The following is a 56,479-nucleotide window of genomic DNA, read 5'->3' as shown; positions in this document are numbered from 1 at the left end:
CGTCCAGCTGTGCGGGAGCCAGATCCTTGGATCCTACTGCCATTTCTATTCACCACCTTCGCGACGCACAATGCGTGCCTTCAACGGCAGCTTGTGGATTGCCAGGCGCAGGGCCTCGCGAGCTACCTCTTCATTGACACCGGAGAGTTCGAAGAGAACCCGTCCCGGCTTGACGTTGGCGACCCACCATTCCGGCGACCCCTTACCGGAACCCATGCGGGTTTCGGCAGGCTTCTTGGTCAGCGGACGGTCCGGGTAGATGTTGATCCAGACCTTACCGCCACGCTTGATGTGGCGGGTCATCGCGATACGGGCGGATTCGATCTGACGGTTGGTGACGTATGCCGGGCTCAGGGCCTGGATGCCGTACTCACCGAAGGAGACCTGGGTGCCGCCCGTAGCAGCGCCGGAACGACCCGGGTGGTGCTGCTTACGGTGCTTGACTCGACGTGGGATAAGCATTTAAGCCTGTCCTCCTTCTGCTGCTGCGGGTGCAGCGTCAACTGCCGGAGCTTCAGCAGCAGGAGCTGCTTCAGCGGCCGGACGGTCGTTGCGACGACGGCGGTCGCCACCCGGGCGGCCCGGACGCTCGCCACGGTTGCCGCGTGACGGTGCCGAGGCAGCCTGTGCGGCCAGTTCCTTGGCGGTCACGTCGCCCTTGTAGATCCAGACCTTCACGCCGATGCGGCCGAAGGTGGTCTTGGCTTCGTAGAAGCCGTAGTCGATGTTCGCGCGGAGGGTGTGCAGGGGCACACGGCCTTCGCGGTAGAACTCCGAGCGGGACATTTCAGCGCCACCCAGGCGGCCCGAGCAGGCGATACGGATGCCCTTGGCACCTGCACGCTGCGCGGACTGCATGGCCTTCTTCATCGCACGGCGGAACGCCACGCGGGAAGTCAGCTGCTCTGCAACGCCCTGGGCCACCAGCTGTGCCTCGACCTCGGGGTTCTTGACCTCGAGGATGTTCAGCTGGACCTGCTTGCCAGTGAGCTTTTCGAGCTCGCCGCGGATGCGGTCAGCTTCAGCGCCGCGGCGGCCGATGACGATGCCCGGACGTGCCGTGTGGATGTCCACGCGGACACGGTCGCGTGTGCGCTCGATCTCGACCTTGGCGATGCCTGCGCGCTCCATGCCCGTGGACATGAGCTGGCGGATGCGGATGTCTTCGCGGACGAAGTCCTTGTACCGCTGGCCGGCCTTGGTGCTGTCAGCGAACCAGTGCGATACGTGATCGGTGGTGACGCCGAGTCGGAACCCGTGCGGGTTTACTTTCTGTCCCACTTAGCGAGCCTCCTCTTTCTCCGGGGTAGCGACTACCACGGTGATGTGGCTGGTGCGCTTCTTGATCTGAAATGCACGACCCTGGGCGCGCGGCTGGAACCGCTTCATGGTCGGGCCTTCATCAACAAACGCTTCGCTGATGATGAGGTCGCCTTCGTCAAACGCCACGCCGTCGCGGTCCGCGAGGACGCGGGCGTTGGAGATTGCTGACTGAACTACCTTGAATACCGGCTCCGAAGCTGCCTGCGGGGCGAACTTCAGAATTGCCAGAGCCTCATTCGCTTGCAAGCCACGAACAAGGTTGACGACGCGCCGGGCCTTCATAGGCGTTACGCGGATGTGACGCGCAATTGCCTTGGCTTCCATTGCTTTCCTTCTCTCGTCTTTGACGTAAGTGCAGGCGCCTTAGCGGCGCTTGCCCTTACGGTCGTCCTTGACATGGCCGCGGAATGTCCGCGTGGGAGCGAATTCGCCGAGCTTGTGCCCGACCATCGACTCGGTGACAAACACCGGGATGTGCTTGCGTCCGTCGTGTACGGCGATCGTGTGCCCGAGCATGTCGGGGATGATCATCGAACGGCGTGACCAGGTCTTGATGACGTTCTTGGTGCCCTTTTCGTTTTCCCTGGCTACCTTCACAAAGAGGTGCTGGTCGACGAAAGGACCTTTTTTCAGGCTGCGTGGCATGTGTCCAGGCTCCTATCGCTTGTTCTTGCCAGTACGACGGCGACGCACAATAAGCTTGTCGCTCTCTTTGTTGGGGCGGCGCGTGCGGCCTTCCCGCTGACCGTTCGGGTTGACGGGGTTGCGTCCACCGGACGTCTTGCCCTCGCCACCACCGTGCGGGTGGTCGACCGGGTTCATGGCAACACCACGGACGGTCGGGCGGACGCCCTTCCACCGCATACGGCCTGCCTTGCCCCAGTTGATGTTCGACTGCTCGGCGTTGCCGACCTCGCCGACGGTTGCGCGGCAGCGCACGTCAACGTTGCGGATTTCACCGGAGGGCAGGCGCAGCTGGGCGTAGCGGCCTTCCCTGGCGACGAGCTGGATGGATGCGCCGGCGGAGCGGCCCATCTTGGCGCCGCCACCCGGGCGCAGTTCCACTGCGTGCACAACGGTACCCACGGGGATGTTGCGCAGCGGCAGGTTGTTGCCGGGCTTGATGTCAGCGTTGGGACCGGCCTCGACGAAGTCACCCTGGGAGAGCTTGTTCGGGGCGATGATGTAACGCTTGGTGCCATCAACGTAGTGCAGGAGTGCGATGCGGGCCGTACGGTTCGGATCGTACTCAATTTCAGCAACGCGGGCGTCAACGCCGTCCTTGTCGTGGCGACGGAAGTCGATCAGACGGTACTGGCGCTTGTGTCCGCCACCCTTGTGGCGGGTGGTGATCTTACCGGTGTTGTTGCGGCCGCCCTTCTTGGGCAGCGGGCGCACCAACGACTTTTCCGGCGTCGACCGCGTGATTTCGATGAAGTCCGCTACGCTCGAGCCGCGGCGGCCCGGGGTAGTCGGCTTGTATTTACGGATTCCCATAATTTATTTCCTCGTTAAAGTGGTCTCCGCTACGAGAGCGGACCGCCGAAGATGTCGATGGTGCCTTCTTTGAGGGTGACAATCGCACGCTTGGTGTTCTTGCGGGTACCCCATCCGAATTTGGTCCGCTTGCGCTTACCGGCACGGTTGATGGTGTTGATCGATTCGACCTTGACGGAGAAGATCTTCTCCACGGCCAGCTTGATCTCGGTCTTGTTCGAGCGGGGGTCCACCAGGAAGGTGTACTTGCCCTCGTCGATCAGGCCGTAGCTCTTTTCCGACACGACGGGTGCAAGCACGACGTCGCGGGGATCCTTGATGGTGGCTGCACTCACTTGGCATCCTCCTCGTTCTTAGCTGCCTTAGCGGCAACGAATGCTTCGTAAGCAGCCTTGGTGAAGACAACGTCGTCAGAGACGAGAACGTCGTAGGTGTTCAGCTGGTCTGCGTACAGAACGTGAACATCGGCGAGGTTGCGCACGGACAGTGCAGCAACATCGTTGGCGCGCTCGATGACGACCAGCAGGTTCTTGCGGTCGGAAACGCCGCGCAGCGTTGCCAGTGCGGCCTTGGCGGAAGGCTTGGTGCCCTCAACCAGTTCGGCGACAACGTGGATGCGTCCGTTGCGGGCCCGGTCGGACAGTGCGCCGCGCAGGGCAGCAGCAATCATCTTCTTGGGGGTCCGCTGGCTGTAGTCACGCGGGGTGGGTCCGTGGACAATGCCACCGCCGGTCATGTGCGGAGCACGGATGGAACCCTGACGGGCGCGGCCGGTGCCCTTCTGCTTGAACGGCTTGCGGCCTGCACCGGAAACTTCAGCGCGGGTCTTGGTCTTGTGGGTACCCTGGCGAGCAGCAGCGAGCTGGGCAACGACAACCTGGTGCAGCAGCGGCACGTTGGTCTGGACGTCGAAGATCTCGGCAGGCAGGTCAACCTGGACAGTGTTAGCCATTGAACTAGGCTCCCTTCACGGCGGTGCGTACGAAGACGACCTGGCCGCGGGCACCGGGAACGGCACCCTTGATCAGGAGCAGCGACTTCTCGACGTCAACCGCGTGGACCGTGAGGTTCAGCGTGGTGTGGCGAACGGCGCCCATGCGGCCGGCCATTCTCATGCCCTTGAAGACGCGGCTCGGGGTGGATGCGCCACCGATGGAACCGGGCTTACGGTGGTTCTTGTGTGCACCGTGGGAAGCACCGACACCGGAGAAGCCGTGACGCTTCATAACACCGGCGAAGCCCTTACCCTTGGTGGTGCCGATGACGTCGATCTTCTGGCCGGCGGCGAAGAGCTCAACGGACAGCTCCTGGCCCAGCTCGTACTCGGCAGCATCTGCGGTACGGAGTTCGACGACGTGGCGGCGAGGCGTGACGCCTGCCTTCTCAAAGTGACCAGCCAGCGGCTTGGTGACCTTGCGGGGATCGATCTGGCCGTAGCCGATCTGAACGGCGACGTAGCCATCGGTCTCAGCGTTGCGCAGCTGGGTGATGACGTTCGAGTCTGCCTGGACCACAGTGACGGGGATGAGCTTGTTGTTCTCGTCCCAGACCTGGGTCATGCCGAGCTTCGTGCCCAGCAGGCCCTTTACGTTACGGGTTGCGGTCATAGTTTCTCAGCACCTCCCTACAGCTTGATTTCGATGTTCACGTCAGCCGGCAGGTCGAGGCGCATGAGCGAGTCGACGGCCTTCGGCGTGGGATCGATGATGTCGATAAGACGCTTGTGCGTGCGCATTTCAAAGTGCTCGCGGCTGTCCTTGTACTTGTGCGGAGAGCGGATAACGCAGTACACGTTCTTCTCCGTGGGCAGCGGCACGGGGCCCACTACCGTTGCGCCTGCGCGCGTGACCGTCTCAACGATCTTCCGTGCTGAAACGTCAATGACCTCGTGGTCGTATGACTTCAGCCGGATGCGGATTTTTTGTCCCGCCATGTCGCCTGACTCTCTTTCAGTCTGTGCTTCCCCTGGTTAGGGCTGCCCTGTTCACTTTCCTGTTGTATGGCTGCCGAAGCATTTGAGGTCGTAACCACCATCCGCCGCACAAACTGAATCCGGATGAATCCGGGTTCCTCACCTTGCCGGCGCAACCGACCCCCGCGGTCGGGCGTGTCGCGCTGTCCACGCATACAAATCCGCATTTTCCATTGGGGTGGGTTATGTTTGGGCTTCAACTTGGACCCTGACACCCGGCATTATCCGGATCGGGACACGAAGAAGCGCTTGAACAACTCATCTAGTATGCCGGAAATCTGCGGCAGATGCCAATCGCCTCCCACCCCTGCCAGGGCAGAAGCCCGCGCGGGCCATTGCCCCCGCCGCCCGGCGAATGGAAGATGGGGGAATGACGCTGGAAAGCACTGAATCCGTCACCGCACTGGCCAGCCGGATGCCGCCGTCTTTCACCCTGGGAGTGGCTGCAGCGGCGTTCCAGATTGAAGGAGCCCTCGCGGACGGGGGCCGCGGCCCGTCCGGCTGGGATGCCTTCGCCCAGAAGCCGGGTGCCATCGTCGACGGCCACTCCCCTGCCGTGGCCTGCGACCATTACAACAGGCTTCCGGAGGACGTAGCGCTGCTCAAGGAGCTTGGCGTGGATTCCTACCGGTTCTCCCTCGCGTGGCCCAGGATCCAGCCGGACGGCCGCGGAAGACTGAACCCCGAGGGCCTGGATTTCTATGACCGGCTCATCGACCAGCTGCTCGAAGCCGGCATTGCACCCATGGCCACCCTTTACCATTGGGACACGCCGCTGCCGTTGGAGCACCGCGGCGGCTGGCTCAACCGGGAAACCGCGGAACGCTTCGGCGACTACGCGGCAGCCGCCGGTGACCGCTATGGGGACCGGGTAACCCAGTGGGTGACGCTCAACGAACCTGTTTCCGTAACGCTGAACGGCTATGCCCTCGGCGTCCACGCCCCGGGCAGGGCGCTGATGTTTGACGCCCTTCCGTCCATCCATCATCAGCTCCTCGCGCATGGCCTCGGCGCGCAGGCCCTCCGCGCAGCCGGCGTGAAAGGCGGGATTGGCGTAACGAATCTGCACGCACCCGTGCGTGCAGCATCCCGAAAGGTCGGCGACCGGCTGGTGGCGCACCTTTACGACCTGCTGATGAACAGGATCTACGCAGATCCGGTCCTGCTGGGCCGGTATCCCCGGCTGCCGATATACGCGCGCCCCTGGCTCCGGTCCATTGGGCGCATTTCCGACGCGGACCTCCGCACGATCCATCAGCCACTCGACTTCTACGGGCTCAACTACTATTTCCCCGTCAAGGTAGCGATCGGGCAGGGTACTGCAGCCATCCCGGCGGACATGCACAAGGCAGTCGCCCGGCTGCCCTTCCACGAGGTGGGCTACCCCGAGATGGCCAACACGGGCTTTGGCTGGCCCGTTGCTCCCGCCTACCTTGGGATCCTGCTGAAGGAGATGCGGGACCGGTACGGCGATGCCCTGCCCCCGGTCTATATCACCGAGGGCGGCGCCAGCTTTCCTGAACCGGATACGGTCTCCGGCACGTTGCAGGACGGCGAGAGGGTTGACTACCTGGCCTCACACCTCGGGGCGGCCCTGGAAGCAACCGCTCCGGGCGGCATCGCCGCCGGAGTGGACCTCCGCGGCTACTACGTGTGGACCCTGATGGATAACTTCGAGTGGGCGGCGGGGTACTCCCAACGGTTCGGGCTGGTGCACGTGGACTTCGCCAGCCAGGAACGTACTCCCAAGCAATCGTTCTACTGGTACCAGGCGCTTTCACGTGCACGGCGGAAGTCCGGCGGCAGCTGAAAGGAGGGGCCCTCAAAGAGGGAAAAGCTGAACCAAAGCAGCCGCCGGGGCCTCGTATGGCTGCAGGCCGCCGGCTGGCTGCCCTACTGGTTCCGGTTGGCCCGGTTGATCCGCTTGGCCCGCTCTATCTCGTGCCGGAAGTGCTTCCTGGCCCAGAAGACACCGGCCACGACGGCTGCGGCGATGATCAGGAAAATCAGCCATCCCATGATGAACTCCTCTCAACGCTGCAACAGTATCAGGGCACGTCCCGGGCGGGGGTGTCCTTGCCGGCCTGCTGCTCAACGCCGGAGGTCCGGTTCAGGCGCCACACGGCAAAGGCAATGAGCCCGACGGCGATCAGCGCCAGCAGTGCGAACGTGTACCCCCGCATGGCCCACAGGATGCAGGCGGCAACGCCGGCGGCTCCCCATCTGACGAACACTTTGTCACTGGCCACAAGCCCGGCGACCAACACCAGGGCAAGCATCACAAGGAGCCACAGCTGTTGGGCGGTGCTGCCGCCGAACACGGTGCCGGCCCCGGACACGGTCAGCAGGGACGCCGCGGCGATTCCAACCGCGCGGCCGGCCCCTGCCTGGCCGGAGTAGTACCGAAGGGCTGCAATCACGGCGCCGAGCACCACGTACCACTGGGCCACCCAGAATGGATCCGGCAGTCCAGCCGCCGGTCCCACCACACTGTCCAGATCGAAGATCGCCGCCCTCTGCACACCGGCGAGGACCACAAGGGCCCCCGCTTCCGCAACCGTCCGGCGGACCGCCGGCGGTACCTCCACGACAGCCACGCCGGCCGCCGCACCCAGGGCAGCCGCTGCCGCCCAGGCTGTCGCATCGGCCGGAAGCCCCGCCAGGGCTGCCAGGACCAGGCCAGCAAACGCCCCGCCGGCCAGCGACCATCGGCGCCAGGGATCCGACCCTGCTGTGTCCGGCCTGGCGGTCCGGACCCCATACAGGGCGATTCCCGCCGCAGCGGCGCTGAGCCAGGGCACATAGCCCGCCCAGACGCCGGGGGCTGCGGCCGGAAGCTCCGCGGCAACCATGAATGTGCCGGCCAGGACTGCTGCCGACGCCGGTGCGTAGAGTGCGGCAGAGTCCTCCGTGTGTGCAGCACAGAAGAGCACACCGGCCAGGACCAGTACGGCTGAGCCGGCAATCCAAGGCTCGGCCACCCCGGCGAGGAGCAATGCGGTCAGGGTGAAACCAAGGGCCGTTGTGAGCCACAACCAGCGTTCGGAGCCGTCCGGGGCGCGCAGCCGCCGGGCCAGCACCACACCGGTTCCGGCGGCAGCAACCGCCAGGGACAGCAGGACCAGCGCCGTGCCCGTGTAGTCCAGGACGGCTGGCTCCCGCAGGACCAGCGGACTCAGCGTGAGCACCGCCGCAAGCAGTGCGAAAGCCCCGAAGTACAAGGCCCCACGGGCCAGGAACGAGTACCGCGCAACGATGGCTGAGGCGAGCAGCAGCCCTGCTTCCAGCAGCAGTATCCAGCGTTCGGCGTCGTCGCCGCTTCTTCCCTGCTCCACAAAATACGCCAGCGGAAGGGCGGTCTGGCCTGCGAGCGTAATCCATACTGCCGCCTGCTGGAACGGGACCGTCGTCATGCGGGACCGCATCAGCCACCGGACTCCATGCTGTGCGGCGAGGACACCTGCGAAGGTCACTGAGACAACGTCCGGGGACGCCGAAATATCGTAGCTGAGGACGACCGCAAGAGTGGCCGTGAGGATCCTTGCGGCCACGAAATAGGCGCCCTTGGCCGTCGCGTGCGGGGCTGCGGCCACCATCACCGCGGCCAATGCTGCGAAGATGCCGAGCTGGACCTCCACTGCGGCGGGGTTGCCCAAGGAAAGCCCTGTCAATGCAAAGAACGCCGCCGGGGCATACCAGGCACTCCCGCGCCCGCTCCGGAGGACGACAGCGGCCGCGGCAGCGGAGGTCGCAGCAAGGGCAGGGACCAGCACATGCTGCCAGCTGCCTTCGGAGAGTGGCCACAGGAGCGCACACCCGATGATCTGGACTGCCAGGACAGCACCGGCGTCCGCGGCGATACCACCTGGTGCCCGACCAAGCCTGAAGGACAACAGCACCACGGCCATTTGGACGGCGAGCACGGCCACCAGCACAGTGCCGGGCCGGAGCACCTCCCCCAACACTGCCGGTACACCGGCAGTGTTAACCAGTTCATCGAACGCAGTCAGCGTCAGCACAGTGGCGGCAGCACGGGCGAGCCACCAATATGCCCAACGGTGCAGCCGGGGCCGCAACCGAAGGGCAGTGCCGGCAAGGTAGCTGACAACGATGGCCAGGGCCAGGTTGCCGCCTCCGGACGAGACCCAACTGAAGGCGAAGACCACCATGACCGCGGCGACAACCGGAGGCAGCACTTCCCCCATGCGTGGAGTCCAGGCAGAACCTTCCTGCCTTGACCGGACCAGCAGCAGCCCCACTCCGGCCGCCGCGGCAAGCTGGATGAGGATTGCGGCCCACGTCAGGGGCCTGCCAAGTCCAGCCTCCAGCTCCGAGAGGACGGCCACGCCAATTGTGCCGGCGGCCGAGAACCCGAGAAGGGTTGTCTGCGGCGCCATGGCCGGGCGGCCGCCGCGCTGCAGGAGCGATGACAGCAGTTGCTGGGCTGCGGCGGCAGCGACGAGGCTGAACCAGACGGCCTGCCCCTGCGTCCGGCCTTCTGCCACGGCCGCCGTCACCGCGGGAACGGCCACCGTGGCGGCCAGCCGAGCGTTGAGCAGCAGCACCTGCCGCCGGGCTCCGCCCGCGCGCAGGGCCCTGACAATCCACAGGGCGGCTGCTCCGATGACCATCAGGGCGAATTCCCACTCCCCCATCACCCGGCTGGCCATCAGGGCCAGCAGCAGCGAGGCGAACGGCAGGAGCTCAGCGGAACCTGCGATCCGGGCGGCCAGGATAAAGCTGGTGACCAGCAAGATCAGCACCGGAACCCCGAGTGGCACGGCGGCCGTGTTGGGCACCCACGAGGCAGCGATGGCACTGACAATGCTGATGCCGGCAATGGCTGCGGTTGCCACCCCCTGCAGCGCGTGCGTTGCGACGGCATCCGGACGCCACCGGGAAGACGTCAGCTGCGGCTGTGCGGACACCGAATCCGCGGCACCAACGGCGCTTGCCGTCCGGCGGCCCGGGAGCCAGGTGTCCAACCGTGGGCCGAGGGTGGCTACGCCGATGGACTGCACCGCGAGCATGGCCGCGGCCGTGAACAGCCCGTCCCTGACGTTGTCTGTAAGCTCGAGGATCGCCACGGACGCAGAAACGGTCAGCGACGCCCGTGCAGCATAGAAGTTGGGAAGCCTGTGGGGTGCCGCTCGAACAGCGGCAACAGCGGCGAAGTAGAGGCCGCAGAGTCCGAGGATGAGCGCGTACTGGCCAAGGCTGATGTTCAACAGGAACGTGGCGGCCACGGCAACCGCCGGCACCACGACGGGGTGCAGGGTCACGAGCGGCTTCAGGAAAAGTGGGGGCAACCAGCCCGGCCTTCCAAGGCTGAGCAACGTGAAGAGTGAGGCAAGGGCGATGAGCACCACGAAGTACCAGACCAGGGCCGCACCGAGCACCGCCATCCCTGACCACGCCGTGGAGATCAGGAAAGTCAGGGACAGGTACGCCAGCACCCTGCTTTCCAGCCTGAGGGCGGCAGCGATGTAAGCAAGCGTGCCTATCACCGAGGTGGCCAGCCATGCCCCCGCCCCGTTGGCCCAGACGAAACTGTAGAGCGCCAGGCCTGTAACCGGCGCCATGGCCAAACCCGTGCCGGTGAACGCCACGGCTGCCGGCTTGAGCCGGGGAACCCGGTGGTGCAGGAGGAAGCCTGCGCCGTAGAACAGAACGGCCACGGAGCAGACCCCCGCGAACTTCATCATGGGCGGCAGCCCTGTGCCGATGAACAGCGCCGCGGCTGCCACCAGCAGGAGGCTTGCAACATAAAGGGTGACATTGATGTTCTGGCGGTCGCGCCGCTCACGCCGCGCCTTCAACTCAGCCTCGGTCACCACCGGACGGAACCCCGCAGTCCCTTGGCCGTTCCGGGCATGGGCCTGCGGGCGGCGCTTGGCCTCTGTAGGCGTTGGCCCGGCACCCGCCGACACCGCCGCCGGACGGCTGACGGTACGTGCGGATGGTTCCGCGGCCCACGCAGGTGCGGGCGCAGACTGCTTGGCGGACGGGACAGCCGGGAAAGGCGGTGCGACCCTGACCACCTGCGCCGGCGCGGCAACCTGGGCCGGGGGTATCACCGGTGATTCCAGGTCCCGGCCCTCCGCGACCTTGGCCATGGCATCCTTCCAGCCCTGCAGGTGGCCTGCCCGGTAGCCCGCTTCGTAGGAGTCGTCCTGCATGGCAAGGCCTTTCAGAGTAAGAGGGTGTCTCAGATTTATCCAATGACTGGATTAACGGTAGCAAAAGAAAACCCCGCTGCACACGGCAGCGGGGCTTTCTGTGGATTACCCGGAACAGGATTCCGGGCAACCGGTGATCAGCAAGAAATTACTTGATGATCTTGGTAACGCGTCCCGAACCAACGGTGCGGCCGCCTTCGCGGATAGCGAAGCCGAGGCCCTCTTCCATAGCGATCGGCTGGATGAGCGCAACGGTCATCTCAGTGTTGTCGCCGGGCATAACCATTTCCGTGCCCTCGGGCAGGGTGATAACGCCGGTAACGTCCGTCGTACGGAAGTAGAACTGCGGGCGGTAGTTCGAGTAGAACGGGTTGTGACGTCCGCCTTCGTCCTTGGACAGGATGTAGACGTTGGCCTCGAAGTCGGTGTGCGGGGTGATGGAACCCGGCTTGACGACAACCTGGCCACGCTCGACGTCGTCACGCTTCAGACCGCGGAGCAGGAGGCCACAGTTCTCGCCGGCCCATGCTTCGTCGAGCTGCTTGTGGAACATCTCGATACCGGTGACGGTGGTCTTCTGGACCGGGCGGATGCCGACGATCTCAACCTCGGAGTTGATGGCGAGGGTGCCACGCTCGGCGCGGCCCGTAACAACGGTGCCACGGCCGGTGATGGTGAAGACGTCTTCGATCGGCATCAGGAACGGCTTGTCGCGGTCACGGACGGGGTCCGGAACGGACTCGTCGACGGCAGCCATCAGGTCCTCAACGGACTTGACCCACTCGGGATCGCCTTCCAGGGCCTTCAGGCCGGAAACGCGGATCACCGGAGCGTTGTCGCCATCGAAGCCCTGCGAGCTCAGGAGCTCACGAACTTCCATTTCGACGAGGTCGAGGAGTTCCTCGTCCTCAACCATGTCAGCCTTGTTCAGCGCGACCAGCAGGTAGGGAACACCAACCTGGCGGGCGAGCAGAACGTGCTCGCGGGTCTGAGCCATCGGGCCGTCGGTAGCAGCAACCACGAGGATTGCGCCGTCCATCTGGGCAGCACCGGTGATCATGTTCTTGATGTAGTCAGCGTGACCGGGGGCGTCAACGTGTGCGTAGTGACGCTTCTCGGTCTGGTACTCCACGTGGGAGATGTTGATGGTAATACCGCGCTGACGCTCTTCGGGAGCAGAGTCGATCGACGCGAAGTCGCGCTTTTCGTTGAGATCCGGGTACTTGTCGTACAGCACCTTGGAAATGGCGGCCGTCAGCGTCGTCTTGCCATGGTCAACGTGACCGATGGTGCCGATGTTGACGTGCGGCTTAGTCCGCTCGAACTTTGCCTTTGCCACAGGTTCCTCCTAGAACGTTTTCAAATGGCTTGCCTTTCGGCCGCGCTTCTCGCGGCAGAAACTCAGGCAAGTCTACTTGGGGGCTTTGGATTGGTGAAATTGCGGATCCAGGAACTAATAGTAATCCCCTGAACCTGCTCGTACAGGGGGCCGGGACGGGGATTCCGGACCTGGTCCGGTCCGCCCCGGCCACCTGCACCGGCTGCGCTGCCCGTTTCCGGTCACGCACCCGAGGTGTTCGCTTTGAGAGCCCTGTACGGACTACTCGCCGCGGCTCTTCTGGATGATCTCGTCGGCGACAGCCTTCGGGACCTCCGCGTAGCTGTTGAACGTCATGGAGTACACAGCACGGCCCTGGGTCTTGGACCGCAGGTCGCCGATGTATCCGAACATGCCGGACAGCGGCACGTGGGCGCGCACAACCTTGACGCCTGCAGCGTCTTCCATGGACTGCATCTGGCCACGGCGGGAGTTCAGGTCGCCGATAACGTCACCCATGTATTCCTCAGGGGTACGCACCTCGACGTCCATCAGCGGTTCGAGCAGGACCGGGTTCGCCTTCTTCGCAGCTTCCTTGAACGCCATGCGACCGGCGATCTTGAAGGCCATTTCAGAGGAGTCGACATCGTGGTAAGCGCCATCGATCAGCGTTGCCTTGATGCCCACCACCGGGTAGCCGGCCAGGACGCCGTCGTTCAGCGCATCCTGGATGCCTGCGTCAACAGACGGGATGTACTCGCGGGGAACGCGGCCACCGGTGACCTTGTTCTCGAACTCGTACAGCTCGCCCTCGGCGGTGTCCAGCGGCTCGATGGCGATCTGGACCTTTGCGAACTGGCCCGACCCACCGGTCTGCTTCTTGTGCGTGTAGTCGTGGCGCTCCACGGCACGCTTGATGGTTTCGCGGTAGGCCACCTGCGGCTTGCCCACGTTGGCCTCGACCTTGAATTCGCGGCGCATGCGGTCCACCAGGATGTCCAGGTGGAGCTCGCCCATGCCGGCGATGATGGTCTGGCCGGTGTCTTCGTTGAGGGACACCTGGAAGGTGGGGTCCTCAGCGGAGAGCTTCTGGATGGCCGTGGAGAGCTTCTCCTGGTCACCCTTGGTGTTCGGCTCGATCGCAACGGAGATCACGGGCTCCGGGAAGCTCATGGATTCCAGGACGATCTGGTTGCTGGAGTCACACAGGGTGTCACCCGTGGTGGTGTCCTTGAGGCCGATTGCTGCGTAGATGTGGCCTGCGGTTGCTGCCTCGACGGGCATTTCCTTGTTGGCGTGCATCTGGAACAGCTTGCCGATGCGCTCCTTCTTGCCCTTGGTGGAGTTGACCACCTGGGCACCGGATTCCACGTGACCGGAGTACACGCGGATGAAGGTGAGCTGGCCGAAGAACGGGTGGGCCGCAATCTTGAACGCCAGTGCCGAGAACGGCTCTTCGGCGGACGGCTTGCGGGTCAGTTCCTTCGACTCATCCTTGGGATCGTGGCCGATCATCGGAGGAACGTCGAGCGGGTTCGGCAGGTAGTCGACGACAGCATCGAGCATCGGCTGGACGCCGCGGTTCTTGAAGGCGGAGCCACAGAAGACCGGGTACAGCTCGGAGTTGATGGTCATCTTGCGGATGCCGGCCTTCAGCTCGTCAATGGTGAGCTCTTCGCCTTCGAGGTACTTCTCCATGAGTTCCTCGGAAGCCTCGGCAACCGTCTCAACGAGGTTGGCGCGGTATTCCTCGGCCTTGGCCTGGAGGTCAGCCGGGATCTCCTGGATCTCGTACTTGGCACCCATGGTCACGTCGCCCTTGGCGTCGCCCGGCCACACCAGCGCACGCATGTAGAGCAGGTCCACGACGCCGATGAAGTCGTTCTCGGCACCGATGGGCAGCTGCATGACCAGCGGCTTGGCACCGAGGCGGCTGATGATGGTGTCTACGGTGAAGTAGAAGTCCGCACCGAGCTTGTCCATCTTGTTGACGAAGCAGATACGCGGAACGTTGTACTTGTCAGCCTGGCGCCACACAGTCTCGGACTGCGGCTCCACGCCTTCCTTGCCGTCGAAGACAGCAACGGCACCGTCGAGGACGCGCAGGGAGCGCTCAACCTCAACCGTGAAGTCCACGTGGCCGGGGGTGTCGATGATGTTGATCTGGTTGTTTTCCCAGAAGCAGGTCACGGCGGCAGACGTGATGGTGATGCCGCGTTCCTTTTCCTGTTCCATCCAGTCAGTGGTCGAAGCGCCGTCGTGCGTTTCGCCAATCTTGTGGTTCACACCCGTGTAGAACAGGATGCGCTCGGTGGTGGTGGTCTTGCCGGCATCGATGTGGGCCATGATGCCGATGTTGCGGACCTTACTAAGGTCGGTAAGCACGTCCTGTGCCACGGGGTCTCCTTTTGGGATGGACTACACGTTCGCCGCCGGCTCGGTTGAGCCGGCGGCGCCCGGGAGTATTACCAGCGGTAGTGTGCGAAGGCCTTGTTGGACTCGGCCATCTTGTGGGTGTCTTCGCGACGCTTCACAGCGGCACCGAGACCGTTGGACGCATCCAGGATTTCGTTCTGGAGGCGCTCGGTCATCGTCTTCTCACGGCGGGCCTTGGAGTAGCCAACCAGCCACCGCAGGGCGAGTGCGGTGGAGCGGCCCGGCTTGACCTCAACCGGAACCTGGTAGGTGGCGCCACCGACGCGGCGGGAGCGGACCTCGAGGGAAGGCTTGACGTTGTCCATGGCCTTCTTGAGGGCTGCTACGGGGTCGCCGCCTGACTTGGCGCGGGCGCCTTCGAGGGCACCGTAGACGATGCGCTCTGCCGTGGACTTCTTGCCGTCAACGAGCACCTTGTTGATGAGCTGGGTGACCAGCGGGGAGCCGTAAACGGGATCCTGTACGAGCGGCCGCTTGGGGGCCGGACCCTTGCGAGGCATATTACTTCTTCTCCATCTTTGCGCCGTAGCGGCTGCGGGCCTGCTTACGGTTCTTCACACCCTGGGTATCGAGGGCGCCACGGACGATCTTGTAGCGGACACCCGGGAGGTCCTTCACACGACCACCGCGAACGAGCACAATGGAGTGCTCCTGCAGGTTGTGGCCAACACCGGGGATGTAGGCGGTAACTTCCACGCCGCCGTTGAGGCGCACACGGGCCACCTTACGCAGAGCCGAGTTCGGCTTCTTCGGGGTGGTGGTGTAGACGCGGGTGCAGACACCGCGGCGCATCGGGCTGCCCTTAAGCGCGGGAGCCTTGGTCTTTGAGACCTTAGGCGTGCGGCCCTTGCGGACCAGCTGGTTAATCGTAGGCACTCTCGTGTTCTCCGTTTTATCCGGAGCAGCCGTTTCCGGCCGCTCTCTTGTTGCGTTGCCCCGCCGCCCGGGCCTTGAAGAAGGTCTCCAGGGCGGCGAAGGCGAAGCCTTTAATAGTCGGATCACATACCGGGGCGGCGCTGCTACAGCACCAGTCCCTAGGCATGCAAAAATGTGGCATACGTTGCACAAGAACCCTGCAAACCGGAAACGTCGCTCTGGCTCAGCCTTTCAGCTGGAGCCGGCGCTCTCATCCACTGCCACAATAACAATTGCTGTCCAGTCTAGCATGGACAGCCCCCAGCCCTTAATCGGCGGGTTAAACGGGGATGGTCCCCCACCTTTCGGTGCGGGACCATCCCTGGGTCAGGCGGTGCCTGTCAGCGGAAATCGTTGCCGAGATCGTAGTCGTCCAGCGGAATGGCGTGGAACTCCGGAGCTCCGTCACCACCGAGGGTGTCGTACGAGAAGTCGCTGAAGGCGCTGGGGCCGGTGAACAGATTGGCCTTTGCTTCTTCAGTGGGCTCGACAGTGACCTCGGTGTAGCGCGGCAGGCCCGTGCCGGCCGGGATCAGCTTACCGATGATCACGTTCTCCTTGAGGCCCAGCAGCGGATCGCTCTTGCCTTCCATGGCCGCCTGCGTCAGGACGCGGGTGGTCTCCTGGAAGGAAGCTGCGGACAGCCAGGACTCGGTGGCCAGCGACGCCTTGGTGATGCCCATGAGCTCGGGACGTCCGGAAGCCGGAGTCTTGCCCTCGGACACGACGCGGCGGTTGGCGTCCTCGAAACGGCTGCGCTCGGCGAGCTCGCCGGGCAGCAGGTCCGATTCGCCGGACTCGATGACCGTGACGCGGCGCAGCATCTGGCGGACGATGACCTCCACGTGCTTGTCATGGATGCCGATGCCCTGGCTGCGGTACACGCCCTGCACTTCGTCCACGAGGAACTTCTGTGCAGCACGCGGGCCCATGATGCGCAGGACCTGCTTCGGGTCAACCGGACCGTTGATCAGCTTCTGGCCGACCGTTACGTGGTCGCCGTCTTCGATCAGGAGGCGTGAACGGCGGAGGACCGGGTAGGCGATCTCTTCCGTTCCGTCATCCGGGGTGATGACCAGGCGCATCTGCCGCTCGGACTCTTCGATGGTGATACGGCCGGCCGCTTCGGCGATCGGCGCAACACCCTTCGGAGTACGGGCTTCGAAGAGCTCCTGGATACGGGGCAGACCCTGGGTGATGTCGTCGCCGCCGCCGGCGGACACGGCGCCACCGGTGTGGAACGTACGCATGGTCAGCTGGGTACCGGGTTCACCGATGGACTGTGCGGCGATGATGCCCACGGCCTCGCCAATGTCCACGGTCTTGCCGGTGGCCAGCGAACGGCCGTAGCACAGGGCGCAGGTGCCGACGCTGGACTCACAGGTGAGCACGGAGCGGACCTTGACCTCGGTGATGCCTGCCTTGAACAGTTCGTCGATGACGACGTCGCCGCAGTCGGTGCCGGCGGCTGCGAGGACGTTGCCCTCGGAGTCCACGACGTCGACGGCCAGGGTACGTGCGTACGCGCTGTTCTCGACGTTCTCGTCCAGGACGAGCTCGCCGTTGGAGTCGACGACGGCGATCGGCGTGACCAGGCCGCGCTCGGTGCCGCAGTCCTCTTCACGGACGATGACATCCTGCGAGACGTCCACCAGGCGTCGGGTCAGGTAACCCGAGTTGGCGGTACGCAGAGCGGTATCGGCCAGGCCCTTACGGGCACCGTGCGTGGCGATGAAGTATTCCAGCACCGACAGGCCCTCACGGTAGGAGGACTTGATCGGACGCGGGATGATTTCACCCTTCGGGTTGGCCACCAGGCCACGGATACCCGCGATCTGGCGGACCTGCATCCAGTTACCACGTGCACCGGAGGACACCATGCGGTTAATCGTGTTCATCGGGGACAGGCTTTCACGCATCACCGAGGCGATGTCGTTGGTGGCCTTGTTCCAGATTTCGATCAGTTCCTGGCGGCGCTCGTCGTCGTCGATCAGGCCCTTGTCGTACTGGCCCTGGATCTTGGCGGCGCGCTCTTCGTACCCGGCAAGGATCTCCGGCTTGGCAGCCGGAACCTCGATGTCCGAGATGGCCACGGTGACGCCCGAGCGGGTTGCCCAGTAGAAACCGGCATCCTTCAGGTTGTCCAGCGTTGCCGCGGTGACGACCTTCGGGTAGCGCTCTGCGAGGTCGTTGACGATCCGGGACAGTTCGCCCTTGTCCGCGACGGCCTCAACCCATGGGTAGTCCTCGGGTAGGGTCTCGTTGAAGAGGACCTGGCCCAGGGAGGTTTCCACCAGTGCGGGCTGACCCTGCTCCCAGCCTTCGGGGGCTTCCCAGCCGGCGTAGGGCACGAAGCCTTCGAGGCGGATCTTCACCTGCGAGTTCAGGTGCAGCTCGCGGGCGTCGAACGCCATGATGGCCTCGGACACCGAACCGAAGACGCGGCCTTCACCGGCCGAGCCCTTCCGCTTGGTGGTCAGGTGGTACAGGCCGATGATCATATCCTGCGACGGCAGGGTGACCGGGCGTCCGTCAGAGGGCTTCAGGATGTTGTTCGAGGACAGCATCAGGATGCGGGCCTCAGCCTGGGCTTCGGGGCTCAGCGGCAGGTGGACTGCCATCTGGTCGCCGTCGAAGTCGGCGTTGAAGGCGCCACAAACCAGCGGGTGGAGCTGGATGGCCTTGCCTTCAACAAGCTGCGGCTCGAACGCCTGGATGCCCAGGCGGTGCAGGGTAGGTGCACGGTTGAGCAGCACCGGGTGTTCGGTGATGATCTCTTCGAGGACGTCCCAGACCTGCGGGCGGTAGCGTTCGACCATCCGCTTGGCCGACTTGATGTTCTGGGCGTGGTTGAGGTCAACCAGGCGCTTCATCACGAACGGCTTGAACAGCTCCAGGGCCATCTGCTTGGGCAGGCCGCACTGGTGCAGCTTCAGCTGCGGGCCGACGACGATGACCGAACGGCCAGAGTAGTCGACGCGCTTGCCGAGGAGGTTCTGGCGGAAACGGCCCTGCTTGCCCTTGAGCATGTCGCTCAGGGACTTCAACGGACGGTTGCCCGGTCCGGTGACCGGACGGCCGCGGCGGCCGTTGTCGAAGAGGCTGTCAACAGCTTCCTGAAGCATGCGCTTCTCGTTGTTGACAATGATCTCCGGAGCACCCAGGTCAAGCAGGCGCTTGAGGCGGTTGTTGCGGTTGATCACGCGGCGGTACAGGTCGTTGAGGTCGGAGGTCGCGAAGCGGCCGCCGTCCAGCTGGACCATGGGGCGCAGTTCCGGCGGGATCACCGGGACGGCGTCGAGGACCATGCCAAGCGGGCTGTTGTTGGTGGTCAGGAACGCGTTGACCACCTTCAGGCGCTTGAGGGCGCGGGTCTTGCGCTGGCCCTTGCCGTTGGCGATGACATCGCGCAGGGCTTCGGACTCGGCCTGCATGTCGAAGTTCTCAAGGCGCTTCTTGATGGCTTCGGCACCCATGGAGCCTTCGAAGTACATGCCGTAGCGGTCGCGCAGCTCGCGGTACAGCCCTTCGTCACCTTCGAGGTCGGCGACCTTCAGGTTCTTGAAGCGGTCCCAGACCTGCTCGAGGCGCTCGATGTCGGCGTCGGCGCGCTTGCGCACGTTCGCCATCTGGCGGTCGGCGGAGTCGCGGGCCTTCTTCTTGTCGGCAGCCTTGGCGCCTTCGCCCTCGAGGCGGGCGATTTCGCCTTCGAGGTCGCGGGCGATCGCCGCGATGTCGGAGTCGCGGTTGTCGATCAGCTGCTTCTTCTCGATGTCGTGCTCAACCTGCAGGTTGGGCAGTTCGTCGTGGCGGGCAGCTTCGTCGACGCTGGTGATCATGTAGGCAGCGAAGTAGATGACCTTTTCGAGGTCCTTCGGTGCCAGGTCAAGGAGGTAGCCCAGGCGGGAGGGAACACCCTTGAAGTACCAGATGTGCGTGACCGGGGCGGCCAGCTCGATGTGGCCCATGCGCTCACGGCGGACCTTGGCGCGGGTGACCTCGACGCCACAGCGCTCACAGATGATGCCCTTGAAGCGCACGCGCTTGTACTTGCCGCAGTAGCATTCCCAGTCACGGGACGGTCCGAAGATCTTCTCGCAGAAGAGGCCGTCCTTCTCGGGCTTGAGCGTGCGGTAGTTGATGGTTTCCGGCTTCTTAACCTCGCCGTAAGACCAGCCGCGGATGTCTTCCGCGGTGGCGAGGCCGATCTGCATGAGGCCGAAGGAGGATTCGCTGGACATATGGTCCCTGTTCTCTCTTGTTCTCTAAAGTCTGAAGTCTTTGGTGCGGGATGAGGACGTCAGGAGGACGACGGCGGACGCGGCCCGCCGTCGTCGGACTCCTTAGACCTCTTCTACGGAGCTGGGCTCTGCACGAGACAGATCGATGCCCAGTTCCTCCGCAGCCGTGAAGACTGCGTCATCAGAGTCACGCATTTCAATGGTGGTTCCGTCCGTGGAAAGCACTTCCACGTTCAGGCACAGCGACTGCATTTCCTTGATCAGCACCTTGAAGGACTCGGGAACGCCCGGTTCGGGGATGTTCTCGCCCTTGACGATGGCTTCGTAGACCTTGACGCGGCCGTGGATGTCATCGGACTTGATCGTGAGCAGTTCCTGGAGCGTGTAGGCGGCGCCGTAGGCTTCGAGCGCCCACACTTCCATTTCACCGAAGCGCTGGCCACCGAACTGCGCCTTACCACCCAGCGGCTGCTGCGTGATCATGGAGTACGGGCCGGTGGAGCGTGCGTGGATCTTGTCGTCCACCAGGTGGTGGAGCTTCAGGATGTACATGTAGCCGACCGAGATCGGATCCGGGAACGGCTCGCCGGAGCGGCCGTCGAACAGGCGGGTCTTGCCGGAGGAGTTGATCAGGCGGTCGCCGTCGCGGGTCACGTTGGTGGAGTCCAGCAGGCCCGTGATTTCCTCTTCGCGGGCGCCGTCGAACACCGGCGTGGCAACAGTGGTGGGACCACTCTCGCGCGGCAGGTTCGGCAGCTGCTTGACCCATTCGGGCTCGCCTTCGATCTTCCAGCCGGTCTTGGCAACCCAGCCGAGGTGCGTCTCGAGCACCTGGCCCACGTTCATACGGCCCGGAACACCCAGCGGGTTCAGGACGATGTCAACGGGGGTGCCGTCGGCCAGGAAGGGCATGTCCTCGACCGGGAGGATCTTGGAGATAACGCCCTTGTTGCCGTGGCGGCCGGCGAGCTTGTCGCCGTCGGTGATCTTGCGCTTTGCGGCCACGTAGACGCGGACCAGCTGGTTCACGCCCGGGGGCAGCTCGTCGTCGTTGTCGCGGTCGAAGACGCGGACGCCGATGACGGTACCGGACTCGCCGTGGGGCACCTTGAGGGAGGTGTCACGGACTTCGCGGGACTTCTCGCCGAAGATGGCGCGCAGCAGCCGCTCTTCCGGGGTCAGTTCGGTTTCACCCTTCGGGGTGACCTTTCCGACCAGGATGTCGCCGGCTTCAACCTCGGCACCGATGTGGATGATGCCGCGCTCGTCCAGGCCTGCGAGGACTTCCTCGGACACGTTGGGGATGTCACGGGTGATTTCCTCGGCACCGAGCTTGGTGTCGCGGGCATCGATCTCGTGCTCCTCGATGTGGATGGAGGAAAGGACGTCCTCGGCAACGATGCGCTGCGAGAGGATGATGGCGTCCTCGAAGTTGTGGCCTTCCCAGGACATGAATGCCACGAGCAGGTTCTTGCCGAGCGCCAGTTCACCCTGGTCAGTTGCCGGGCCGTCAGCGATGATGCCGCCGACTTCGAGGCGCTGGCCTTCGTTCACCAGGACGCGGTGGTTGTAGCAGTTGCCCTGGTTGGAGCGGGCGAACTTGTTGATGCGGTAGTTGGTTTCGGTGCCGTCGTCGTTGAGCATGATGACGAGCTCGGCGGAAACCTCGGTGACCACACCGGCCTTCTTGGCGATGACGACGTCGCCGGCGTCAACGGCTGCGGCGCGTTCCATGCCGGTGCCCACGAACGGGGCCTCGGAACGGACCAGCGGCACGGCCTGGCGCTGCATGTTGGCACCCATGAGTGCGCGGTTGGCGTCGTCGTGCTCGAGGAACGGGATCAGGGCCGTTGCCACGGACACCATCTGGCGCGGGGAAACGTCCATGAACTCGACGTCCTCGGCCGGAACCAGGACGGGCTCGCCGCCACCACCGCGGGCACGGACCAGGACGGTCTCTTCGGCGAAGCGCTTGTTCTCATCCAGCGGCGCGTTGGCCTGGGCGATCAGCACCTCGGCCTCGTCGTCAGCCGTCAGGTACTGGACGTCGTCGGACACGACGCCGCCGTTGACCTTGCGGTACGGGGTCTCGATGAAACCGAACGGGTTGATGCGTCCGTAGGATGCCAGCGAGCCGATCAGGCCAATGTTCGGGCCTTCAGGGGTTTCGATGGGGCACATACGTCCGTAGTGGGACGGGTGCACGTCACGGACTTCCATGCCGGCACGGTCACGGGACAGACCACCGGGGCCCAGGGCCGACAGGCGGCGCTTGTGGGTCAGGCCCGAGAGCGGGTTGTTCTGGTCCATGAACTGCGACAGCTGGGAGGTTCCGAAGAACTCCTTGATGGCTGCCACGACGGGGCGGATGTTGATCAGGGTCTGCGGCGTGATGGCCTCGACGTCCTGGGTGGTCATACGCTCGCGGACAACGCGCTCCATGCGGGACAGGCCGGTGCGGACCTGGTTCTCGATGAGCTCGCCGACGGCGCGGATGCGGCGGTTGCCGAAGTGGTCGATGTCGTCGATTTCGACGCGCAGGTCCACTTCCTGGCCATCGCGGGTGCCCTTGATGGTCTTCTCGCCGGCGTGCAGCGCGACGAGGAACTTGATCATGGCAACGATGTCTTCAACGTGCAGGACGGAGGCTTCCTTGTCGCCAAGGGAGCGGTCGATACCCAGCTTGCGGTTGATCTTGTAACGGCCCACCTTGGCCAGATCGTAGCGCTTGGAGTTGAAGTACAGGTTGTCCAGCAGGGACTGGGCAGCCTCGACGGTGGGCGGCTCGCCCGGACGCAGCTTGCGGTAGATGTCCAGCAGCGCGTCTTCGCGGGTTTCGGTGGCATCCTTCTCCAGCGTGGCGCGCATGGAGTCGTACTGGCCGAACTCCTCAAGGATCTGGCCTTCGGTCCAGCCGAGGGCCTTCAGCAGCACGGTGACCGACTGCTTGCGCTTGCGGTCGAGGCGGACACCGACCTGGTCGCGCTTGTCGATCTCCAGCTCGAACCATGCACCGCGGGACGGGATGATCTTGGCGGTGAAGATGTCCTTGTCACTGGTCTTGTCCGCGGCACGCTCGAAGTAGGCGCCCGGGGAACGGACCAGCTGGGAGACGACGACACGCTCGGTGCCGTTGACCACGAAGGTGCCCTTCTCGGTCATCAGCGGGAAGTCGCCCATGAACACGGTCTGCTGCTTGATCTCGCCCGTGTTGTTGTTCATGAACTCGGCCTTGACGTACAGCGGAGCCGAGTACGTGGCGTCCCGGTCCTTGCACTCGGCCATGGTGTACTTGGGGTCGGCGAACTCCGGATCGGAGAAGCTCAGGGACATGGTGCCCTGGAAGTCCTCGATCGGGGAGATCTCTTCGAAGATGTCCGACAGGCCGGACGTCGTGGCGACGCTGAGATCGTTTTCTTCGACAGCCTTCGCTACGCGTGCCTGCCAGCGCTCGTTGCCGACCAGCCAATCAAAGCTGTCCGTCTGCAGGGCAAGCAGATTCGGAACATCAAGGGGTTCGTGAATCTTTGCGAATGAGAGCCGGCGAGTGGCACCATCAGTGCTGTCGGCGGTGTTAGCGGTTTCGTTATTAGAGGTGCTCGAGGCGACCAAGAGGGATCCTTCCACAGACCTTCAGGCGTTTTCAGATCTCCCCCGCTGTGCACCCTGCGGAAGTTACTCCGCAGCGCTACCATCCGGTTCCGCTATATGACCCGGGACCTGGACCGACTAGTCTGTGACGTATCTACGGCACGTTGATTGCCAGCTGCCAGGCAAAGCCCACCGCTATATGAAGGCTGAAGGTAAACAGGGAAGACGCAAATATCTACGATACGGCAAAACGGCGGACGTGTCTACCCCACTTGGCGCAGGAATGCAAGCACCATTTAAAGGTCCCTCACGGGCTTCTCCAAGCCGGCTCAAAGCTTGAGCGTGACACCTTCGGCCGAGCAGGTAGCGGAGTTGGCAAACACCGCGTCCCGGACTGCATCCTTGGACGCCTGGGCCGCTTCCCCGCCCGACTCCGCCGCCGCGGACTGGTCGATGGCCAGCAGGCTCAGCGATGCGAACAGGCCCTGCAGGTCCCCGGCCACCGTGTCCTTCGCGTCTTCAGCCTGGAGATAGACATCCTCGTAGCCGTTGGCGTCGCCGGCCGGTACTGCCGCGTAGTCGGCGAACAGGGAGTTGAAGCGTTCGCAGGCCTCCTTGGCCCCCAGTGCTGCTCCCCCGGACGCGGTGGGCTCCGGGGCGGCCGATGACGCACCCGTTTCGACGGCGGCGGGCGACTCGGTGGACCCGCCGGTCTCCTCCGGGGCCGGCGCCGAGACGGAACAGGCGGTCAACCCGGCGATGCCGGCCACCGCAGCCAGGGCGAGGATCTTCTTCACTGTCAATGCTCCATCCGTCCCGGGCGCGGGATAGCTGCCCCCTGCAAGAGTTTCCGCCGTCCACCCTACGCATCCGGCCGCCGTCGCGCATCTTGGCGGCATGGGCACCTCTCCCCTCCCGGGCCTGGTCCGCATCGGGGCGGGCCGGAATGCACGCGGCCCCGGCCGCGTTTGAATAGTTGGGTGACCAGGGTCACGGTAGCCTTGGTGGCCTACATCGGATGAGATCGGAAGAGATAACCATGGGCAACTCCCCGGACAACAGCGACGTTGTCATCCTTGCAGCAGCACGTACCCCGCAGGGGCGGATCAACGGCCAGCTTGCCACTTTCACGGCGGTGGACCTTGGCGCACATGCCATCCGGGCCGCGCTGGAAGCCAGTGGCGCACCGGCCGCTGACGTGGACACCGTCATCATGGGCCAGGTGCTGCAGGCCGGCGCAGGCCAGAATCCGGCACGGCAGAGCGCCATCGGCGCCGGAATCGGCTGGAACGTTCCCGCCGTCACCATCAACAAGGTGTGCCTTTCCGGACTGACCGCCGTGATCGACGCCGCCCGGATGATCCGTGCCGGCGAAGCCTCCGTGGTGGTGGCCGGGGGCCAGGAGTCCATGACCCGCGCCCCGCACCTGCTGCCGGGCTCGCGCCAGGGGTGGACCTACGGTTCCATCCAGGCACTCGACGCCGCGGCCCACGACGGCCTTACCGATGCCTTCGACGGCCAGTCGATGGGGCTGTCCACGGAAACCGGAAACCTCACGCTGGGCATCAGCCGCGAATCGCAGGACAACGTCGCTGCCCAGTCCCACCAGCGCGCCGCCCTGGCCGCCAAGAACGGCACGTTCGACGACGAGATCGCGGCCATCAGCGTCAAGCAACGCAAGGGCGATCCCATTGTGGTGGCTACGGATGAGGGCGTCCGCCCCAACTCCTCGGTGGAGTCCCTTGCCGGCCTGCGTGCCGCCTTTGCCACCGACGGGACCATCACCGCCGGCAACTCCTCTCCCCTGTCCGACGGCGCCGCGGCGCTGGTCCTGGCCTCACGGGGCTACGCCGAGGAGCACGGGCTGGAATACCTGGCGGTGGTCGGCAAGCCAGGACAGGTTGCCGGGCCGGACAACTCGCTGCATTCGCAGCCGTCCAACGCCATCCTGCAGGCTTTGGGCAAAGCCGGCTGGAGCACGTCCGACCTGGACTTCATCGAAATCAACGAGGCGTTCGGCTCCGTGGCGGTCCAGTCATTGAAAGACCTGGATTACCCGCTGGAGAAGTGCAACGTGCACGGCGGGGCCATTGCCCTGGGGCACCCCATCGGGGCCTCGGGTGCACGGCTCGCCGGCCATGCGGCGCATGAGCTCAAGAGGCGCGGAACCGGCAAGGCCGCCGTGTCGCTGTGCGGCGGCGGCGGGCAGGGCGAAGCTCTCCTGCTGTACCGCGACTGATGGCGGGCAGCACGGAAAAGGGGACGGACGGCGTCGGACGCGAACGCTTCCTGGCCGACGCCGCCGCCCGCGGCCTTCAGGTGGAGGTGGTGGAGCGCCCCGCCGCGAAAAGCCTGGGGGAGGCGGCGCACATCCTTGGCATCAGTCCCGCGGACATAGTGAAATCCCTGGTGGTCAAACACAAGGACGGCACGTTCCTGTTCGCGCTCATCCCCGGCGACCGGCAGATCTCCTGGCCCAAGCTCCGGCAGCTCGTGGGAGTGAACAAGCTGTCCCTCCCGCCGGCGGACGTGGCGCTGGAGGCGACCGGCTATGAACGGGGAACCATCACACCGCTGGGCAGCACCCACCCCTGGCCGGTGTATGCGGATGCTGCCGTCACCGGCCGGCGCATCTCGATGGGCGCCGGAGCGCACGGTTTCAGCGCCTTCGTTGACGCCGACGCCCTCACCGCCGCCCTCGACGCCGTCGTCGCGGACATCAGCGAACCTGCTTAAACGGAAAACCCCGCCCACCGGAGTGGACGGGGTTTTCCGTGGAAAAGCCGTTGTTACTTGAGGGTAACGGTGGCGCCGGCAGCCTCGAGCTGCTCCTTGGCCTTCTCGGCGGTCTCCTTGTTGGCGCCTTCGAGGACAGCCTTGGGGGCACCGTCAACCAGGTCCTTGGCTTCCTTGAGGCCGAGGGAGGTGATGGCGCGAACTTCCTTGATGACTGCGATCTTCTTGTCACCGGCAGCTTCGAGGATGACGTCGAAGTCAGTCTTCTCTTCAGCCTCTTCAGCAGCGCCACCGGCAGCGGGGCCGGCAACAGCAACAGCAGCAGCGGTAACTTCGAAGGTCTCTTCGAAGAGCTTGACGAACTCGGAGAGTTCGATGATGGTCAGTTCCTTGAAAGCTTCAATGAGCTCTTCGTTGGTGAGCTTCGCCATGGTAGGCGTCCTTCCTGTTGTGGCGGTGTGTTGGCGCGTGGCCGGACCGCCGGAGTCTGGTGGGGTAAAGAGAAATCAGTTCTCTTCGGCAGCGGGAGCTTCAGCGGCGGGCGCTTCGGCTTCTGCAGCAGGAGCTTCTTCAGCGGCGGGCGCTTCGGCAGCTGCCGGTGCACCGTTCTCTTCTTCAAGCTTGAGGCGCAGTGCGTCGATGATGCGTGCAGCAGCGGCGGCCGGTGCCTTGAGGACACCTGCAACCTTGGCGAGCTGCAGCTCACGGGACTCGAGGGCTGCCAGAGCGGCAACCTCGCTGGCGTTCAGTGCCTTGCCCTCGAAGTAACCGGTCTTGATGACCAGCTGCTTGTTGGCCTTGGCAAAATCCGTCAGGCTCTTGGCAGCGGCAACTGCGTCACCCTTGATGAACGCAATGGCAGTGGGGCCGGCAAGCTGGCCGTCGAATGCTTCGACGCCGGCTTCCTTGGCTGCAATGGCGGTCAGGGTGTTCTTGACGACCGAGAACTTGGTGTCCTGGCCGAGAGAAACACGCAGCTGCTTGAGCTGTGCAACGGTGAGCCCGCGGTATTCGGTCAGGACAGCGGCGTTCGATTCCTTGAAATCGTTAGTGATCTCAGCTACTGCTGAAACCTTGGTAGGCGTTGCCATAACCCTCCTTCCGGGGATAGTGCCGGTATTCGACGGTCCCCGCTCAGGCTGAGCTAAAACTAAAAACGCCCCGCGCAGATGCACGGGGCTTGGCTCAACATGGTTGTCCATGGAGCGTTGCTTCGTTCACCTGCGCTGGCCGCCCTATGTCAGGGTCCTTCGTCCGGAAAGCCACTGGGTCTCCCGCGCACAACTGCAGAGTTGAGCAATGCTCGAAAGAGTGGATTTCCAACAACCGACGGTCTTTGGTCATCCCAGTCTACGGGAGCCCGGTCAGGACGCCAAATCGGGGCGGGTCAGCTGGTGCTGGAGCGCAGCTGAGGCAGTTCCTTTTGCCAGATGCCGGTGACCCCGGCGATGCGGAAGCCCAGCTGCTGGTTGACGGTGAGGAGGTAGCGGTTGTCCGGGGCGTTCCAGGTGTAGATCACCCGGGCGTCCGGAAACTGCTCCGTAAGCCGCTCCATGTTGGCCACCTTGATGAGCAGGCCAAGCTTGTTGCCGCGGTGCTCCTGCAGGACCAGGGTATCGTCCTGGAACACCACGTCCGCCCGGTGCGCCAGGACGGTAATGGTGGTCAGCCCCACCAAGGATCCGGAGGCGAGGTGCTCCACGGCGGTGACCACTGTCCTGCGGCCCTGCGCGATGGCGACGTCCTCCGCTTCGCGCAGGATCCCGCCGTCGAACACCATGTCCTGCTCCACCGGCACATCAAGGTCCGGGTCGACGTCGGCGCCCGCCTGGTTCTCCAAGGCGGCCACGGCCTCCAGCCAACGGTCCGGGCAGCGGTCCGTCCAATGGTGGAGACGGTAGCGGCCGTTGTTGGCCTCTTCGGCTTCCGCCTGGAGATCTGCCACCAGCTTTGAATCGAGCGGCAGGGAACACGCACTGAACTGCTCAATGTGCTGGAGGGTGTAGCCGGTCTTTTGGGCGAACTCCACCTCACGGCTCTCCAGCGGCACGAAGCCCAGGCCCGTGCCCGGAACCAGGAGCGCCTGCTCGAACTCGTCCAGGGACGCGCCAGGATGGTTGGTGTCCACCAAAATCATGGTGCGCCCCTCGCCGCGGGCCAACTGCTCCGCGGCTTCCAGCAGGCGGCGGCCGACGCCCTGGCGCTGGAATTCCGGCAGGATGTCGAGCGTGAATTCGGCAAGGTCCAGGTGGTCGGTCAGCGGCAGGGCGATGTCCACGGTGCCGACGATCTCGCCGTCGACCTTGGCCACCAGGATGAGCTGGCGCTCGTAGGGATCCTCGAATTCGAGCAGCTTTTCAAGTGGCCCGTAGGCGAGGTCGTCGCTCCCCCACGTGGCCATCCGGACTTTGCGCCCCACCTCGACGGCGGCCAGGAAGTCGGCGGCGTCAGGCGCGTCAAGGGAGTCGGGAATCCAAAGCTGCTCGATCTTCACGTCTTTTGCCATACGGGGCATCATCCCAGCCGTTTCTGCCACTCCCCTTCATAGCCGGCAGGCTTGAATCCAAGGGCAATATTTATCGACAGCATATGCTGGTTTTCGCTGGCGTTCCATGTCAAAACGGAGCGCACGGAAGGCCACCTTTCCTGGGCCTGCCGCAGGTTCGCCACCTTGACCAGCATGCCCAGCCGGTGCCCGCGGTGGCCTCCCGCCACCAGGGTGTCCTGCTGGGTGATGGAGCCCGGCACCCCCGGCCGCCAGTTCAGCACCGTGTAGGCCACCAGCCTGCCGGTTTGCCTGTGCTTCGCGGCGGCCACGACCGTCTGGACTCCGCTGCGTCCCCAGGCCGCTTCCTCGTCGCGGACCCTGGCCGGGTCCCATTCCTCGCGTTCCCAGTCCAGCCCGGCCATGGGAACGTCGGTGCTCATGCGTGTCTTGAGGGCGGCATACCCGGCGACGTATTCCTCCGGGCAGGCGTCGTGCCAGCGGACCACGGCATAGTCACCGGCGGACGTTGCCGCTTCGTCGCCCAGCCGGTCGAGGAGTTCGCGGGCCACCGGAACGTCGAGCCGGCTGGACCGTTCCACCTGCTCCAGCCCGTACCCGGCGGCGGCGGCAAAGGCCGTGCCCGGGTCGCTCAGCGGCAGGGCACCGGCGCCGGACCTGGCGGGCAGCATGTCCGTGCCCGGGCCAACCCGCTCGAGGGGCACCTCGTGGAATCCGTCCAGGGATGTCCGCCCGCGGCCCCGGGCCACCGCCTCGGCGTAGTCCAGCAGCGCCCGTCCCAGGCCGCGGCGGCGGTGGGCCGGATCCACCAGGATGTCGATGCCTGCGGTTGCAGTGTTTTCCCGCAGCGGCAGGGTGACGGAGCACAGCCCGGCAGGCTCCCCCGCCGCGCGGGCCAGGTACAGGCGCCGCTCCTCATAGCCGGTGCCCCGCCAGTATTCCAGTGCCTCCGCCAAGGTGGGACAGCGGTCCAGGTTTCCCCACAGCTCCAGTTCGTGGGCTTCCCGCAATGCCTGGCAGGCAGAAAGGTCAGTTGAAGGCCCGACGGCGGCAGGCGGCTTTCCGCCGTCGGCCGCGGGAATGCGCACGGGGCTGATCACCCACCCTCCGGCGGCGGCAGCGTGTGCGGCGGAGACGGTGGGCCCGGACATGGCCCCAGCTTAGCCAGAAGGACGGAGCAGGTTAAGAAAAAACCGCCCGGCGCAATGCGCCGGGCGGTTTCTGCAGCTCCGGACAGGGTCCGGTGCGGATGTCCTACGAGGGCTCAGGCCTCGATGAGCACCTTGGTGACGTTCGGGTCCACGGAGATGCCCGGGCCGAAGGTGGTGGCAACGGTGGCCTTCTGGATGTAGCGTCCCTTGGCAGCCGAAGGCTTCAGGCGGAGCACCTCTTCCAGTGCGGCGGCGTAGTTCTCGGCCAGCTTGGTGGCGTCGAAGGAAACCTTGCCGATGATGAAGTGCAGGTTGGAGTGCTTGTCGACGCGGAAGTCGATCTTGCCGCCCTTGATGTCGTTGACAGCCTTGGTGACATCGGGGGTCACGGTGCCGGTCTTGGGGTTCGGCATCAGGTTGCGGGGACCCAGGACCTTACCGAGGCGGCCAACCTTGCCCATGAGCTCGGGGGTGGCAACGGCTGCGTCGAAGTCGGTCCAGCCGCCTGCGATCTTCTCGATCAGGTCGTCGGAGCCAACGAAGTCGGCGCCGGCCGCGATTGCTGCCTCAGCCTTGTCACCCGTGGCGAAAACCAGGACGCGGGCGGTCTTACCGGTGCCGTGGGGCAGGTTGACGGTGCCGCGGACCATCTGGTCAGCCTTGCGGGGGTCCACGCCGAGGCGGAATGCGACCTCAACGGTGGCGTCGAACTTGGACGGGTTGCTGTCCTTGGCGAGGGTCACTGCCTCGAACGGCGCGTAGAGCTTCTCCGCGTCAATCTTGGCGGCTGCTGCCTCATATGCTTTGCTGCGCTTTGCCATGCTGCTTGTTCTCCTTGTGCAGTTGTGGTCTGCGGACCGCGCTGGGCCCTGCCACAGCCGGTGACCCGGACCGTTATTCGTCCCGGATGACCGGCATTTCAATTGTTGATGGTGCCGGAATTCCGGCGGCGCCGCCCGTCGTCGTGCGTGGCACGGCGGTCAGCGGCAGGGAAGGGCAATTAGCCTTCGACGGTGATGCCCATGGAGCGGGCGGTGCCGGCGATGATCTTCGCTGCGCCTTCGAGGCTGGTGGCGTTGAGGTCTTCCATCTTGGTGGAGGCGATCTCGTTGACCTGGGCCTGGGTCAGCTTGGCAACCTTGACGGTGTGCGGGGTAGCGGAACCCTTGGCAACGCCTGCAGCCTTCTTGATGAGCTCAGCAGCCGGCGGGGTCTTGGTGATGAACGTGAAAGAACGGTCCTCGTAGACGGTGATTTCCACGGGGATGACGTTGCCGCGCTGGGCTTCCGTTGCAGCGTTGTACGCCTTGCAGAATTCCATGATGTTGACACCGTGCTGGCCAAGCGCAGGACCGATCGGCGGGGCCGGGTTGGCGGCACCTGCCTGGATCTGCAGCTTGATGAGGCCGGTGACCTTCTTCTTGGGAGCCAATGTAGGGTCCTTCTCTCAATAACTTCCTGAAGCACAGGAGCGTGCTTCAGGTTTGTGGCCGCCATGGCAAGGCGGCCGGCCGTTCCGGAACCGCTAAGCGGGCGGCGCCGGGACGAAATCTTGGGTGATCAGATCTTGGTGACCTGGTTGAACGCCAGCGTGACGGGCGTTTCGCGCTCGAAGATGGAGACCAGGACCACGAGGGTCTGGGACTCGGGCTTGATCTCGGAAATCGTGGCGGGAAGGGTCTCGAACGGGCCTTCCTTGACGATGACGGACTCGCCGACCTCGAAGTCGACGGCGACCGGGGCCTGGTTCTGCTTGTTGACCGGCTTGCCCTTCTCCGCCTGCTCTTCCTCGAAGACCGGGGCGAGCATCGAGAAGACCTCGTCGAGGCGCAGCGGGACCGGGTTGTGGGCGTTGCCCACGAAGCCGGTGACGCCGGGGGTGTGGCGGACGGCGCCCCAGGAGGCATCCGTCAGGTCCATGCGGACCAGGACGTAGCCGGGAATGCGCACGCGGTTGATCACCTTGCGCTGGGCGTTCTTGATTTCCACGACTTCTTCCATGGGCACCTGGATTTCGAAGATGTAATCTTCCATGTCCAGGGTCTGGATGCGGGTTTCAAGGTTGGCCTTCACACGGTTTTCGTAACCGGCGTAGGAGTGGATGACGTACCAGTCGCCTTCCTGGCGGCGCAGCTTGGCCTTGAATTCCTCGGCGGGGTCCGCGGCTGCGGTGGCTGCCGCGGCGGCGAGGGCGTCGGTGGACTCTTCCTCGGCGTCGCCGGACTCGTCATCGGAATCGCCGGACTCTGCGTCGGTGGCGGCGTCATCGAATTCGGGCGCGGAGGACTCAACCTCAGACTCTTCACCGGTTACAGCGGTGATGTCCGCGGACTCTTCCTGCTCAGTCCCGGTTACCTCGAGCTCCTGCTCAGACACTTGGTCTCCTGCTTCCTCATTGCCTAACATGCCTATTTAAATGGCTCAATTCCGCACACCGCCGCTTCCCTCCCGGTTTCCCGGTGGAGCGCGCAGCCTGCGGAGCCTGCAGCCTTAGCTGTCCGTGGAGCCGGTTCCGCCGAAGAGCCAGCCGACGGCGGTTCCGAAACCGATGTCCAGCACACTGACGATGACCATCATGATGGCCACGAATACCAGCACCACGAGCGTGTAATTGATCAGTTCCTTGCGGGTGGGTGCAACAACCTTCTTCAGTTCGCCGATGATCTGGCGGACGAAAAGTGCAATGCGGGCGAAGACGTTTGCCTTGGCATCCTTCTTAGCTGGGCGGCCCTTGGAGCTGCTGGCAGCTGTTTCGGTCACCTGGTCCTCGCTCATCTTTGCAATGGTGGATTACCCGGCCCTGATCAGAACCATGGTTGCTGCGCGTGCCCCGGATTTGTTGCCCGGGGCAGCCTGCGCAGGGCAGACAGGACTCGAACCTGCAACCTGCGGTTTTGGAGACCGCTGCGCTACCAATTGCGCCACTACCCTATGGAGTGAAAACCACTGTCAGCCGGCCGCCAGCCTTCACTGGGGCGCACGCCATCATCCGTGTTTCAACACCGGTGAACCAGTCTACGTCAACATCAACACGTTCGTAAAACCGACCCGTTCCGGCCCCTCCGCCGTGCCGCCCGGCCATGACTGGCGGACCAGTCACATTACAAAGCCGGCACCCCGGTGGGTCCGGTGAACAGCATAGAGTAGAAACCGTCGAATCCCACATTCCAGCCAGCCGGCTGCAAGCGAAGAACGGACCTGCCATGTCTGCCGCCCGCGTTTCCCAGCGCATTTCCGCAATTGCCGAATCCGCAACCCTTGCCGTTGATGCCAAGGCGAAGGCGCTGAAGGCAGCCGGCCGGCCGGTGATTGGGTTCGGGGCGGGCGAGCCGGACTTCCCCACCCCGGACTACATCGTGCAGGCTGCAATTGATGCCGCCGGCCAGCCCAAGTACCACCGGTACTCCCCCGCAGGCGGCCTGCCCGAGCTGAAGAAGGCCATTGCCGAGAAGACGCTGCGGGACTCCGGCTACGCCGTGGATCCTTCCCAGGTGCTGGTGACCAACGGCGGCAAGCAGGCCGTCTACAACACCTTCGCCACCCTGGTTGATCCGGGCGACGAGGTCATCGTCCCCACTCCGTTCTGGACCACCTACCCGGAGGCTATCCGCCTGGCCGGCGGCGTTCCGGTCGAGGTTTTCGCCGGGCCCGAGCAGGACTACCTGGTGACCGTCGAGCAGCTCGAAGCAGCCGTGACGGACCGCACCAAGATCCTGCTGTTCGTGTCGCCGTCGAACCCCACGGGCGCCGTGTACTCCCCGGAGCAGGTGGCCGAGATCGGCGCATGGGCCGCAGCCAAGGGCCTGTGGGTCGTCACGGACGAGATCTACGAGCACCTGACCTACGACGGCGTGCCGTTCACCTCGATCGCCACCGCCGCTCCGGAGCTGGGCGACAAGGTGGTCATCCTCAACGGTGTGGCCAAGACCTACGCCATGACGGGTTGGCGCGTGGGCTGGATGATCGGCCCGGCGGACGTCATCAAGGCCGCCACTAACCTGCAGTCGCACGCCACGTCCAACGTGTCCAACATCCCGCAGATCGCCGCGTTGGCCGCCGTTTCCGGCCCGCTGACCGCCGTCGATGAGATGAAGGTTGCGTTCGACCGCCGCCGCAAGGCCATCGTCGCCGGCCTGAACGCGATCGAGGGCGTGGAGTGCCCGACGCCGAAGGGCGCCTTCTACGTCTACGCGGACGTGCGTGCGCTGCTGGGCAAGGAGTTCCCGACGGCGTCCGGCACCGCCACGCCACAGACCTCCGCCGAACTGGCCTCGCTGATCCTGGACGAGGTTGAAGTGGCCGTGGTTCCCGGCGAGGCATTCGGCCCGTCCGGATTCCTTCGCCTGTCCTATGCCCTGGGCGACGACGACCTCGCCACCGGCGTGCAGCGTCTGCAGGAGTTCCTCGGCAAGGCCCAGTAACTCCCCCACACCGGTTGCTCCATCACTTTGGGTCCTTAAACCGCCCTTTTAGGGACCCAAAGTGATGGGGCAACTTTGGTTTAGAGGAGGCGGCGCTCCGCCGCCCACTTGGTGAGTTCGTGGCGGCTGGAGAGCTGCAGCTTCCGGAGCACGGCGGACACGTGGGTTTCCACGGTCTTGATGCTGATGAACAGTTCCTTCGCCACCTCCTTGTAGCTGTAGCCGCGGGCAATCAGCCGCATCACCTCAAGTTCCCGGGCGGAGAGCTTGTCCAGTTCGTCGTCGGCGATGTCCGCGGGCGCGGTGCCGAAGGCGTCCAGGACGAACCCGGCCAGCCGTGGGGAGAACACGGCGTCCCCGCCCGCCACCCGGAACACGGCATCGGTGATCTCGGCGCCGGAGATGGTCTTGGTGACGTAGCCGCGCGCCCCGGCGCGGATCACGGCAACCACGTCCTCGGCGGCATCGGACACGCTCAAGGCCAGGAACCGGGTGGTGGCCAGCAGCGCGGCCGAGCCGGCGATGACCTCCCGGCCGCCGCCGCCCAGGCCGCCCGGCAGGTGGACGTCCAGCAGCACGACGTCGGGCCGCTGCTCGGCGATGACCGCGACGGCCTGCTCCACCGTGGCCGCCTCCCCCACCACCTGGATGCTGGCGTCCAGGTCGGCCTTCAACCCGGACCTGAAGATGGCGTGGTCGTCCACGATGACCACCCGGACCGTGCCGTTGCCCGGGGCGGGCTCCCCCTGGCTGGGATTCATGACTTTCCTTCCGCGTTGTCGATGCCTGCTGCCGGGAAGCGGAGCCTGACCTCCGTGCCCTCCCCGGTACTGAGGATGGTTGCCGAGCCGCCGTGCCGCTTCATCCTGCCGATGATGGATTCCCGGACACCCATCCGGTCCTCCGGCACCTCCGACAGGTCGAATCCGGGGCCCCGGTCCTTGATGAAGACCTCTGCCTGTCCGTCGGAGGCCTCCAGGTAGACGGACACGCTTCCTCCGCCATGCCTGGACGCGTTCAGCATCGCTTCCCGGCTTGCCTGGACCATGGCCTCATGCGCCTCGGTCATGGCCGCGTCGCCGACGCTGACCACCTCCACCGGGTTGCCCAGGAGGTCTTCCACTTCGGCGGCCGCCGCCTTGATGCGGTCCGAGAACTGGCCGGATTCGCGGCCGGGATCCTGGAACAGCCACCCGCGCAGTTCACGCTCCTGCGCACGGGCGAGGCGGACGACGTCGTGCTCGCTGCCGGCCCGGCGCTGGATCAGGGCGAGGGTCTGCAGGACGGAGTCGTGCAGGTGCGCGGCGATCTCCGCCCGTTCGGTCTCCCGGATCCTGCCGGCACGTTCGCCCTCCAGGTCCCGCCAGAACTTCAGTGCCCACGGCAGCAGGACCAGCACCACTCCGCCCAGCACGGCCACGGAGGCCAGCAGCGCCAGCCAGGTCTGCTCCCAGGAGCCTGAACCTGACACCATGACCAGCACGCCGGCCACCACCAACGCCAGGCCTGCCGCCAGCCGGGCCCAGCCGCCGGCCTGGTCCGCCTTGGTCTTGTCCACCAGCCCGGCCCGGCGCGTCTCGTCCAGCTGCATCCAGGCGATCGAGGCGCCGCCGAGCACGGCCGCCGCGGGAATTAGGGTTCCCAGTGGAACGTCGACGCCCAGGAGCTGGGCAATCAGGATGCCGGCAACCAGCAGCAGCCCGCAGCCCAGCAGGATCTCCTTGCCGTACTTCATGCTTTGCCAGCGGAACCAGGGCGGATCGGCAGCCCTGCCCGGGGACGGCGCGGCGGTGCCGGACGCACCCTGTGCGGTGCCGGCGTCGTCCACTTGGACGGGCGGGGCGGGCACCGGGCCGGCCGGGGCGGGAATGGTGCCGGTCCCCTGGCTCACGGCGGGGGCAATGGACGACGCCGGGCGCCTGGCGTTGCGCCTGGCGGCCTCATCCGCCGTGGGAACCATGATCCACAGCCAGGCGTAGAAGACCAGGCCGGCGCCGCCTGCAAGGGCCGCCAGCACCATGCCCACCCGGATGTTCTTCACCGGCCAGCCAAGGTGCAGTGCCAGGCCCGAGCAGACACCGGCGATCACGCGGTCGCTGCTGCGCGCCAGGGGCGGCCTGGCCGGGACGGTTGTCATGGATCAATCCAAGCATGGATCAGGGTTGCCCGGACCCGGGCGGGGCACCAACCGGGGACAACTCAGGGACCGTTCAGGGTTTCCCCCAGTAGAGCGGGAACAGGGCCCGGCGGAAGGATTGAGGTATGAACTCGCAGACCCCCCTTCCCGACGACGGCCAACCCACCGAGCCCCTTCCGGGCACCCCGCGGCCCACTGAGCCGCTGCCGTCAACGCCATCCCCTGCGGATTCCGCCGCAGGCGCACAGGAGTCCTCCTCCGGGGGCGGCCAGCACGCAGCCCGCCAGCCCGTCACCGCCGAAGCCGACTTCTTCACCTGGGTCCGCTCCCACGGCATCGTGCGCGGACAGGACCGCTGGATCGGCGGCGTGGCCAGTGGAATCGCCCACCGGCTGCGCGTGGACCCGCTGATCGTCCGCGGCGTCTTCATTGTCCTGACGCTCTTCGCCGGCATCGGCGTCCTGCTGTACGGCCTGGCGTGGGCGTTCCTCCCGGAGCCCGACGGCAGGATCCATGTCCAGGAAGCGGGCGCCGGCCGGTGGACCACAGGTATGACGGGGTCCCTGATCACCACCATCCTGGGCCTCACCGGACTGGGCGGGGGCTTCTGGGGATGGACCCACAACGGCTTCGGCGGATTCCTCTGGACGGTCTTCTGGGTGGGCGGCGCCATCTACCTGGTCTACTACCTGGCGCAGCGTAACCGGGCCGGACGCCCGGCCATGGCCGCACCACCCGCGGGCAGCTACGGGACGGGCGGCACCCCGGCATCCGGCACCACCTACCCGGCCGGTCCCTACACCGCCGGCACGGCACAGTTCTCCCCGGCGGGAACCTCCTACGGCCCGGCTCCGGCGTCCCCGTCCATGCCGTCCTACAGCGGCGGCTCCTTCGCCGGCGGTTCCGGCCCGGGCAGCCCCTCGGCGGGCGGATCCGGCGGCGGCACACCGTACAACCCGTACCAGGCGCCACGGCAGGCACCGAAGCCGCGCCCTGCCGGACCGGGCGCGCCGGCTGTGGCCGTCGCCGCCGGATCGGCCCTCCTGGTGGGCGGCGGACTCAAGGCCCTCGACGTCACCAACATCATCGACCTGGGCGGCTCCGCCAACGCCATCGTCTGGGCCAGCGCGGCCGCCGTCCTGGGCCTGGGAATCCTCATTGCCGGCCTGCGCGGCAGGACCGCCGGCATCCTCAGCTTCTTTGCCGTCGTGGCCCTGATTGCCGGGGGCGTGTACAACATGGTGGGCAACGGCGACCGGATGCGCTTCCAGCAGGCGGACTGGACTCCGGCCAGCATCCAGGAGGCCCGTGACGGGTTCGACATCACCGCGGGCCGCGGAACCGTGGACCTCACCGGCCTGGCCGGCAGTGCCCCGCTGGGCTCCGACGTCGTCATTCCGCTGAACATCACCGCCAGCAACGTGACGGTGCGGATCCCCGAGGACGTTCCCGTGGACATCAAGGCAGACATGACCATGGGCAACCTCAACGAGGCCTCGGGCCAGCGCGGCGGAACCACCACCAGGGAAAGCAGCTACAACTCCGACAAACCCGGCAGCCACATGGTGGTCGAGATCGACGGAACCTTCAGCAACATCACCATCGAGGAAGGCAACTCACGATGAGCACCAGCAGCTACCAGCCGGACCCCACCGGTCCGGGCAGCTATTCCACCGACAACCCGACGGCGGCAGGCACCGGCCCTTCCGCAGCCTCCAGCACCAGGGTGGGAACCGTGGTGTGGGGCCTGATCGTCCTTGCCCTCGCCGCGCTGATCATCGTCGCCCAGCTGGGCATCGTCACCCTCAATGCCACCTACGTCCTGATCGGGCTCATGATCGGAGCCGGGGCCGCCCTGGTGGTGGGCGGCCTGCTCTCAGCCCGGAAACGTGACAACGAACCGACAACAGGGAAGTCTTGAACCATGGACAAGTTTTTCAGCATCGTCAGGGGCCTCGGCCTGAAACGCGGCCCGCAGCGCTGGGTCGGCGGGGTCCTCGGAGGCATCGCAGCGAAACTGAACGTGGATGTGGCCTTCGTCCGCATCGCCTTCCTGATCTTCTGCCTCCTGCCCGGTCCCGCCGTGGTCTTCTACCTCCTGGCGTGGGCAGTCCTCCCCGACCAGCGAAACGCTATTCCTTTGGAAACCTTCCTGGAGCGCCGGTCGCTGAGCTGACCTGATGCCAAAAAAACCAAGGGTCCCGCCGTCCCACGGCAGGGGCCCTTGGCCGCGTCCGGACCAGTGCGCCGCGGCGCCTGCCTATGTAACGAGTTTGTGTCGTACCCCACACCTCCCACTACACTTCTAGGTGAGCTCAGCGTGGCGCTCTGCCAGTAAACCCTCTCCCAGGATTTGAGCTGAATCATGAAAATTGGAATCCTCACCAGCGGTGGCGACTGCCCCGGACTGAACGCGGTCATCCGCGGCGCCGTGCTGAAGGGCATCGCCATCCACGGCCACGAATTCGTCGGATTCCTCGACGGCTGGCGCGGTGTGGTGGAGGGCGACATCATTGACATCCCCCGCACGATGGTCCGCGGCATCGCCAAACAGGGCGGCACCATCCTGGGCACCTCACGCACCAACCCGTTCGAGAACGGCGGCGGCCCCGAAGTCATCAAGGCCCACATGGACCGCCTGGGCATCGACGCCATCATCGCGATCGGCGGTGAGGGAACGCTCGCCGCAGCGAAGCGCCTCACCGACGCCGGCCTGAAGATCGTGGGCGTCCCCAAGACCGTGGACAACGACCTCGACGCCACCGACTACACGTTCGGTTTTGACACCGCTGTGCAGATCGCCACCGAAGCGATCGACCGGCTCCGGACCACCGGTGAATCCCACCACCGGTGCATGATCGCCGAAGTCATGGGCCGGCATGTCGGCTGGATCGCGCTGCATGCCGGGATGGCTGCCGGCGCCCACGCCATCCTGATTCCGGAGCAGAAGGTCAGCATCGAGCAGATCACCGAATGGGTGAATGACGCCCACGCCCGCGGCCGCGCACCGCTGGTGGTGGTGGCAGAAGGGTTCGTGCCCGAACACATGGAATCCCCGCACTCCGAACGCGGCCTGGATACCTTCGGCCGTCCGCGCCTGGGCGGCATCGCCGACCAGCTGGCCCCGGAGCTGGAAGCCCGCACCGGCATTGAAACCCGCGCCACCATCCTGGGCCACATCCAACGCGGCGGCGTCCCGTCCGCGTTCGACCGGGTACTGGCCACCCGCCTGGGCATGGCAGCCATTGATTCGGTGGTGGAAGGCTTCTGGGGCACCATGGTGGCGTTGAAGGGAACGGACATCGAGCATGTCGGCTTCCAGGAAGCCCTGGGCCAGCTCAAGACCGTGCCGCAGAAGCGCTACGACGAAGCGGCCGTCCTGTTCGGCTAAGCAGGCACCCCCGCCTAGGCTGGGACCATGACACTCGATCCCGGTTCCGCCGCCATCGTCCAGCTCGCATGGGCCCGCCGCCTGGGGCTGGACGACGACGCCTTCGGTACCGCGCTGGCCTCCGGTGAACGCATTGTCCGGGCGGACGAGTCAGCCCGGACGGTTGAATTCGTCCGGCTGTTCGGCAGTTCCGTCCTGGTGGGCCCGCAGGCTATCATCGACGCCGCCGCGGACATCCCCGACGCCGATATGGCCCAGCACGTCACGCTGCTGACCCTGACCCGGGAGCACGGCGGACACGGCCTGGGCGCTGCGGCCTTGTTCTTCGCTGACGACCTGCCGCTCCAGCAGCCTGCCGAGGAGATGACGGTCTCGCACGGTAACGCCGAGGCCATCGAACTGGAGGGCCGCTGCCCGCCGGACGACGTCAACGAGGTGGGCCTGTCCGACCTGGAAAACCGCTTCACGATCGTCCATGAGGTGGACGGCCGCCGCATGCCCCTGGCCTGCGGCGCCTACACGGAGTGGGAAGGGCTGCTGGCCCACCTGGGGGTCCTGGTTGACCCTGAATGGCGGCGCAGGGGCCTGGGCACCCTGGCGGCATCCATCGCCGCCCATGAGGCGCTGGCAGCGGGCCTGACCCTGCAGTGGCGGACCGATGTCAGCAACACCGGGTCGCTGGCCCTGGCCCGCCGGCTCGGCCTGTCAGCCGGCGGAATCCAGACCAGCGTCAACCTTGGCTGAGGCCTCCGGACCCTGCGGCGCGCCCCACCCCTGAACCGGCTTGGGCTTGGCGAAGAAGAGGGCAACGGCCGCTCCGGCGAGCACCACCGCGGCGGGCAGCAGGATGGACTGGGCCATCGCCGTCGAGAATCCCGCGTGCAGGAACTCCGGCAACGTCCCGCCCATCGCCATCCCCTCCCCTGCGGACCCGGCCGGGCCGCCGGAGGGGAGTTCAGCCGCGAGGCGGGACTGGATCAGGACGGCGATGGCCGCACTGCCCAGGACGGCGCCGAACTGGCGGGTGGTGTTGTAGACGCCCGACCCTGCGCCGGCCTGCCGGGGCGGAAGGTTCCGGGTGGCGGTGGTGCTCAGCGGCGCCCAGATGCCGGCATTGGCGAACCCGAGCACGGCGCTGGGAAGCAGGAACAGCAGGATGGGCGTGTCCGGCTGCATCAGCAGGCCGTTCCACACCAGGGCCACCGCCATCAGCGTCAGGCCAGCGGCGGCGAGGTATTTGGGGTTGACGCGGTCCACGATCTTGCCTACCACGGGCGCCATGCCGCCGGAGATCAGGGCCATGGGAACCATCAGCAGGGCAGACTGCGTCGGCGTCAGGCCGCGGACCAACTGGTAGTAGAAGATCAGCGGCAGGCCGAAGGAGGTGACCGTGAAGCCCACCATGGTGATCCCCAGGTTGGCCAGGGAGAAGTTCCGGTCCCGGAACAGGCCCAGCGGCAGCAGCGGCTCGCCCTTGTTGAAGCGCTGCCAGGCAACGAAAGCGGCCAGGACCACCAGCCCGGCGATAATCAGGGACCACACGCTGATGGGCCCGGTGATAGTCCCCCAGTTGTAGGTTTCGCCTTCCTGGATGCCGAACACCAGGAGGAACAGCCCGGCAGCGCTGAGCAGCACGCCGGGAATGTCGAACCGGTGCGGGTGGGTGCTGAGGGCAGGAACGTTGCGCAGCGCCAGGATGAAACCGACGACGCCGATGGGCACGTTGATGAAGAAAATCCACTCCCAGCCGAGCCCGTCCACCAGGACGCCGCCCAGGATGGGGCCCACCAGCGTGGCCATGCCGGCGGTGGCGCCCCAGATGGCCATGGCGGCTCCGCGGCGGTCCGGCGGGAAGATGCGCGTGATGACGGCCATGGTCTGCGGCGTCATGACGGCCGCGCCCAGGCCCTGGAGCACACGCGCGGCGATGAGGGTTTCCACGTCGGTTGCCAGGCCGCACCACAGTGAGGCGAGGGTGAACACCACCAGGCCCAGCAGGTACAGCTTCTTGGGCCCGAACCGGTCACCGAGCCGGCCGGTGATGAGCAGCGGAACCGCGTAGGCCAGCAGGTAGGCGCTGGTGACCCAGATCACCGAGTTGATGTCGGCGCCAAGGCCTTCCATGATCCGCGGGTTTGCCACGGACACGATGGTGCTGTCGATCAGGATCATGAAGAACCCGATCACCAGCGACCACAGCGCCGGCCAGGGCTTTTCTACGTTTTCCATCCGGTCATCCTTCAAAGTCAGTTCTTGGTTGCCGGGCGGACCCGGGTGCTCAGCCGAGGAGGTCGAGGATCTCCTGGCGGGCAAACATATGTGCGGCGGCCCGCGCCGAGGGGCTGCCGGCGTCCGGATCGGCGCCGGCGTCGAGCAGTGTCCTGGCCACCTCGGTGTAGCCCTTGAACGCCGCCCCGGCGAGGGGCGTCTGGCCGCGGTCGTTGGCGGCGTTGGCGTCGGCACCGTGGTCCAGGACCAGGCGGACCGTGTCCGCGTGCCCGTGGTAGGCGGCGAGCATGAGGAGCGAATCCCCGGCGGCGTTGGTCAGCGTTGCCGGGGCTCCGGCGTCGAGGTACGCCTGGAGGAGCCCGGTGTTGCCTTCCCTGGCGGCCTCAAAGAGCGTGTGTGCCAAAGCCACGGCATCGTCGTGCCCTGCCGCAGGCGCGGCTGCGGCTTCCGGTGTGGCGTCTCCAAGTTCTGTCATGCGCGTGGCCCCCTGAGGAATCCGGTCTGGCGCCCCACCACCTGTCCGGCGTCGGGGGCAACGATGAGCTCCTGTCCGGCGGTGTACGGTTCGTCTCCGTCCAGGACCGTCAGTATCTCATCCGGAGCCACGGACCGCTTGATGACCGCCAGCGCCACCGGTCCCATTTCGTAGTGCTGCGCCACGGACGTGACAGTTCCCACTTTACGGTCGCCCACGAGCACCGCGCTGCCGGCGGCCGGAAGCGTATGCTGCGACCCGTCCAGCTGGAGGAACACCAGGCGGCGGGGAGGATGGCCCAGGTTGTGTACCCGGGCGATGGTTTCCTGGCCCTTGTAGCAACCCTTTGCCAGGTGCACTGCGGTGCGCAGGAGGTCCAGCTCGTGCGGGATGGTCTTGTCGTCGGTTTCGGCCCCGATGCGCGGGCGCCATGCGGCCACCCGCAGGGCTTCGGCTGCCATGGTTCCCGCCAGCGGACGGTCCCCCACGAACTGCTCCAGTTCCGCGGCCGGAACCAGGTATTCGTACCAGGGCCGTTCCAGGCCGGGATGGTTCTCCTCGGCGACGGTGGCGTAGGAGTATCCGCCGGCACCAACGTGCGGCCACGGGTCCTGCCAGGCGAGGAGCCCGGACCATTCCGGCACCGCGGCGGTGCTGCCCACTACCGCCCAGTCCGCCGATACGTCGGCGATCTCCACCCGGAGCATGAACTTCATCCGGTCCAGGTACGCTGCCAGCGGCGCGGCCTCCGCGCCTTCGACGATGAGCCAGGCCGTGGCGCCGTCGTCAATGATGCGTGCGTCGAACTCGATCCGGCCCTGCACGCTCAGCAGCAGGAGCTCACTGGATTCCCCGGGCTTCAGGGCGGTCAGCTGCTGGGAGGACAGGGTGTTCAGCCAGCTCAGGCGGTCCGGCCCGGCAACCGTCACCACACCGCGGGAGGAGAGGTCGACGACGGCGGTCCCGGCCGCGAGGGCACGCTGCTCCCGGAGGGGCTCGCCGTAGTGGGCGGCGACGCCGGCGTCGGCGCCTGCCGCTTCAACGGCGCCGGGGCGCGACAAAAGGGGGCTGGGAGTAGTCATATGTGGTGGAACGTCCTTATGTCAGTGGGTATTCCGGAATGACGCCGGCGCCGGGTTTTGCAGGCTCGACCAGCGGAGCGGCTACCGGTACTCGGGGTTTTCGAAGTCGAATCTGGTGCCTGCAGACCATTCCCCCGGCAGGTTGCCGTAGGCAGGATAGCCGCCGGCATCCTTGAGGATCCGGGCCAGGTGCAGCAGGTTCCATGTCATGAACGTGGTGTTCCGGTTGGTGAAGTCGCTTTCCGGGCCGCCCGAGCCTTCGTCCAGGTAGCTCGGTCCGGGCCCGACCGGGCCGATCCAGCCGGCGTCGGCCTGCGGCGGGATGCTGAACCCGATGTGCTGCAGGCTGTAAAGGACGTTCATGGAACAGTGCTTGATGCCGTCCTCGTTGCCGGTGATCAGGCATCCCCCGACCTTCGGGTAGAACGCCCACTGGCCCTTGCCGTTGAGCTCGCCGGAATGGGCGTAAAGCCGCTCGATCAATTTCTTGGTCTGGGAGGAATTGTCACCCAGCCAGATGGGACCGGCCACCACCATGATGTCGGCCTCCTGGACGGCGGGGTACAGCTCCGGCCACTCGTCAGTTGCCCAGCCGTATTCCCGCATGTCCGGGTAGACGCCACTGGCTATGTCATGGTCCACGGTGCGGATGACCCGGGTGCTGACGCCCTGCTTTTCCATGATCAGCCGGCTGATGTTGATCAGGCCGTCCGTGTTGGAGGTCTGCGGCGATTTCTTGAGCGTGCCGTTGAAGAACACGGCCTTGAGGTCGCTGTAGTTGCCGGCCTTCTCTGCAGTCGCCACGGCGCCGCTTCCTGTTGGTGAAACCCGCTGCTTATGAAACCTTTTTCAGGAACGCCGAGGCGTGGGCCTCCAGGCCCTTGCCGGCGTCCCCGCCCGTTGCGACGTCCCACCGCCACAAGAGGTTGCCGTCCACCAGGCCGAAGATCCTGGTGGCGGCACTGTAGTCCTTGGAGTGGCTGCCGCGCATCACCATGTCGGTGGTGAGCCGGATCTGGGGGCCCTTGATCTGGCCGTAGTACAGCTCCGAGATGCCGCCGGGGTGGGCGATGGACACCGAGATGTCGAACCCGCCCTCGCTGTTCCGCAGCGCCTCCACCTCGTCGGCGCTCTTGAGGACTGGAACGATATCCGCCGGGATGAGCCCGGGGCCGCCGTCGGCATCAAGCTGCTTGCGCTCCAGCGCCCAGAAGCCGGTCTCGACCGTGAGCGGCCGCAGGCGCGTGCCGTCGTCGTCCGTCAGCCAGCTCTCCGCGCGGTACTGAAGGTAGGGCAGGCCGTTGTGCGTAAAGGAAACGTGCTGCAGGAAATGCTCAGAGTCCTCGTCCCCGCTGCCCAGGCGGCCGCGGCCCTCCCACTCACCGATGAGCCAGGAAAGCGGAACAAGTTCCGGAGTCAGATCGGTAGGAATCTCAATGGGCACGGCTATTACCTCGAGAAACTGCGGGATCGGAAGGGTGGACTACTTCTGGCCCTTGAAGAGCCGGTACACCACGAAACCGGCGAACCAGGCCATGGAAATGCTGGCGATGCCGAGCAGGACAAGGAAGAAAATTTCAAATGCAAGAACGGACATGATGCCATCCTAACCCGTTAGTAGATGAGTAGTTTGTCTATGAAGTAGGCGAGCGAACCGACGGCGGAAACAGGCGCCAGGCCCATCCCCAGGGCGGCGGGAAGGTTCAGCGGTGCCCCGCGGAGGGTGACCAGGCGGCGGAAGCTGGCAAGCACCGCACCCACCACGACGCCGAAGATGCCGGCAGGGAGGACTGCGATGTCCGAGAGGACCAGGCCCGCGAGCGGGCCGGCAAGCCCGGCGAAGACAATGCACAGCGGGGCGATGATGTTGTCCGGCCAGCGGATCAGTCCCACCAGGAGCGCCACGGCTGCGCTGACAGCGGCCACCAGCAGCATTTCGCGGACGCCGTTGAACCGAGCCCCCGCAATCCATCCGGCGCCCAGGCAACTGAGCAGCACGCCGACGCAGCATCCCAGCGTGGATTCCAGCCGCTGCGCCTGCCCGGTGCCCCTGATCAGCTGCACCACGAAGACGGCCATCATGCCCACCGCCACAAACCCTGGAGTCCAGTCCAGGTAGCCGGGCGCCGGGGTCCACGCGGCGGCGAGCGCCGCGCCGGCTCCGGGCAACGCTATGACGGCCGCGAGGGTCTTCTTGGCCGGGATCCGCAGGAAGTGCGGCCAGCCGATGCCCACCGCCGCGGCGATCAGCACCGCCACAGCCACGAGGGCCTCGCGCGAGATGTAGACGCCGGCGATGATCGCGGCGAGTCCGGCGATGCCCGCCACGCCGATGGTCCACCAGCCGAGGGACCGCGCAGGTGCCTGCAGGTCCGCCGTCATGCCGGCACCGGCCTGCGAATCGTCTGTGCACTCACTGCGCTGTCATCCCGTCCTGGCATCGACCGTAGGCGTGGCCGCCCCTTCTTTACGGGGCATGTCCGCCCCCGCTCAATCCTGCCCTATATGACCCGGATATGTCGTAAAACGGACTGCCGGGGGCCCGGATTCTCTGGCCCGGGAGGCCTGGGCGGGTATACTCAAGCATCAGCTCAGTCGCCCGATGATGCGCGGACAGCCCATGGAGGAACAATGTCGCACATCCTGCTCTTGACGAACAGCACCGGCTCGTCGGTAGACATCCTGCCTGCCTTGGAACTGCTGAACCACCGGGTCCACATCCTGCCCGCAGAGCCCACCGCGCTCCTCGAAACAGACCCCTGCGACATCGTCCTGCTGGATGCCCGCAAGGACCTTGTGGGGGCCCGTTCACTCACCCAGCTCCTGAAGGCCACCGGCCTCAGCGCTCCCCTGGTCCTGATCCTTACCGAAGGCGGCATGGCCGCGGTCTCGTCGGCGTGGGCCGTTGATGACATCGTCCTGGATTCCGCCGGCCCCGCAGAAGTGGAGGCCCGCATCCGGCTCTCGGTGGCACGTGCTGTTCCCGAGCAGGAGGACGCGCCCAGCGAAATCCGTGCGGCCGGTGTCATCATCGACGAAGCCAGCTACACGGCAAGGGTCAACGGCGCGCCGCTCAACCTGACGTTCAAGGAATTCGAACTCCTGAAGTACCTGGCGCAGCACCCCGGCCGGGTCTTCACCCGCCAGCAGCTGCTCACCGAAGTGTGGGGCTACGACTATTACGGCGGCACGCGCACCGTGGACGTCCACGTCCGGCGGCTGCGGGCCAAGCTGGGCGCGGACCACGAGAACCTGATCAGCACCGTACGCAACGTGGGCTACCGGCTGACGCTGGTCCGCCAGCAGGAAGACGAGCTGACCGAAGCCTGAGACACGGCAGCATCACGTAGCCTTGCCTCATGACTCCAGCGCACCCTGAGAAGTGGCCCGTCCATGCAGTCCGAGGCGGGGTTGACCGGCAGCTCCTGAAAGATTGCCGGGACCTCCTTGCCGCGGCCGAAGAGTCCGATGGCAACCCGTCCATTTCCGAGCAGACCCTGGTGACCATGCGCGCCGGCGACTCGGCGGAGCATACGCTGCTGACCCTGGCGCTGTACGCGCCGGACGAGGATTCGGATCCCGCCAGCGGCCAGGACCTGGCGGGCTTCGCCGTCGTCGTCGAAGAACCCGACCGCAGCGGCATCCTGGAGATCGCCGTCCACCCTTCGTACCGTAACCAGGGCGTGGCGGACCGCCTGGTGCGGGCGTTGAAGGAAAGCCGGGGGTTCGACGGGCTGAAGGCCTGGTCGCACGGCAACCATGAGGCTGCCGCCGACCTCGCCGCCCGGTACGGCTACGCGCCGGTCCGTGAGCTGTGGAAGATGCGGATGACGACGGCGGGCGCGGACCTTCCCGAGCCCGTGCTGCCGGAGGGGGTGACGCTGCGGGCGTTCGTGCCGGGGCAGGATGAGGATGCCTGGCTGGCCCTCAACAGGGCAGCGTTCTCGCACCATCCGGAGCAGGGCAGCCTGACCCGGGCAGACCTGGAAGCCCGCATGGCCGAGGACTGGTTCGATCCCGCCGGTTTCCTCCTGGCCGAGGACAGCGAGGGCCGGCTGCAGGGTTTCCACTGGACCAAGGTCCATTCCGGGCATGGGGACCACCCGGCGATCGGCGAGGTCTACGTTGTGGGCGTGGCGCCGGAAGCCCAGGGCTCCGGGCTCGGCAAGGCGCTGACGTTGGCGGGCATCCGGCACCTGCAGGACAAAGGGCTGCACGCCGTCATGTTGTACACCGACGCCGACAACACCCCGGCAGTCTCCCTGTACCGCCGGCTCGGGTTTACCCGGTGGGACATGGACGTGATGTACGGGCCGGCGCAGGCGGGGTGAGCGGGTCTCCCGGCCGCCGCGGCGCGGGCTGAATTCAGGGGCTGCAGCGCAGTGAATGCTTGTAAGGTTGAAACAAGACCGCGCAGGCCGGAAGCGCCAGCACCAGCGCCAGGTAAAAGGAGATCCCATGAACCCGGAACCGTCCGGAACAGCCACGTCCCGGGATGTTGCCACCCCGGTCCGCGCCCGCTTCGGCTCCTCCGAGGTTCCGGCGTCCAGGGCCACCCAGGACCGCATCGACATCCCGGAGTTCGCTCCCAACCTGGAACCCGAAGGCGACATAAGCCCCGACCGCTTCCTTGACCGCGAACTGAGCTGGCTCAGCTTCAACTCACGGGTGCTGGAGCTGGCCGAGGATCCCACCCTGCACCTGCTGGAGCGGGTTAACTTCCTGTCCATCTTCGCCTCCAACCTGGACGAGTTCTTCATGGTCCGGGTGGCCGGCCTGAAGCGCCGGATCGCCACCGGGCTTGCCGTTCCCTCACCGGCCGGCCTGAGCCCCGTGGAGGTGCTGGAGCAGATCAGCGAGGAAGCGCACCGGCTTCAGCAGCGGCACGCGCAGGTGTACGCGGACCAGATTCGCCCGGCCCTGGCCTACGAGCACATCCACCTGATGAACTGGGACGAGCTCGACGACGCCGCCCAGCAGCAGTTGAGCGTCATGTTCGCCGAAAAGGTCTTCCCCATCCTGACGCCGCTGGCGGTGGATCCGGCCCACCCGTTCCCCTACATTTCCGGCCTGTCCCTGAACCTCGCCGTGGTGGTCCGGAACCCGGTGAGCGACAAGGAGCTGTTCGCCCGCGTCAAGGTACCGGACCAGCTGCCCCGCCTGATCTCCATCGACGGTCCGCGGGCAGGCGCCGTGGCCGGCCGTGTGGCACGGTTCATCGCCCTGGAAGACGTCATTGCCGTCCACCTGGACAAGCTGTTCCCCGGCATGGAGGTCCTTGAGCACCACACCTTCCGCGTCACGCGCAACGAGGACGTTGAGGTTGAAGAGGACGACGCCGAGAACCTCCTGCAGGCCCTGGAAAAGGAACTGCTGCGACGCCGCTTCGGCCCGCCGGTCCGGTTGGAGCTCACCAACGACATCAACCCCAATATCCGTGCGCTGCTGATCCGTGAACTCGGGGTCGAGGAGTCCGAGGTGTACTCGGTCCCTGCACCGCTGGACCTCCGCGGCCTGTCCGTGATCGCCGGCATCGACCGCGCGGACCTGCACTACCCCAAGCACGTGCCCCATACGTCCCGCTACCTGAACGAGTCCGAGACGTCCAAGGCCGCCAACGTTTTTGCGGCCATGCGCAGGCGGGACATCCTGCTGCACCACCCCTACGACTCCTTCTCCACCTCCGTGCAGGCCTTCCTGGAGCAGGCGGCAGCGGATCCGAAGGTCCAGGCCATCAAGCAGACCCTGTACCGCACCTCGGGCGACTCCCCCATTGTTGACGCGCTGATCGACGCCGCAGAGGCCGGCAAGCAGGTCCTTGCCCTGGTGGAGATCAAGGCCAGGTTCGACGAACAGGCCAACATCTCGTGGGCCCGCAAGTTGGAGCAGGCAGGCGTGCACGTGGTGTACGGCATCGTGGGCCTGAAGACACACTGCAAGCTCTCCCTGGTCGTCCGGCAGGAAGTGGACGGATTGCGCCGCTACTGCCATATCGGCACCGGCAACTACCATCCCCGCACGGCGCGCTACTACGAGGACCTTGGCCTGCTGACCTCCAACGAGCAGGTGGGCCAGGACCTGTCCAAGCTGTTCAACCAGCTGTCCGGGTACGCCCCCAAGTCCACCTTCAAGAGGTTGCTGGTGGCTCCCCGCTCGGTGCGGTCCGGGCTGATCGACAGGATCGAGACCGAGATCCGCAACGCCCGCGCCGGGAAGCCGGGCCACGTGCAGATCAAGGTCAACTCCATGGTGGACGAGGCCATCATCGACTCCCTCTACCGGGCGTCCCAGGCGGGTGTGAAGGTGGACGTGGTGGTGCGCGGTATCTGCTCGCTGCGGCCGGGCGTCCAGGGCCTGAGCGAGAACATCACGGTCCGGTCCATCCTGGGCCGGTTCCTGGAGCATTCGCGGGTGTTTGCGTTCGCAAACGGCGGCGAGCCGGTGGTGTACATCGGCTCGGCGGACATGATGCACCGCAACCTGGACCGCCGGGTGGAAGCGCTGGTCCAGCTGGCCAGCGCGGATGACATCAACTACGTCCTTGACCTGATGCAGCGGTACATGGCACCGGAGACATCGAGCTGGCACCTGGACAGCCAGGGCCACTGGACCCGCCACCACCTGGGCGAGGACGGCAAGCCGCTGGAGGACGTGCAGTCCTGGCTGCTGGCCTCCCGCCCCCGGCAACGCAGCCTGAGCCGGCGGTAAGGGCCTACGTTTTGTCGAGCGATGCACTCGTAGAAGACCAGACAGAACACCCGGGGGAACCAGTGGCGGTCACCGCTGCGGGGGCAATCCCCTGGCGGGTGGGCCGGGACGGACTTGAAGTCCTGCTCATCCACAGGCCGCGCTATGACGACTGGTCCTGGCCCAAGGGAAAGATCGACGACGGCGAGACCGTTCCCGAGTGCGCGGTCCGCGAAGTGCGCGAGGAAATCGGCCTTGAGGGCACGTTGGGGATTCCCCTGCCGCCCATCCACTACCGCGTGGCGTCAGGGCTGAAGGTGGTCTATTACTGGGCCGTGAAGGTCAATGGGGCCCGCCTTGTTCCCGACGGGAAGGAAGTGGATTCGGTCATGTGGTGCAGCCCGGACAAGGCTGCTGCCCTGCTCTCGAACCCTTCGGACACCGAGCCGTTGCAGTATCTTCGGGTGGCACATGGCCGCGGTGAGCTCGACACCTGGCCCCTCCTGGTGGTCCGCCATGCCAAGGCCAAGCCCCGGTCCTCCTGGACGAAGGCAGAGGGCGAGCGGCCGCTCGCCGCCACCGGCGTCCGGCAGGCGCAGGCGGTGGGCAGGCTGCTGCTCGCCTGGCGCCCGCCGCGGGTGGTGACCAGCCCTTGGCTGCGGTGTGTTGCCACGGTGGCGCCCTACGCGAAGGCCACCGGCGCCAAGGTCCGGATGTCCGAGGCGTTGACCGAGCACCGGCACGAACGCAGCCCGAAGAAGACCGCCGGAACCATCGAGGGGCTGTTCGACAAGCAGCGCTCCGTGGCTGTCTGCACCCACCGACCGGCCCTGCCCACGGTCCTCGCACAGCTTGCCAAGCACATGCCGTCGCGCCTGGCCGACCTTCTCCCTTCCGAAGACCCTTATCTGTCCCCCGGGGAGGTCCTGGTCTGCCATGTGGCCTGGGCCAAGAAGAGCAAGGTGGTTGCCGTGGAGCGGTTCAAGCCGTTCGACGACTAGCAGCCTGTTTGACCCCCTGCAGTTTGTATCAAACACTTGATACAAAGCCGCACGAATATTGGGGGATGATGTGCCTGGCATCAATGGAATTGCCGTCTTCGATAACGTCCAGCCGATGGTGTTCCTGTTTCCGTTCCTGCTGGCGGCCGGGGTGTACCTGCTGCTCCGCTGGGTCATCTGGCACCCGCACCACCCGGGCTCGGCCGCCGTCGCAGCCAAGCACGCGCTGTGGGTGGGGATCATCGGATGGCTGGTGAGTTCACTGCAGCCCGCCGCAAAGGCAGGCATGATTCCGGTGCCGGGCAGCAGGGCCGCGCTCAGCACCCCTGAACTGCTCACAGCCCTGGCCTGGCCGGTCCTGGGCTGCCTGGCCGTCCATGCGATCGGCCAGCTGAGCTATCCGGGCCCCCAGCTTCCGCACCGGCAGGCCAGCCTCGACGTCCGCAGGGTACGGGATTTCATCCCGCGCCGCCTGGCCTGGACCGTCTTCGCCCTGTTCATCGCTGCGGCGGCGCAAATTGCCTGGACTGCCACTCTTCCGGGCTTTGACCCGCAACTCTACGTACCGCGTCCGGAGCCCTCGGGCGGTTACGTGTACTACGGCGGGGACGGCCGCGTGCCGGGCGCCGACCTGGCAGTACCGCTGGGCGGCGCCCTGCTGGTCCTCGCGGCCGGAACCTTCGCTGTCCTGGTGCTGATCGCCCGCCGTCGGCGGCTGGAAGCGCTGGGAACGGAGGACAACGGCCTCTTGCGGACCATCGCGATGAACCGGCTGCTCCGCACCGTGGCCACCATAGCCTCCGGGCTCGCTGCCATCGCCGGCAGCCACTCTTCACTGCCGGACCCGGCAGACGCCACGGGCAGCTGGTTCAACCCGGCCGGCCTGGTGAACCTGGCGGTCTTGCTGGCCATGTGGTGGTGGCAGCCGCCCAGGTTGTCCAGCGGCGTCACCGGAACCCGGCCCGCAGCCCGCCCGGACCCCCAACCGGCCACCAGGCTGGTGGCGTCAATCGGGCCCGCCCTGGGGGTGGCAGCAGTCCTTCCCGTAGTGGCGGCTGCGCTTATCCCCGGTGTCCTCACCAATCATGCCGCACTGTTCGTGGCGCTGGCGGCGTTGGCCGTCCTGGCGGTCGTTACGGCCGGCGAAGTCCTCCTCGGCCACAATTACGGCATCGACGGCGAAGCCCGCAACTGGCCCCGCCAGGCCGTCTCCCCCGCCATGTTCACCACCTGCGTGGCCGCCGCAGCGGTCCTGGCGGGCGTCGTGGTGGCCGTTGCTGCCCGGCAGTCGGAGCTGGGCGCACCGCCGTCGTGGCCCGTGACGGTGTGGAGCACTGCCGCGGTGGTGGCCTGCGCGGCCGTTCCCGTACTGGTCATCCGCCGCCGGCGGGGCGTCGGCTCCTTGGTTCCGGGGCTGGATGCCGCGTTGCGGGCCATCAGCCTGCACCGTGTGGTGCGGACGCTGGCGGCCCTCCTCCTGGCCCAGGCGGGATCGCTGCTGATGAGTGCGGGGCCGGGGCTGCAACGCTTTTCCCCTCCCGGGCCGGACCCGACGGCGGCGCTGTGGCAGTTCGCGTCCGGCGGCGGCGTCATCCTCGCCGCTGCGGGTGTGGTCATCGCCGTCATCCCGGTACGCGGCATCGCCGCCAGGCAAAAGGGGACGGCACCGAGGTCCCGGCAAGCGGTGCCGTGAGCGCCGGAATCACCGTGGACCTGCGGTCCGCCACACCGCCGTATGAGCAGATCAGGTCCCAGATCAGCTCCCTGGTGGCCGTGGGAGCACTCGCGCCCGGGAGCCGGCTCCCCACAGTCCGCAGCCTGGCAGCGGACCTCGGCATCGCCGCGGGCACGGTGGCGCGGGCCTACAAGGAACTGGAAGCGGCGGGGGTCGTTGAATCACGACGGCGGGGCGGCACCGTCGTCGCCTCCGTCCCCGGCGGTGCCGGGCACGGCAGCCCCGGCGCCGTTCCGCCGGAGGTGAGTGCCGCCGTCGAACGCTGTGTTGCAGCGGGCCGAGGGGCAGGACTCAACGATGACGTGTTGCTTGAACTGGTCCGCGGGCAACTGCGGAAGGAACTCCATGGTGACACTGAAGCCGAGACCGGGCCCCGGTAGACTTGCTCCGTGAGCATCCCCACGCCCTATGAAGACCTGTTGCGCGATGTCCTGGCCCATGGCACGCACAAATCCGACCGAACGGGCACCGGAACCACCAGCGTTTTCGGCCGCCAGATCCGTTTTGACCTTGGCGAAAGCTTTCCGCTGATCACCACCAAGCGGGTCCACTTCAAGTCCGTGGCTGTGGAGCTCCTGTGGTTCCTGCGCGGCGAGACCAACATCAAGTGGATGACGGACCAGGGCGTCACCATCTGGAACGAGTGGGCAGATGCCGACGGCGACCTGGGGCCGGTTTACGGCGTACAGTGGCGCAGCTGGCCCACCCCGGACGGCGGCCACATCGACCAGATCGCCGAACTGGTGGAAAGCCTGAAGTCCAACCCGAACTCCCGCCGGCACATCGTGTCCGCCTGGAACGTCTCGGAGCTTGCGGACATGGCGCTGCCGCCCTGCCACGCGTTCTTCCAGTTCTACGTGGCCGACGGGAAGCTTTCCTGCCAGCTGTACCAGCGCTCCGCGGACATGTTCCTGGGCGTGCCGTTCAACATCGCCTCCTACGCGCTGCTGACGTGCATGCTGGCCCAGCAGGTGGGGCTGGAACCCGGCGAATTCATCTGGACCGGCGGCGACGTCCACATCTACGAGAACCACATGGACCAGGTCCTCAAGCAGCTGGAACGCGAGCCGTACGAGTACCCGCAGCTGAAGATCAACCGGAAGCCCGCGTCGATCTTCGACTACACGCTGGAGGACTTCGACGTGGTGGGCTACCGGCACCACCCCACGATTAAGGCGCCGATTGCCGTATGAGCACCGAAAACTCCACTGATCCGCAGTCCTTCTCCGAGGAACTGGCAGCCACGATCACCGGCGTGGGCCTGGTGTGGGCGCAGACCCCGGACGGCGTCATCGGCAAGGACGGGGACATGCCCTGGCACCTGCCCGAAGACCTTAGGCACTTCACCCGGCTCACCACCGGGCACCCGGTGATCATGGGCCGGAAGACCTGGCTGTCCTTCCCGGACAAGTACCGTCCCCTGCCCGGGCGCACCAACATCGTCATCACCCGGCAGAAGAGCTGGGCGGAAACACCCGAGGCGAAGGGCGCCGTCGTGGTTCCTTCGCTGGACGACGCGCTGCTGGAGTCCCAGTTCGTCGACGGCGGCGACACCGTCTGGATCCTGGGCGGCGGAGAGATCTTCCGCCAGTCCACCGAACTCGCCAACGTCGCGGTGGTCACCACCATCGACGTGGCGGCCGACGGCGACACGTTCGCCCCGGAGCTCGGCACCAGTTGGGAGGCCTCCGCCTCGCTCCCGCCGGACGGATGGCTGACGGGCGCCAACGGCACGCGCTACCGCTTCACCAAATGGACACGGACTGAGGGCTAGGACCATGCTGAAAAAACCGGAAACCCTCTTTGTGCTCGGCTACATGCTGTTGCCGCTGCTGGCACTGCTGTCCGCCATCGTGGGCCTCACCATGATCCTGGGAGGCAACAAAATCGCCGGCGCCATCGTGCTGGTGGTGGTCACCCAGGTCTTTGCCTTCGGTGCGTTCTTCGCGCTCCGCGCCCGCAAGGCTGCCGTCCTGGAGGAGTCCAGGCGCAGCTGACGGCAGTGACGTAACCGACTGCGCCGTGCCGGTTGCGAAGTCTAAACTGTACGAATGACTACAGCAGCTACCCCTTCCGTCGGCCTGGTCGGATGGCGCGGCATGGTCGGTTCCGTCCTCATGCAGCGCATGCAGGACGAGGGCGACTTCGCCAACATCAACCCGGTGTTCTTCTCCACCTCCAACGCGGGCGGTGCCGCCCCCTCTTTTGCTGAGGGCGCCGGCAAGCTCGAGGACGCGTTCGACCTCGACGCCCTGGCGAAGCTGCCCATTATTGTCACCGCCCAGGGAGGGGACTACACCAAGCAGGTCCACGGCGAACTGCGCAGCCGCGGCTGGGACGGCCTCTGGATCGACGCCGCCTCCACCCTGCGCATGAACGATGACTCCATCATCGTGCTGGACCCCATCAACCGCGACGTCATCGACAAGGGCCTGGTCAACGGCACCAAGGACTTCATCGGCGGCAACTGCACCGTCTCCTGCATGCTCATGGGCCTTGGCGGACTGTTCAAGAACGGCCTGGTCGAGTGGGGCACCTCCATGACCTACCAGGCTGCCTCCGGCGGCGGCGCCCGGCACATGCGCGAGCTGCTCAGCCAGTTCGGCACGCTCAACGCCGAGGTCAGCACGGAACTGGACGACCCGGCGTCGGCCATCCTGGAGATCGACCGCAAGGTCCTGGCCCACCAGCGCACCGACATCGACGCCACCCAGTTCGGTGTGCCGCTGGCCGGTTCGCTGATTCCCTGGATCGATGCGGACCTGGGCAACGGCCAGTCCAAGGAAGAGTGGAAGGCCGGGGTGGAGACGAACAAGATCCTGGGCACCTCCGAGGAAAACCGGATCATCATGGACGGCCTCTGCGTCCGGATCGGCGCCATGCGCTCCCACTCCCAGGCCCTCACCCTCAAGCTCCGCGAGGACCTCTCCGTCGCCGAAATCGAGAAGCTCCTGGCCGAGGACAACGAGTGGGCCAAGGTGGTTCCCAACACCAAAGAAGCCTCCATGGCGGACCTGACTCCGGTGGCCGCTTCCGGCACCTTGGACATCCCGGTGGGCCGCATCCGCAAGATGGAGATGGGCCCTAATTACATCAGCGCCTTCACCGTGGGCGACCAGCTCCTCTGGGGCGCCGCCGAGCCGCTGCGCCGCATGCTCAACATCGCCACCGGCAACCTGTAACAGCTGACCGCCTCTTGAGCGGCCCTGGCCCGCATAACCGTTGCTTCCCGGCACCGGTTATGCCGGCCAGGGCCGCTTTTGCTTTCCCGGAGGCCCTCCGAGGAAGTCCAGCAGCCGCCGTCTGAGCTCTCCGGGGCGGTCCAGATGCTTCCATCGCAGCCTGAAGACCCGCCAGCCTGACTCCACCAGCGCCGTTTCCCTCCTTCGCTCCGCCACCAGCACTTCCCCCGTGGGTTTGTAGTCGAAATACTTGCCGGCGCCGTCGAACTCGATG

The 56,479-nt window shown here is 65.9% G+C and carries 55 protein-coding genes and 1 tRNA gene (2 of these 56 cut by a window edge); 19 read left to right on the top strand and 37 right to left on the bottom strand.

From position 1 onward, the window contains the following. The 10 genes in view from rpmC to rpsJ are tightly spaced (at most 39 nt apart) and all read right to left on the bottom strand, a layout consistent with a single transcriptional unit that may run on beyond the window. Positions 1-43 carry the beginning of a 50S ribosomal protein L29 gene (gene rpmC, locus AS031_RS20270; protein WP_018769136.1) on the bottom strand. It extends 287 nt beyond the left edge of the window, so 43 of the gene's 330 nt are visible here — the first part of the coding sequence; it begins with the start codon at positions 41-43; its stop codon lies off the left edge, out of view. A 2-nt stretch (positions 44-45) separates the two neighbouring features. Further along, positions 46-462 (bottom strand): 50S ribosomal protein L16, encoded by a 417-nt coding sequence (gene rplP / locus AS031_RS02300; protein WP_043454603.1) that lies wholly within the window; start codon positions 460-462, stop codon positions 46-48. Then, positions 463-1,281, bottom strand: a complete 819-nt coding sequence (rpsC, locus tag AS031_RS02295) for a 30S ribosomal protein S3 (RefSeq protein WP_058266510.1) — start codon at positions 1,279-1,281, stop codon at positions 463-465. Beyond that, positions 1,282-1,647: a 50S ribosomal protein L22 gene (gene rplV, locus AS031_RS02290; RefSeq protein ID WP_009358304.1), complete on the bottom strand. Its 366-nt coding sequence runs from the start codon at positions 1,645-1,647 to the stop codon at positions 1,282-1,284. It lies immediately after the preceding gene. A gap of 39 nt (positions 1,648-1,686) precedes the next feature. Continuing rightward, positions 1,687-1,968: a 30S ribosomal protein S19 gene (gene rpsS, locus AS031_RS02285; RefSeq protein WP_003803803.1), complete on the bottom strand. Its 282-nt coding sequence runs from the start codon at positions 1,966-1,968 to the stop codon at positions 1,687-1,689. Between the two features lie 12 nt (positions 1,969-1,980). Further along, on the bottom strand, positions 1,981-2,820 hold the full coding sequence (rplB, locus tag AS031_RS02280; protein WP_058266509.1) for a 50S ribosomal protein L2: 840 nt from the start codon (positions 2,818-2,820) through the stop codon (positions 1,981-1,983). Positions 2,821-2,849: 29 nt separating this feature from the next. Next, the gene (rplW, locus tag AS031_RS02275; RefSeq protein ID WP_009358306.1) at positions 2,850-3,155 is read right to left on the bottom strand and encodes a 50S ribosomal protein L23; all 306 of its coding nucleotides are present in this window, start codon (positions 3,153-3,155) and stop codon (positions 2,850-2,852) included. Continuing rightward, on the bottom strand, positions 3,152-3,772 hold the full coding sequence (gene rplD, locus AS031_RS02270) for a 50S ribosomal protein L4 (RefSeq protein WP_058266508.1): 621 nt from the start codon (positions 3,770-3,772) through the stop codon (positions 3,152-3,154). The genes rplW and rplD overlap by 4 nt, the downstream gene beginning before the upstream one ends. Before the next feature lie 4 nt (positions 3,773-3,776). Next, positions 3,777-4,427, bottom strand: coding sequence for a 50S ribosomal protein L3 (rplC, locus tag AS031_RS02265; RefSeq protein WP_058266507.1), 651 nt, complete (start codon positions 4,425-4,427; stop codon positions 3,777-3,779). 17 nt (positions 4,428-4,444) lie between these two features. Further along, the gene (gene rpsJ, locus AS031_RS02260) at positions 4,445-4,753 is read right to left on the bottom strand and encodes a 30S ribosomal protein S10 (protein WP_003803825.1); all 309 of its coding nucleotides are present in this window, start codon (positions 4,751-4,753) and stop codon (positions 4,445-4,447) included. A gap of 409 nt (positions 4,754-5,162) precedes the next feature. On the opposite strand from rpsJ, the gene AS031_RS02255 reads away from it, so the two are divergent. Continuing rightward, entirely contained in the window at positions 5,163-6,602 is a 1,440-nt protein-coding gene (locus AS031_RS02255; RefSeq protein WP_058266506.1) for a GH1 family beta-glucosidase, read from the top strand. Between the two features lie 83 nt (positions 6,603-6,685). Here the strand turns inward: AS031_RS02255 and AS031_RS20245 are convergent, their stop codons facing one another. From AS031_RS20245 to AS031_RS02215, 9 genes are all read right to left on the bottom strand, one after another. After that, entirely contained in the window at positions 6,686-6,811 is a 126-nt protein-coding gene (locus AS031_RS20245; protein ID WP_257122368.1) for a hypothetical protein, read from the bottom strand. A gap of 29 nt (positions 6,812-6,840) precedes the next feature. Then, the gene (locus AS031_RS02250) at positions 6,841-10,971 is read right to left on the bottom strand and encodes a hypothetical protein (RefSeq protein ID WP_058266505.1); all 4,131 of its coding nucleotides are present in this window, start codon (positions 10,969-10,971) and stop codon (positions 6,841-6,843) included. Positions 10,972-11,119: 148 nt separating this feature from the next. Further along, positions 11,120-12,310: an elongation factor Tu gene (gene tuf / locus AS031_RS02245; protein WP_058266504.1), complete on the bottom strand. Its 1,191-nt coding sequence runs from the start codon at positions 12,308-12,310 to the stop codon at positions 11,120-11,122. Between the two features lie 261 nt (positions 12,311-12,571). Then, positions 12,572-14,686: an elongation factor G gene (gene fusA, locus AS031_RS02240; RefSeq protein ID WP_058266503.1), complete on the bottom strand. Its 2,115-nt coding sequence runs from the start codon at positions 14,684-14,686 to the stop codon at positions 12,572-12,574. Between the two features lie 68 nt (positions 14,687-14,754). Beyond that, on the bottom strand, positions 14,755-15,225 hold the full coding sequence (gene rpsG, locus AS031_RS02235; RefSeq protein WP_013601837.1) for a 30S ribosomal protein S7: 471 nt from the start codon (positions 15,223-15,225) through the stop codon (positions 14,755-14,757). Between the two features lies 1 nt (position 15,226). Further along, complete coding sequence (gene rpsL, locus AS031_RS02230; RefSeq protein ID WP_009358312.1) at positions 15,227-15,601, bottom strand: 30S ribosomal protein S12; 375 nt, start codon at positions 15,599-15,601, stop codon at positions 15,227-15,229. Positions 15,602-15,981: 380 nt separating this feature from the next. Beyond that, entirely contained in the window at positions 15,982-19,881 is a 3,900-nt protein-coding gene (locus tag AS031_RS02225) for a DNA-directed RNA polymerase subunit beta' (RefSeq protein ID WP_058266502.1), read from the bottom strand. Between the two features lie 102 nt (positions 19,882-19,983). Continuing rightward, positions 19,984-23,493 carry a DNA-directed RNA polymerase subunit beta gene (rpoB, locus tag AS031_RS02220; RefSeq protein WP_058266501.1) on the bottom strand — a complete coding sequence of 1,170 codons (3,510 nt, stop codon included), beginning with the start codon at positions 23,491-23,493 and terminating at the stop codon, positions 19,984-19,986. A 308-nt stretch (positions 23,494-23,801) separates the two neighbouring features. Beyond that, positions 23,802-24,269, bottom strand: coding sequence for a hypothetical protein (locus tag AS031_RS02215; RefSeq protein WP_058266500.1), 468 nt, complete (start codon positions 24,267-24,269; stop codon positions 23,802-23,804). A gap of 242 nt (positions 24,270-24,511) precedes the next feature. On the opposite strand from AS031_RS02215, the gene AS031_RS02210 reads away from it, so the two are divergent. Together AS031_RS02210 and AS031_RS02205 are read left to right on the top strand one after the other, a co-directional pair. Then, positions 24,512-25,711 carry an acetyl-CoA C-acetyltransferase gene (locus tag AS031_RS02210; RefSeq protein ID WP_058266499.1) on the top strand — a complete coding sequence of 400 codons (1,200 nt, stop codon included), beginning with the start codon at positions 24,512-24,514 and terminating at the stop codon, positions 25,709-25,711. Then, positions 25,711-26,208 (top strand): aminoacyl-tRNA deacylase, encoded by a 498-nt coding sequence (locus AS031_RS02205; RefSeq protein WP_058266498.1) that lies wholly within the window; start codon positions 25,711-25,713, stop codon positions 26,206-26,208. Before AS031_RS02210 ends, AS031_RS02205 begins: the two co-directional genes overlap by 1 nt. A gap of 53 nt (positions 26,209-26,261) precedes the next feature. Here AS031_RS02205 and rplL read toward each other — a convergent pair whose 3' ends face one another. The 9 genes from rplL to AS031_RS02160 all read right to left on the bottom strand — a co-directional run bounded on the left by rplL (position 26,262) and on the right by AS031_RS02160 (position 32,796). Further along, a complete protein-coding gene (rplL, locus tag AS031_RS02200) occupies positions 26,262-26,639 on the bottom strand; it encodes a 50S ribosomal protein L7/L12 (protein ID WP_058266497.1) in 378 nt (125 codons plus the stop codon). A gap of 75 nt (positions 26,640-26,714) precedes the next feature. Beyond that, positions 26,715-27,299, bottom strand: a complete 585-nt coding sequence (rplJ, locus tag AS031_RS02195) for a 50S ribosomal protein L10 (RefSeq protein WP_058266496.1) — start codon at positions 27,297-27,299, stop codon at positions 26,715-26,717. 296 nt (positions 27,300-27,595) lie between these two features. Beyond that, complete coding sequence (locus AS031_RS02190) at positions 27,596-28,714, bottom strand: GNAT family N-acetyltransferase (RefSeq protein ID WP_058266495.1); 1,119 nt, start codon at positions 28,712-28,714, stop codon at positions 27,596-27,598. 8 nt (positions 28,715-28,722) lie between these two features. Next, positions 28,723-29,865, bottom strand: coding sequence for a GNAT family N-acetyltransferase (locus AS031_RS02185; RefSeq protein ID WP_058266494.1), 1,143 nt, complete (start codon positions 29,863-29,865; stop codon positions 28,723-28,725). Between the two features lie 113 nt (positions 29,866-29,978). Then, the gene (gene rplA / locus AS031_RS02180) at positions 29,979-30,686 is read right to left on the bottom strand and encodes a 50S ribosomal protein L1 (RefSeq protein WP_058266493.1); all 708 of its coding nucleotides are present in this window, start codon (positions 30,684-30,686) and stop codon (positions 29,979-29,981) included. A 179-nt stretch (positions 30,687-30,865) separates the two neighbouring features. Continuing rightward, the gene (rplK, locus tag AS031_RS02175) at positions 30,866-31,297 is read right to left on the bottom strand and encodes a 50S ribosomal protein L11 (protein ID WP_003803853.1); all 432 of its coding nucleotides are present in this window, start codon (positions 31,295-31,297) and stop codon (positions 30,866-30,868) included. Positions 31,298-31,425: 128 nt separating this feature from the next. Beyond that, the gene (gene nusG / locus AS031_RS02170; protein ID WP_058266492.1) at positions 31,426-32,241 is read right to left on the bottom strand and encodes a transcription termination/antitermination protein NusG; all 816 of its coding nucleotides are present in this window, start codon (positions 32,239-32,241) and stop codon (positions 31,426-31,428) included. Positions 32,242-32,355: 114 nt separating this feature from the next. Continuing rightward, positions 32,356-32,640, bottom strand: coding sequence for a preprotein translocase subunit SecE (gene secE / locus AS031_RS02165; RefSeq protein ID WP_058266491.1), 285 nt, complete (start codon positions 32,638-32,640; stop codon positions 32,356-32,358). Positions 32,641-32,723: 83 nt separating this feature from the next. Next, a tRNA-Trp gene (locus AS031_RS02160) sits at positions 32,724-32,796 on the bottom strand. Positions 32,797-33,068: 272 nt separating this feature from the next. On the opposite strand from AS031_RS02160, the gene AS031_RS02155 reads away from it, so the two are divergent. Then, a complete protein-coding gene (locus AS031_RS02155) occupies positions 33,069-34,286 on the top strand; it encodes a pyridoxal phosphate-dependent aminotransferase (RefSeq protein WP_058266490.1) in 1,218 nt (405 codons plus the stop codon). Positions 34,287-34,366: 80 nt separating this feature from the next. Here the strand turns inward: AS031_RS02155 and AS031_RS02150 are convergent, their stop codons facing one another. Beyond that, positions 34,367-35,047, bottom strand: a complete 681-nt coding sequence (locus AS031_RS02150; RefSeq protein WP_058266489.1) for a LuxR C-terminal-related transcriptional regulator — start codon at positions 35,045-35,047, stop codon at positions 34,367-34,369. Next, the gene (locus AS031_RS02145) at positions 35,044-36,423 is read right to left on the bottom strand and encodes an ATP-binding protein (protein ID WP_058266488.1); all 1,380 of its coding nucleotides are present in this window, start codon (positions 36,421-36,423) and stop codon (positions 35,044-35,046) included. Before AS031_RS02145 ends, AS031_RS02150 begins: the two co-directional genes overlap by 4 nt. Before the next feature lie 125 nt (positions 36,424-36,548). Here AS031_RS02145 and AS031_RS02140 point away from each other — a divergent pair, with 125 nt between their 5' ends. The 5 genes from AS031_RS02140 to AS031_RS02120 all read left to right on the top strand — a co-directional run bounded on the left by AS031_RS02140 (position 36,549) and on the right by AS031_RS02120 (position 40,558). Beyond that, on the top strand, positions 36,549-38,048 hold the full coding sequence (locus AS031_RS02140; protein WP_058266487.1) for a PspC domain-containing protein: 1,500 nt from the start codon (positions 36,549-36,551) through the stop codon (positions 38,046-38,048). After that, positions 38,045-38,344, top strand: coding sequence for a hypothetical protein (locus tag AS031_RS02135; protein ID WP_058266486.1), 300 nt, complete (start codon positions 38,045-38,047; stop codon positions 38,342-38,344). Before AS031_RS02140 ends, AS031_RS02135 begins: the two co-directional genes overlap by 4 nt. A 3-nt stretch (positions 38,345-38,347) precedes the next feature. Next, positions 38,348-38,599: a PspC domain-containing protein gene (locus AS031_RS02130; protein WP_058266485.1), complete on the top strand. Its 252-nt coding sequence runs from the start codon at positions 38,348-38,350 to the stop codon at positions 38,597-38,599. A 189-nt stretch (positions 38,600-38,788) separates the two neighbouring features. After that, on the top strand, positions 38,789-39,814 hold the full coding sequence (locus AS031_RS02125; protein WP_058266484.1) for an ATP-dependent 6-phosphofructokinase: 1,026 nt from the start codon (positions 38,789-38,791) through the stop codon (positions 39,812-39,814). Between the two features lie 27 nt (positions 39,815-39,841). Beyond that, positions 39,842-40,558, top strand: coding sequence for a GNAT family N-acetyltransferase (locus tag AS031_RS02120; RefSeq protein WP_058266483.1), 717 nt, complete (start codon positions 39,842-39,844; stop codon positions 40,556-40,558). Here AS031_RS02120 and AS031_RS02115 read toward each other — a convergent pair. The 6 genes from AS031_RS02115 to AS031_RS02090 form a co-directional block, all read right to left on the bottom strand. Beyond that, positions 40,520-42,043, bottom strand: coding sequence for a DHA2 family efflux MFS transporter permease subunit (locus tag AS031_RS02115; RefSeq protein WP_058266482.1), 1,524 nt, complete (start codon positions 42,041-42,043; stop codon positions 40,520-40,522). The genes AS031_RS02120 and AS031_RS02115 overlap by 39 nt on opposite strands. A 49-nt stretch (positions 42,044-42,092) precedes the next feature. After that, positions 42,093-42,518, bottom strand: a complete 426-nt coding sequence (locus AS031_RS02110) for an ankyrin repeat domain-containing protein (protein ID WP_058266481.1) — start codon at positions 42,516-42,518, stop codon at positions 42,093-42,095. Then, positions 42,515-43,600 (bottom strand): CAF17-like 4Fe-4S cluster assembly/insertion protein YgfZ, encoded by a 1,086-nt coding sequence (ygfZ, locus tag AS031_RS02105; protein WP_058266480.1) that lies wholly within the window; start codon positions 43,598-43,600, stop codon positions 42,515-42,517. The genes AS031_RS02110 and ygfZ overlap by 4 nt, the downstream gene beginning before the upstream one ends. 81 nt (positions 43,601-43,681) lie before the next feature. After that, positions 43,682-44,404 carry a flavodoxin family protein gene (locus AS031_RS02100; protein WP_058266479.1) on the bottom strand — a complete coding sequence of 241 codons (723 nt, stop codon included), beginning with the start codon at positions 44,402-44,404 and terminating at the stop codon, positions 43,682-43,684. Positions 44,405-44,435: 31 nt separating this feature from the next. Further along, entirely contained in the window at positions 44,436-45,044 is a 609-nt protein-coding gene (locus tag AS031_RS02095) for a nitrobindin family protein (RefSeq protein ID WP_058266478.1), read from the bottom strand. 170 nt (positions 45,045-45,214) lie between these two features. Further along, the gene (locus tag AS031_RS02090; protein ID WP_058266477.1) at positions 45,215-45,982 is read right to left on the bottom strand and encodes a hypothetical protein; all 768 of its coding nucleotides are present in this window, start codon (positions 45,980-45,982) and stop codon (positions 45,215-45,217) included. 249 nt (positions 45,983-46,231) lie between these two features. On the opposite strand from AS031_RS02090, the gene AS031_RS02085 reads away from it, so the two are divergent. From AS031_RS02085 to asd, 10 genes are all read left to right on the top strand, one after another. Continuing rightward, entirely contained in the window at positions 46,232-46,930 is a 699-nt protein-coding gene (locus AS031_RS02085) for a winged helix-turn-helix transcriptional regulator (protein ID WP_018769102.1), read from the top strand. Between the two features lie 29 nt (positions 46,931-46,959). Continuing rightward, positions 46,960-47,931 carry a mycothiol synthase gene (gene mshD / locus AS031_RS02080; RefSeq protein ID WP_058266476.1) on the top strand — a complete coding sequence of 324 codons (972 nt, stop codon included), beginning with the start codon at positions 46,960-46,962 and terminating at the stop codon, positions 47,929-47,931. 127 nt (positions 47,932-48,058) lie between these two features. Next, positions 48,059-50,308: an RNA degradosome polyphosphate kinase gene (locus AS031_RS02075; protein ID WP_058266475.1), complete on the top strand. Its 2,250-nt coding sequence runs from the start codon at positions 48,059-48,061 to the stop codon at positions 50,306-50,308. Between the two features lie 11 nt (positions 50,309-50,319). Then, a complete protein-coding gene (locus AS031_RS02070; protein ID WP_058266474.1) occupies positions 50,320-51,288 on the top strand; it encodes an NUDIX hydrolase in 969 nt (322 codons plus the stop codon). A 70-nt stretch (positions 51,289-51,358) separates the two neighbouring features. After that, positions 51,359-52,981 (top strand): hypothetical protein, encoded by a 1,623-nt coding sequence (locus AS031_RS02065; protein ID WP_228379544.1) that lies wholly within the window; start codon positions 51,359-51,361, stop codon positions 52,979-52,981. Then, entirely contained in the window at positions 52,978-53,403 is a 426-nt protein-coding gene (locus AS031_RS02060) for a GntR family transcriptional regulator (RefSeq protein ID WP_058266472.1), read from the top strand. The genes AS031_RS02065 and AS031_RS02060 overlap by 4 nt, the downstream gene beginning before the upstream one ends. Positions 53,404-53,412: 9 nt before the next feature. Beyond that, positions 53,413-54,216, top strand: a complete 804-nt coding sequence (locus AS031_RS02055) for a thymidylate synthase (protein WP_058266471.1) — start codon at positions 53,413-53,415, stop codon at positions 54,214-54,216. Further along, positions 54,213-54,797, top strand: coding sequence for a dihydrofolate reductase (locus AS031_RS02050; RefSeq protein WP_058266470.1), 585 nt, complete (start codon positions 54,213-54,215; stop codon positions 54,795-54,797). The genes AS031_RS02055 and AS031_RS02050 overlap by 4 nt, the downstream gene beginning before the upstream one ends. A 4-nt stretch (positions 54,798-54,801) precedes the next feature. Then, positions 54,802-55,020, top strand: coding sequence for an NF038396 family protein (locus AS031_RS02045; RefSeq protein ID WP_058266469.1), 219 nt, complete (start codon positions 54,802-54,804; stop codon positions 55,018-55,020). A gap of 54 nt (positions 55,021-55,074) precedes the next feature. Then, positions 55,075-56,205 carry an aspartate-semialdehyde dehydrogenase gene (gene asd / locus AS031_RS02040; protein ID WP_058266468.1) on the top strand — a complete coding sequence of 377 codons (1,131 nt, stop codon included), beginning with the start codon at positions 55,075-55,077 and terminating at the stop codon, positions 56,203-56,205. A gap of 57 nt (positions 56,206-56,262) precedes the next feature. Here the strand turns inward: asd and AS031_RS02035 are convergent, their stop codons facing one another. After that, positions 56,263-56,479, bottom strand: the end of a protein-coding gene (locus AS031_RS02035) for a type IV toxin-antitoxin system AbiEi family antitoxin domain-containing protein (RefSeq protein WP_058266467.1). The gene runs 761 nt beyond the window's last position; only the last 217 of its 978 coding nucleotides appear in the window; its start codon lies off the right edge, out of view; its stop codon occupies positions 56,263-56,265.

The sequence above is a fragment of the Pseudarthrobacter enclensis genome (assembly GCF_001457025.1).
Taxonomy (GTDB): domain Bacteria; phylum Actinomycetota; class Actinomycetes; order Actinomycetales; family Micrococcaceae; genus Arthrobacter; species Arthrobacter enclensis.
The sequence above is the reverse complement of the archived record's forward strand: the minus strand, read 5'-3'. Positions and strand labels throughout refer to the sequence as shown.

What these genes read in the sequence shown, in the direction of transcription:
- rplP (WP_043454603.1), bottom strand. Translation starts at nt 462, where the DNA reads ATGCTTATCCCACGTCGAGTCAAGCACCGTAAGCAGCACCACCCGGGT.
- rplV (WP_009358304.1), bottom strand. Translation starts at nt 1,647, where the DNA reads ATGGAAGCCAAGGCAATTGCGCGTCACATCCGCGTAACGCCTATGAAG.
- rpsS (WP_003803803.1), bottom strand. Translation starts at nt 1,968, where the DNA reads ATGCCACGCAGCCTGAAAAAAGGTCCTTTCGTCGACCAGCACCTCTTT.
- rplB (WP_058266509.1), bottom strand. Translation starts at nt 2,820, where the DNA reads ATGGGAATCCGTAAATACAAGCCGACTACCCCGGGCCGCCGCGGCTCG.
- rplD (WP_058266508.1), bottom strand. Translation starts at nt 3,772, where the DNA reads ATGGCTAACACTGTCCAGGTTGACCTGCCTGCCGAGATCTTCGACGTC.
- rplC (WP_058266507.1), bottom strand. Translation starts at nt 4,427, where the DNA reads ATGACCGCAACCCGTAACGTAAAGGGCCTGCTGGGCACGAAGCTCGGC.
- rpsJ (WP_003803825.1), bottom strand. Translation starts at nt 4,753, where the DNA reads ATGGCGGGACAAAAAATCCGCATCCGGCTGAAGTCATACGACCACGAG.
- AS031_RS02255 (WP_058266506.1), top strand. Translation starts at nt 5,163, where the DNA reads ATGACGCTGGAAAGCACTGAATCCGTCACCGCACTGGCCAGCCGGATG.
- AS031_RS20245 (WP_257122368.1), bottom strand. Translation starts at nt 6,811, where the DNA reads ATGGGATGGCTGATTTTCCTGATCATCGCCGCAGCCGTCGTGGCCGGT.
- AS031_RS02250 (WP_058266505.1), bottom strand. Translation starts at nt 10,971, where the DNA reads ATGCAGGACGACTCCTACGAAGCGGGCTACCGGGCAGGCCACCTGCAG.
- rpsG (WP_013601837.1), bottom strand. Translation starts at nt 15,225, where the DNA reads ATGCCTCGCAAGGGTCCGGCCCCCAAGCGGCCGCTCGTACAGGATCCC.
- AS031_RS02225 (WP_058266502.1), bottom strand. Translation starts at nt 19,881, where the DNA reads ATGTCCAGCGAATCCTCCTTCGGCCTCATGCAGATCGGCCTCGCCACC.
- AS031_RS02210 (WP_058266499.1), top strand. Translation starts at nt 24,512, where the DNA reads ATGGGCAACTCCCCGGACAACAGCGACGTTGTCATCCTTGCAGCAGCA.
- AS031_RS02205 (WP_058266498.1), top strand. Translation starts at nt 25,711, where the DNA reads ATGGCGGGCAGCACGGAAAAGGGGACGGACGGCGTCGGACGCGAACGC.
- rplL (WP_058266497.1), bottom strand. Translation starts at nt 26,639, where the DNA reads ATGGCGAAGCTCACCAACGAAGAGCTCATTGAAGCTTTCAAGGAACTG.
- rplJ (WP_058266496.1), bottom strand. Translation starts at nt 27,299, where the DNA reads ATGGCAACGCCTACCAAGGTTTCAGCAGTAGCTGAGATCACTAACGAT.
- AS031_RS02190 (WP_058266495.1), bottom strand. Translation starts at nt 28,714, where the DNA reads ATGGCAAAAGACGTGAAGATCGAGCAGCTTTGGATTCCCGACTCCCTT.
- AS031_RS02185 (WP_058266494.1), bottom strand. Translation starts at nt 29,865, where the DNA reads ATGTCCGGGCCCACCGTCTCCGCCGCACACGCTGCCGCCGCCGGAGGG.
- rplA (WP_058266493.1), bottom strand. Translation starts at nt 30,686, where the DNA reads ATGGCAAAGCGCAGCAAAGCATATGAGGCAGCAGCCGCCAAGATTGAC.
- secE (WP_058266491.1), bottom strand. Translation starts at nt 32,640, where the DNA reads ATGAGCGAGGACCAGGTGACCGAAACAGCTGCCAGCAGCTCCAAGGGC.
- AS031_RS02155 (WP_058266490.1), top strand. Translation starts at nt 33,069, where the DNA reads ATGTCTGCCGCCCGCGTTTCCCAGCGCATTTCCGCAATTGCCGAATCC.
- AS031_RS02150 (WP_058266489.1), bottom strand. Translation starts at nt 35,047, where the DNA reads ATGAATCCCAGCCAGGGGGAGCCCGCCCCGGGCAACGGCACGGTCCGG.
- AS031_RS02145 (WP_058266488.1), bottom strand. Translation starts at nt 36,423, where the DNA reads ATGACAACCGTCCCGGCCAGGCCGCCCCTGGCGCGCAGCAGCGACCGC.
- AS031_RS02140 (WP_058266487.1), top strand. Translation starts at nt 36,549, where the DNA reads ATGAACTCGCAGACCCCCCTTCCCGACGACGGCCAACCCACCGAGCCC.
- AS031_RS02135 (WP_058266486.1), top strand. Translation starts at nt 38,045, where the DNA reads ATGAGCACCAGCAGCTACCAGCCGGACCCCACCGGTCCGGGCAGCTAT.
- AS031_RS02130 (WP_058266485.1), top strand. Translation starts at nt 38,348, where the DNA reads ATGGACAAGTTTTTCAGCATCGTCAGGGGCCTCGGCCTGAAACGCGGC.
- AS031_RS02125 (WP_058266484.1), top strand. Translation starts at nt 38,789, where the DNA reads ATGAAAATTGGAATCCTCACCAGCGGTGGCGACTGCCCCGGACTGAAC.
- AS031_RS02120 (WP_058266483.1), top strand. Translation starts at nt 39,842, where the DNA reads ATGACACTCGATCCCGGTTCCGCCGCCATCGTCCAGCTCGCATGGGCC.
- AS031_RS02115 (WP_058266482.1), bottom strand. Translation starts at nt 42,043, where the DNA reads ATGGAAAACGTAGAAAAGCCCTGGCCGGCGCTGTGGTCGCTGGTGATC.
- AS031_RS02110 (WP_058266481.1), bottom strand. Translation starts at nt 42,518, where the DNA reads ATGACAGAACTTGGAGACGCCACACCGGAAGCCGCAGCCGCGCCTGCG.
- ygfZ (WP_058266480.1), bottom strand. Translation starts at nt 43,600, where the DNA reads ATGACTACTCCCAGCCCCCTTTTGTCGCGCCCCGGCGCCGTTGAAGCG.
- AS031_RS02090 (WP_058266477.1), bottom strand. Translation starts at nt 45,982, where the DNA reads ATGACGGCGGACCTGCAGGCACCTGCGCGGTCCCTCGGCTGGTGGACC.
- AS031_RS02085 (WP_018769102.1), top strand. Translation starts at nt 46,232, where the DNA reads ATGTCGCACATCCTGCTCTTGACGAACAGCACCGGCTCGTCGGTAGAC.
- mshD (WP_058266476.1), top strand. Translation starts at nt 46,960, where the DNA reads ATGACTCCAGCGCACCCTGAGAAGTGGCCCGTCCATGCAGTCCGAGGC.
- AS031_RS02075 (WP_058266475.1), top strand. Translation starts at nt 48,059, where the DNA reads ATGAACCCGGAACCGTCCGGAACAGCCACGTCCCGGGATGTTGCCACC.
- AS031_RS02050 (WP_058266470.1), top strand. Translation starts at nt 54,213, where the DNA reads ATGAGCACCGAAAACTCCACTGATCCGCAGTCCTTCTCCGAGGAACTG.
- AS031_RS02045 (WP_058266469.1), top strand. Translation starts at nt 54,802, where the DNA reads ATGCTGAAAAAACCGGAAACCCTCTTTGTGCTCGGCTACATGCTGTTG.
- asd (WP_058266468.1), top strand. Translation starts at nt 55,075, where the DNA reads ATGACTACAGCAGCTACCCCTTCCGTCGGCCTGGTCGGATGGCGCGGC.